This window comes from Winogradskyella sp., assembly GCF_965228925.1.
In the GTDB taxonomy this organism is placed as follows: Bacteria; Bacteroidota; Bacteroidia; order Flavobacteriales; family Flavobacteriaceae; genus Winogradskyella.
Genome location: NZ_OZ245845.1, coordinates 1,095,759 through 1,153,429 on the forward strand (window position 1 = coordinate 1,095,759; position 57,671 = coordinate 1,153,429).

The 57,671-nt window shown below is 35.3% G+C and carries 49 protein-coding genes and 19 tRNA genes (2 of these 68 cut by a window edge); 43 read left to right on the forward strand and 25 right to left on the reverse strand.

Annotation, left to right across the window (positions count from 1 at the left end):
• The 7 genes from ACO052_RS04475 to ACO052_RS04505 all read right to left on the reverse strand — a co-directional run.
• Nucleotides 1-925, reverse strand: the 5' portion of a protein-coding gene (locus tag ACO052_RS04475; RefSeq protein ID WP_422106813.1) for a glycoside hydrolase family 26 protein. Its footprint begins 245 nt before the window's first position; 925 of the gene's 1,170 nt are visible here — the first part of the coding sequence; the start codon lies at nt 923-925; its stop codon lies off the left edge, out of view.
• 139 nt (nt 926-1,064) lie between these two features.
• Nucleotides 1,065-3,299 carry a S41 family peptidase gene (locus tag ACO052_RS04480; RefSeq protein ID WP_422106814.1) on the reverse strand — a complete coding sequence of 745 codons (2,235 nt, stop codon included), beginning with the start codon at nt 3,297-3,299 and terminating at the stop codon, nt 1,065-1,067.
• A gap of 174 nt (nt 3,300-3,473) precedes the next feature.
• Entirely contained in the window at nt 3,474-5,258 is a 1,785-nt protein-coding gene (locus ACO052_RS04485) for an erythromycin esterase family protein (RefSeq protein ID WP_422106815.1), read from the reverse strand.
• 321 nt (nt 5,259-5,579) lie between these two features.
• Nucleotides 5,580-6,635, reverse strand: a complete 1,056-nt coding sequence (locus ACO052_RS04490) for a helix-turn-helix domain-containing protein (RefSeq protein ID WP_422106816.1) — start codon at nt 6,633-6,635, stop codon at nt 5,580-5,582.
• Nucleotides 6,636-6,666: 31 nt separating this feature from the next.
• Entirely contained in the window at nt 6,667-7,509 is an 843-nt protein-coding gene (locus tag ACO052_RS04495) for a cupin domain-containing protein (protein ID WP_422106817.1), read from the reverse strand.
• A 111-nt stretch (nt 7,510-7,620) separates the two neighbouring features.
• Nucleotides 7,621-8,439 carry a LytR/AlgR family response regulator transcription factor gene (locus ACO052_RS04500; RefSeq protein ID WP_422106818.1) on the reverse strand — a complete coding sequence of 273 codons (819 nt, stop codon included), beginning with the start codon at nt 8,437-8,439 and terminating at the stop codon, nt 7,621-7,623.
• Between the two features lie 236 nt (nt 8,440-8,675).
• Nucleotides 8,676-9,839 carry a helix-turn-helix domain-containing protein gene (locus ACO052_RS04505; RefSeq protein WP_422106819.1) on the reverse strand — a complete coding sequence of 388 codons (1,164 nt, stop codon included), beginning with the start codon at nt 9,837-9,839 and terminating at the stop codon, nt 8,676-8,678.
• A gap of 141 nt (nt 9,840-9,980) precedes the next feature.
• On the opposite strand from ACO052_RS04505, the gene ACO052_RS04510 reads away from it, so the two are divergent.
• The 3 genes from ACO052_RS04510 to ACO052_RS04520 all read left to right on the forward strand — a co-directional run bounded on the left by ACO052_RS04510 (nt 9,981) and on the right by ACO052_RS04520 (nt 13,749).
• Nucleotides 9,981-10,892 carry an ABC transporter ATP-binding protein gene (locus tag ACO052_RS04510; RefSeq protein WP_422106820.1) on the forward strand — a complete coding sequence of 304 codons (912 nt, stop codon included), beginning with the start codon at nt 9,981-9,983 and terminating at the stop codon, nt 10,890-10,892.
• 5 nt (nt 10,893-10,897) lie between these two features.
• Nucleotides 10,898-11,683, forward strand: a complete 786-nt coding sequence (locus tag ACO052_RS04515; RefSeq protein WP_422106821.1) for an ABC transporter permease — start codon at nt 10,898-10,900, stop codon at nt 11,681-11,683.
• A 197-nt stretch (nt 11,684-11,880) separates the two neighbouring features.
• On the forward strand, nt 11,881-13,749 hold the full coding sequence (locus ACO052_RS04520; protein ID WP_422106822.1) for a helix-turn-helix transcriptional regulator: 1,869 nt from the start codon (nt 11,881-11,883) through the stop codon (nt 13,747-13,749).
• 487 nt (nt 13,750-14,236) lie between these two features.
• Here ACO052_RS04520 and ACO052_RS04525 read toward each other — a convergent pair whose 3' ends face one another.
• Nucleotides 14,237-16,462, reverse strand: coding sequence for a DUF5916 domain-containing protein (locus ACO052_RS04525; protein ID WP_422106823.1), 2,226 nt, complete (start codon nt 16,460-16,462; stop codon nt 14,237-14,239).
• A gap of 709 nt (nt 16,463-17,171) precedes the next feature.
• On the opposite strand from ACO052_RS04525, the gene ACO052_RS04530 reads away from it, so the two are divergent.
• On the forward strand, nt 17,172-17,687 hold the full coding sequence (locus ACO052_RS04530) for a LytR/AlgR family response regulator transcription factor (RefSeq protein WP_422106824.1): 516 nt from the start codon (nt 17,172-17,174) through the stop codon (nt 17,685-17,687).
• A gap of 372 nt (nt 17,688-18,059) precedes the next feature.
• Nucleotides 18,060-19,913, forward strand: a complete 1,854-nt coding sequence (locus tag ACO052_RS04535; RefSeq protein WP_422106825.1) for a hypothetical protein — start codon at nt 18,060-18,062, stop codon at nt 19,911-19,913.
• A gap of 213 nt (nt 19,914-20,126) precedes the next feature.
• Here ACO052_RS04535 and ACO052_RS04540 read toward each other — a convergent pair whose 3' ends face one another.
• From ACO052_RS04540 to ACO052_RS04590, 11 genes are all read right to left on the reverse strand, one after another.
• On the reverse strand, nt 20,127-20,519 hold the full coding sequence (locus tag ACO052_RS04540; RefSeq protein ID WP_422106826.1) for a cupredoxin domain-containing protein: 393 nt from the start codon (nt 20,517-20,519) through the stop codon (nt 20,127-20,129).
• Between the two features lie 181 nt (nt 20,520-20,700).
• The gene (locus ACO052_RS04545) at nt 20,701-21,249 is read right to left on the reverse strand and encodes a carboxymuconolactone decarboxylase family protein (protein WP_422106827.1); all 549 of its coding nucleotides are present in this window, start codon (nt 21,247-21,249) and stop codon (nt 20,701-20,703) included.
• 125 nt (nt 21,250-21,374) lie between these two features.
• Entirely contained in the window at nt 21,375-21,530 is a 156-nt protein-coding gene (locus ACO052_RS04550) for a hypothetical protein (protein ID WP_422106828.1), read from the reverse strand.
• Nucleotides 21,531-21,619: 89 nt separating this feature from the next.
• Entirely contained in the window at nt 21,620-22,462 is an 843-nt protein-coding gene (locus ACO052_RS04555) for a helix-turn-helix domain-containing protein (protein ID WP_422106829.1), read from the reverse strand.
• Nucleotides 22,463-22,504: 42 nt separating this feature from the next.
• Nucleotides 22,505-22,636: a hypothetical protein gene (locus tag ACO052_RS04560; RefSeq protein ID WP_422106830.1), complete on the reverse strand. Its 132-nt coding sequence runs from the start codon at nt 22,634-22,636 to the stop codon at nt 22,505-22,507.
• A 78-nt stretch (nt 22,637-22,714) separates the two neighbouring features.
• Nucleotides 22,715-26,575: a LamG-like jellyroll fold domain-containing protein gene (locus ACO052_RS04565; protein ID WP_422106831.1), complete on the reverse strand. Its 3,861-nt coding sequence runs from the start codon at nt 26,573-26,575 to the stop codon at nt 22,715-22,717.
• 386 nt (nt 26,576-26,961) lie between these two features.
• Entirely contained in the window at nt 26,962-28,614 is a 1,653-nt protein-coding gene (locus ACO052_RS04570; RefSeq protein WP_422106832.1) for an FAD-dependent oxidoreductase, read from the reverse strand.
• A gap of 8 nt (nt 28,615-28,622) precedes the next feature.
• Nucleotides 28,623-28,898, reverse strand: coding sequence for a UBP-type zinc finger domain-containing protein (locus tag ACO052_RS04575; RefSeq protein ID WP_422106833.1), 276 nt, complete (start codon nt 28,896-28,898; stop codon nt 28,623-28,625).
• An 88-nt stretch (nt 28,899-28,986) separates the two neighbouring features.
• Nucleotides 28,987-29,160, reverse strand: a complete 174-nt coding sequence (locus ACO052_RS04580; RefSeq protein ID WP_422106834.1) for a hypothetical protein — start codon at nt 29,158-29,160, stop codon at nt 28,987-28,989.
• 126 nt (nt 29,161-29,286) lie between these two features.
• Nucleotides 29,287-29,805 carry a ferritin gene (locus ACO052_RS04585; RefSeq protein WP_422106835.1) on the reverse strand — a complete coding sequence of 173 codons (519 nt, stop codon included), beginning with the start codon at nt 29,803-29,805 and terminating at the stop codon, nt 29,287-29,289.
• 97 nt (nt 29,806-29,902) lie between these two features.
• A complete protein-coding gene (locus tag ACO052_RS04590; protein ID WP_422106836.1) occupies nt 29,903-30,913 on the reverse strand; it encodes a helix-turn-helix transcriptional regulator in 1,011 nt (336 codons plus the stop codon).
• A 94-nt stretch (nt 30,914-31,007) separates the two neighbouring features.
• Here ACO052_RS04590 and ACO052_RS04595 point away from each other — a divergent pair, with 94 nt between their 5' ends.
• The 10 genes from ACO052_RS04595 (at nt 31,008) to ACO052_RS04640 (ending at nt 39,184) form a co-directional block, all read left to right on the forward strand.
• Nucleotides 31,008-31,436: a hypothetical protein gene (locus ACO052_RS04595; protein ID WP_422106837.1), complete on the forward strand. Its 429-nt coding sequence runs from the start codon at nt 31,008-31,010 to the stop codon at nt 31,434-31,436.
• 4 nt (nt 31,437-31,440) lie between these two features.
• Nucleotides 31,441-32,190, forward strand: coding sequence for a DNA polymerase beta superfamily protein (locus tag ACO052_RS04600; RefSeq protein WP_422106838.1), 750 nt, complete (start codon nt 31,441-31,443; stop codon nt 32,188-32,190).
• Nucleotides 32,187-33,251 (forward strand): DNA polymerase beta superfamily protein, encoded by a 1,065-nt coding sequence (locus tag ACO052_RS04605; protein ID WP_422106839.1) that lies wholly within the window; start codon nt 32,187-32,189, stop codon nt 33,249-33,251. The genes ACO052_RS04600 and ACO052_RS04605 overlap by 4 nt, the downstream gene beginning before the upstream one ends.
• 865 nt (nt 33,252-34,116) lie before the next feature.
• The gene (locus ACO052_RS04610) at nt 34,117-35,493 is read left to right on the forward strand and encodes a PcfJ domain-containing protein (RefSeq protein WP_422106840.1); all 1,377 of its coding nucleotides are present in this window, start codon (nt 34,117-34,119) and stop codon (nt 35,491-35,493) included.
• A gap of 58 nt (nt 35,494-35,551) precedes the next feature.
• On the forward strand, nt 35,552-36,112 hold the full coding sequence (locus ACO052_RS04615) for a tetratricopeptide repeat protein (protein ID WP_422106842.1): 561 nt from the start codon (nt 35,552-35,554) through the stop codon (nt 36,110-36,112).
• Nucleotides 36,113-36,132: 20 nt separating this feature from the next.
• Nucleotides 36,133-36,450 (forward strand): hypothetical protein, encoded by a 318-nt coding sequence (locus ACO052_RS04620; protein WP_422106843.1) that lies wholly within the window; start codon nt 36,133-36,135, stop codon nt 36,448-36,450.
• A gap of 55 nt (nt 36,451-36,505) precedes the next feature.
• Nucleotides 36,506-37,066 carry a metallophosphoesterase family protein gene (locus tag ACO052_RS04625; protein WP_422106845.1) on the forward strand — a complete coding sequence of 187 codons (561 nt, stop codon included), beginning with the start codon at nt 36,506-36,508 and terminating at the stop codon, nt 37,064-37,066.
• Nucleotides 37,067-37,107: 41 nt separating this feature from the next.
• Complete coding sequence (locus ACO052_RS04630; RefSeq protein WP_422106846.1) at nt 37,108-37,659, forward strand: exonuclease domain-containing protein; 552 nt, start codon at nt 37,108-37,110, stop codon at nt 37,657-37,659.
• A 25-nt stretch (nt 37,660-37,684) separates the two neighbouring features.
• Nucleotides 37,685-38,626, forward strand: coding sequence for a C45 family autoproteolytic acyltransferase/hydolase (locus ACO052_RS04635; RefSeq protein WP_422106847.1), 942 nt, complete (start codon nt 37,685-37,687; stop codon nt 38,624-38,626).
• A gap of 36 nt (nt 38,627-38,662) precedes the next feature.
• A complete protein-coding gene (locus tag ACO052_RS04640; protein ID WP_422106848.1) occupies nt 38,663-39,184 on the forward strand; it encodes an exonuclease in 522 nt (173 codons plus the stop codon).
• Between the two features lie 54 nt (nt 39,185-39,238).
• On the opposite strand, the gene ACO052_RS04645 is transcribed toward ACO052_RS04640, so the two are convergent.
• Genes ACO052_RS04645 through ACO052_RS04655 form a run of 3 tightly spaced genes read right to left on the reverse strand, consistent with a single transcriptional unit; the run spans nt 39,239 to nt 41,706 of the window.
• Nucleotides 39,239-40,003: a DUF6090 family protein gene (locus tag ACO052_RS04645; RefSeq protein ID WP_422106849.1), complete on the reverse strand. Its 765-nt coding sequence runs from the start codon at nt 40,001-40,003 to the stop codon at nt 39,239-39,241.
• The gene (locus tag ACO052_RS04650; protein WP_422106850.1) at nt 40,000-41,100 is read right to left on the reverse strand and encodes an acyltransferase family protein; all 1,101 of its coding nucleotides are present in this window, start codon (nt 41,098-41,100) and stop codon (nt 40,000-40,002) included. Before ACO052_RS04650 ends, ACO052_RS04645 begins: the two co-directional genes overlap by 4 nt.
• Nucleotides 41,101-41,127: 27 nt before the next feature.
• Nucleotides 41,128-41,706, reverse strand: a complete 579-nt coding sequence (locus ACO052_RS04655) for an ankyrin repeat domain-containing protein (RefSeq protein ID WP_422106851.1) — start codon at nt 41,704-41,706, stop codon at nt 41,128-41,130.
• Between the two features lie 220 nt (nt 41,707-41,926).
• On the opposite strand from ACO052_RS04655, the gene ACO052_RS04660 reads away from it, so the two are divergent.
• From ACO052_RS04660 to ACO052_RS04795, 28 genes are all read left to right on the forward strand, one after another.
• The gene (locus ACO052_RS04660) at nt 41,927-44,020 is read left to right on the forward strand and encodes a helix-turn-helix domain-containing protein (protein ID WP_422106852.1); all 2,094 of its coding nucleotides are present in this window, start codon (nt 41,927-41,929) and stop codon (nt 44,018-44,020) included.
• Nucleotides 44,021-44,845: 825 nt separating this feature from the next.
• A tRNA-Lys gene (locus ACO052_RS04665) sits at nt 44,846-44,919 on the forward strand.
• 98 nt (nt 44,920-45,017) lie between these two features.
• Nucleotides 45,018-45,089 (forward strand) — tRNA-Pro (locus ACO052_RS04670).
• 111 nt (nt 45,090-45,200) lie between these two features.
• Nucleotides 45,201-45,274: transfer RNA gene (locus tag ACO052_RS04675), tRNA-Ala, on the forward strand.
• A 5-nt stretch (nt 45,275-45,279) separates the two neighbouring features.
• Nucleotides 45,280-45,351 (forward strand) — tRNA-Asn (locus tag ACO052_RS04680).
• Between the two features lie 5 nt (nt 45,352-45,356).
• Nucleotides 45,357-45,429: transfer RNA gene (locus tag ACO052_RS04685), tRNA-Cys, on the forward strand.
• A gap of 95 nt (nt 45,430-45,524) precedes the next feature.
• Nucleotides 45,525-45,606: transfer RNA gene (locus tag ACO052_RS04690), tRNA-Tyr, on the forward strand.
• Nucleotides 45,607-45,612: 6 nt separating this feature from the next.
• Nucleotides 45,613-45,684, forward strand: a tRNA-Gly gene (locus ACO052_RS04695).
• A gap of 11 nt (nt 45,685-45,695) precedes the next feature.
• Nucleotides 45,696-45,767: transfer RNA gene (locus tag ACO052_RS04700), tRNA-Trp, on the forward strand.
• Between the two features lie 6 nt (nt 45,768-45,773).
• Nucleotides 45,774-45,845 (forward strand) — tRNA-Arg (locus ACO052_RS04705).
• An 85-nt stretch (nt 45,846-45,930) separates the two neighbouring features.
• A tRNA-Glu gene (locus ACO052_RS04710) sits at nt 45,931-46,003 on the forward strand.
• Nucleotides 46,004-46,008: 5 nt separating this feature from the next.
• Nucleotides 46,009-46,080, forward strand: a tRNA-Val gene (locus ACO052_RS04715).
• A gap of 5 nt (nt 46,081-46,085) precedes the next feature.
• Nucleotides 46,086-46,159, forward strand: a tRNA-Met gene (locus tag ACO052_RS04720).
• Nucleotides 46,160-46,164: 5 nt separating this feature from the next.
• A tRNA-Leu gene (locus ACO052_RS04725) sits at nt 46,165-46,238 on the forward strand.
• Between the two features lie 73 nt (nt 46,239-46,311).
• Nucleotides 46,312-46,385: transfer RNA gene (locus tag ACO052_RS04730), tRNA-Leu, on the forward strand.
• Nucleotides 46,386-46,495: 110 nt separating this feature from the next.
• Nucleotides 46,496-46,568: transfer RNA gene (locus ACO052_RS04735), tRNA-Gln, on the forward strand.
• 124 nt (nt 46,569-46,692) lie between these two features.
• Nucleotides 46,693-46,765 (forward strand) — tRNA-His (locus tag ACO052_RS04740).
• Between the two features lie 5 nt (nt 46,766-46,770).
• Nucleotides 46,771-46,843: transfer RNA gene (locus ACO052_RS04745), tRNA-Phe, on the forward strand.
• Between the two features lie 6 nt (nt 46,844-46,849).
• Nucleotides 46,850-46,921: transfer RNA gene (locus ACO052_RS04750), tRNA-Arg, on the forward strand.
• A gap of 37 nt (nt 46,922-46,958) precedes the next feature.
• On the forward strand, nt 46,959-47,444 hold the full coding sequence (locus ACO052_RS04755; RefSeq protein ID WP_422106853.1) for a ribonuclease H-like YkuK family protein: 486 nt from the start codon (nt 46,959-46,961) through the stop codon (nt 47,442-47,444).
• Nucleotides 47,410-48,339, forward strand: a complete 930-nt coding sequence (locus ACO052_RS04760; protein WP_422106854.1) for an ATP-grasp domain-containing protein — start codon at nt 47,410-47,412, stop codon at nt 48,337-48,339. Before ACO052_RS04755 ends, ACO052_RS04760 begins: the two co-directional genes overlap by 35 nt.
• Before the next feature lie 56 nt (nt 48,340-48,395).
• The gene (locus ACO052_RS04765) at nt 48,396-49,124 is read left to right on the forward strand and encodes an ATP-grasp domain-containing protein (protein WP_422106855.1); all 729 of its coding nucleotides are present in this window, start codon (nt 48,396-48,398) and stop codon (nt 49,122-49,124) included.
• 1,453 nt (nt 49,125-50,577) lie between these two features.
• Nucleotides 50,578-50,690, forward strand: a tRNA-Leu gene (locus ACO052_RS04770).
• Nucleotides 50,691-51,085: 395 nt separating this feature from the next.
• Entirely contained in the window at nt 51,086-52,918 is a 1,833-nt protein-coding gene (locus tag ACO052_RS04775; RefSeq protein WP_422106856.1) for a hypothetical protein, read from the forward strand.
• 175 nt (nt 52,919-53,093) lie between these two features.
• Nucleotides 53,094-54,494 (forward strand): RtcB family protein, encoded by a 1,401-nt coding sequence (locus ACO052_RS04780; protein WP_422108044.1) that lies wholly within the window; start codon nt 53,094-53,096, stop codon nt 54,492-54,494.
• Between the two features lie 90 nt (nt 54,495-54,584).
• Complete coding sequence (locus tag ACO052_RS04785) at nt 54,585-54,914, forward strand: GIY-YIG nuclease family protein (protein ID WP_422106857.1); 330 nt, start codon at nt 54,585-54,587, stop codon at nt 54,912-54,914.
• Nucleotides 54,915-54,980: 66 nt separating this feature from the next.
• Nucleotides 54,981-55,388, forward strand: coding sequence for a hypothetical protein (locus ACO052_RS04790; protein WP_422106858.1), 408 nt, complete (start codon nt 54,981-54,983; stop codon nt 55,386-55,388).
• 9 nt (nt 55,389-55,397) lie between these two features.
• The gene (locus ACO052_RS04795; protein ID WP_422106859.1) at nt 55,398-56,105 is read left to right on the forward strand and encodes a DUF434 domain-containing protein; all 708 of its coding nucleotides are present in this window, start codon (nt 55,398-55,400) and stop codon (nt 56,103-56,105) included.
• Between the two features lie 61 nt (nt 56,106-56,166).
• Here the strand turns inward: ACO052_RS04795 and ACO052_RS04800 are convergent, their stop codons facing one another.
• From ACO052_RS04800 to ACO052_RS04810, 3 genes are all read right to left on the reverse strand, one after another.
• Nucleotides 56,167-56,712 carry a YceI family protein gene (locus ACO052_RS04800; RefSeq protein ID WP_422106860.1) on the reverse strand — a complete coding sequence of 182 codons (546 nt, stop codon included), beginning with the start codon at nt 56,710-56,712 and terminating at the stop codon, nt 56,167-56,169.
• Between the two features lie 79 nt (nt 56,713-56,791).
• The gene (locus tag ACO052_RS04805; RefSeq protein ID WP_422106861.1) at nt 56,792-57,154 is read right to left on the reverse strand and encodes a hypothetical protein; all 363 of its coding nucleotides are present in this window, start codon (nt 57,152-57,154) and stop codon (nt 56,792-56,794) included.
• A gap of 11 nt (nt 57,155-57,165) precedes the next feature.
• Nucleotides 57,166-57,671: the 3' portion of a DUF5777 family beta-barrel protein gene (locus ACO052_RS04810; protein WP_422106862.1), read on the reverse strand. 349 nt of this gene lie beyond the right edge of the window; only the last 506 of its 855 coding nucleotides appear in the window; the start codon falls outside the window, past its right edge — the gene reads right to left on this strand; the stop codon is at nt 57,166-57,168.

Below are 57,671 nucleotides of genomic sequence, written 5' to 3' on the forward strand. Positions count from 1 at the left end.
CCCATATGTCTTTATCATTTGAATTGATACCTAAAACAGGATTTGACTCCGCTATCATAACAGGTTTCTTTATAGTTTTTGCAAAGTCGAGTACCACATTTGTTTCTTTATGATTAAAGATATCATCATAAGGTTGAAAAAAAACTGAAATGCCCACCCAATCAACATAGTCATCTCCTGGATACCATTCTGATAATGGATAACTTTTGTAGGTAGGTGCAGCATAAGAGTGCCATACGTAAGCTACATTTTTCACACCTTCTGATCGCATTAAATCAACAATATGCTTGTAAGCTGCTACATATTCAGATGGCTCAAACTCATTGTGAGGGCCATCGAACTCATAACCTAGTCTTAAATAAATTGGCTTATTAATACTTTTAGCCCAATCACTGTATTTTTTTATAATATGATCATATTCTCCATTTATTGTTTTTTTTGCAACTCCCCATTTACCAACCATCCACATAGCGCTATGCATAACCATATTGTCAAATTTACTGGCTAAAAAACCATGATATTGTGTATCGCCAGATATAGTAGTCCATTTACTTGAGAACCCTGCAAATTCTGTTACTGCCCAATAAGCAGACCATCCACCAGGATAGTTTTTATAATTGGTGAAAGCACGATAATCATTTATGTTGGTTAAAGACTGACCTAAAATTAATAACGTTTTATCTTCGGTCGGTACATATTTGGTTTTTTCATATTGATAGATATATTCAGAATTAATTGTAGTGTCAATTTTAGAAATCATTTTATGAATAGTTTGTTCATTTTTTCTAACATTATTAGAAATCGTATTGGCACAATTTTGAAAGCTCACACTTAATAGTATTGTTAACATGAATAAACTCATCAGTTTTAGACTTAATTTAGGATAATCCTTTGAATTATTTTTATTGCAATTATTAAGCTTCATTAGGCGATTTTTTAATATATCGAAATTAAAAAAAGTAATACTCTAGGATTTGGTGTAGTTAAATAAAAAAGTCCTAAAACTAAGAATGAGACAAAAATTAATGTAGTTGTATATAATTCGGCAATTACACCAATTTAAACTACTCTGAAAGTATTTTAAGAGCAAATTCTAGAACTTCATCTTTTTGTTTTTTGATACCATTTATAGTTTTATTTACAGTATGATCGGGAACGACGCCCACGCCATGAAATCTTTCTCCATCTTGATCTAATACCTTAACACCTGTCCAAGGAATAGATATATTACCGTAAAGAAAAATTGAATTGGTATTTCCTGTAGATCCTGCTGTACGAGAGCCAACAATTTGTGCCAGATTGTAATGAGAAACAATATTTAAAAAAGTCTCAGCATAGCTAATAGCACTGGCATCTGTGATAAAAATCTTTTTAGAAGGAATATAAGGTTCTAAGGGCGCTAGTTGATATGACTCTGTTTTTACATATTTGACTTTTTCTTGGTTCGGATATGAAATTTGAGCTGATATAGAAGATATAGGAAGAAGGGTGTCTTTTGTAAAATGACGAACAATTTCCATAGTTTTCCATTGTGGATACCCTCTTAAATCAAAAATGAGACCATTGGATTTAGAAATTTCATTAAGATTATTTTTAATAAAATCCCAGGATGTTCTCGTTAAGTCGATATATTTAATCCCCTTCTTTATTTCAAAATATGATTCGCTTGTAGTCTTTTCTTTTAACTTTTCAAAGTCATCCTCTGAAAGCGTTTTTGTAAAAGAAAATACGCTGCTATCTTCCTTTAAGATGATGGAAATAGTATCATCTTTTTTTCCTTGTAAAGCTTCATAGGTACCTTTGTAATATTGTCTTTCATCGTTAGCTCCTGAAGATTGTTGCATAATGTAAGTCCAAAAATCTGAAGCATCTTTACCATTAATTGATTTTATAACTTGACCAGGATGAACGGATTTTATAGTATCGCTAACTGCTGTAATAACCATTTGTTTTTCTATCCATTCAAAAGAAAAAGGAGGATAGTAATCAGGCTCATTCGTGTAGACTCCTATATGACTATCTCTAAGTTTTGTTACCATTCTTTTTAGTGTTAGAATGTGATCTCTTTTGTTCTTATCGGTATTATTTCTTTTAATTGCAATACTCAGTTCTTTATCCCAATCCACATCTACAATGTCAAAATAAGGGTAGAAGTGTTGAAAGACATTCCAGACTTTTATAATATTAGCTAATCGTACATTTGCATTATCAAGAAGTAATTCTGATGATGTTATTGATTTTAGTTCATCTGTCAGGTTTATCCAAGCTTTATTCGATTTCATAGCCTCTTTCGAAGACAATACAAGGGGGAAAGTAACACTTGTGTTTTGCGATAATTTCTTTGTTATTATTTTCGGATTGGGTAAAACCGGTGAGTAAAGAGGGTCTATAAGTTCTTGATTACCCATGTTTCTGCTAATTGAAAGAAAACCATTGCTACTTTGATTGTCATTTGTAATCTCAAACTTTTGATTTGGGCCAAACGTTTTCCAATGCTCCTTTAGTTTTACATTAGAAAAGTTTTCTTCTATGATGGTTTGTGATATCTTATCATCTTCAACAGTCGTAAGCCTTATGTCATCAATACTCATATGGCCTGTTTGTCCAACAGAATAAACATAAAGTACGGCTCTCTCTATATTTGTAGGAATCTTAGTTTTAACTTTAACCGTTACCCATTGTCCACGCGTTCCTTCAAAAGTTTTACTGGTGATTTCTTTCCATTGCTGATCTTTTTGCTTTATTCTCAATCTTAAAAAAGCTGCGCCTAGGTAACGTGGGCCAATCTTGATTTTTGCTTGAGCAACAACTTCTTTTGATTGTATTTGAGATACGTCTAAATTACGCCATACAGCACTAAAGTCATTTGAACTATTAGGAAGTACCAAGGCATTTCTATTGATTCTAGCACTTTTATAATTGGGGCCAATTTTCCCTTCTCCATTACCAATATGTTGCCAATAGATGGCATTTTTTGAGTTTAGACTATCTATATACGGATATTCTATTTGTTTTTTTGAGAACGAAATAAATGGCGTCCACTGAAAAAGGTCACTTACTTCTAGTTCTTCTTTTTTTTCGAGAAGTTGTTTGCATGCATAAACGCCGAATAAATCCCAATCTAAAGAGGCAGCTTCGTCACTTGGATAAAAGTATTTCGCGTACCCATATGTTTTAGCAAAATCTACAATTTGTTTTGTTTGACGATCTTCAGATGTCTCACAACTTAACGTTATTAGAAAAAGACTTAACCAAATGATTTTTTGACTTGTTTGAAAAAGATATTTTAAACGATTCATTTTATTTTCTGATATAAATTTTAGCAAGAAGAAATAGCTTTCTGTTGTTTAACTATTTCTGTTAAAATGGCATTCGCTCGTTCAGTAATACTGAGCCAAATAAATACTGGTAGAACGTTTAATGTAAAATGCGTTTTAATGCATTTTTACATAGTGTTGACAATAGTTTTTTGTTTATTTAATTAGTAAAGCGGCAGTTGTTTGGTCAATGAAAAAAATTCCATCAAACTGATTGGGAATAACAAATCTTGGCCAAAAACTATAATCAAAGCTTACATGATTTGCGAATCTCACCGGAACAGGTTTATCTAACCATATTTCACTGTTGTTTAATGGCAAGTATAAATTGGGTTTATTTATTTCAATAGCAATTTGATGCAGTACTTCTTCGATGGTACCTTCCGGGCTTTCGAATAGTGGACTTTCTATCAATTCTTTGTACGAATAGGTTTTGAAGGCACTATATGTCCCCGTAAAGGTGGATAGACCAAAGGACTTGAAGTCCTCCTTGTATTTTTTTGCAAGAAAAGACCCCATTGATTTACCACTATGCATGTTGTATTCGTTTACTGGACACTCTCCCCGTGAAATATGAACGTCGTGTGCCCATACAATCACTTTACCTTTTGGTTGAATATTTTCCAAATACCAAGATAAGTTCTCTGCCATGGCTTCATCTCGATATAGCATCTGTCCATTGTGTAATCCTTCCTGAAAAAACTGTACAATAAGTTTAACGTATTGAATACCATATAGAACTTTATTTCTTTCTTGGTTCGTTTTGGTTTGCGCCAGCCAGTTTTCTTTCTTTGCGCTTATTCTATCAAAGATCACTCGAGCATCGTCAATCCAACCTTGTTTCTGAAGTGTATCTTGCACGAAAAATATATTTTTTGCATGCGCTCTTAACTTGGTAAGCGAGGGCTCTATTTCATCAAATAAATCGGCATCTTGAATTTTCAAGAAATTTTCCAAACTTTCGATTGAGGGGTTTACATCTTGAATATCAAATCCAATGAATGAGACCATATCATCAGGGTTCTTCTGATTGAATTCTTTTAACCATTCTATCATGTCGACAACTTCTTGCCTCGCCCATACACCAAACATTCCAGACATACTTTTTATAGTATCTCCTTCGCCTGATTTGATGTACTCATCTACCTGCCTCACAATCAGCTGATGATCTTCAATAGCAAACACTCTGAATCCCATCTCTTCAACAGCAAACTGTAAAAGTTTATGCTTTAGTGTGAAGAACTCGTGTGTGCCATGGGTTGATTCTCCAAGTGCTACTATTCGACTATTTCCTATCGCCTCTTTAAAAAATTGAAGTTCATTAATATCTTCTGAGAATAATTCTTTTTTGGGCAAAGCGGATCCAAAACTATGAACTTGCTTTCTGAACCAGTTTTTTTCATCTTTGGTGAAAGCCTTTTCTACTCTAAGTTCTCTGGTCGATATTCCGTCAACCAATAATTCCAGATCATCAACCCAAAGCGCTCCTTCTCCGTTGAAATTAACTAATGCATAAACCAGTTTTGCATTATTAGGAATCTTCATGGAGACAGAGAGTGACGTCCAATCAAATGATCCAGTAAATTTTTCGCTAGATGCTTCTTTTGTGAGATAATCACTCCCCGCGGAATCTTCGTATGCGTAACTAATGGAAATACTACCCTCTTTTTTTAGGTCTTTCCCTTTAATATACGCATTTAGTTGAATATCTTTTCCCCTTAAATCAAAGACTTCCATGGCGTATCGGTATGACTCCGATTCGCATTTGTCTTTACACATGGCACTCAAACTGTAGTTGCCATCTTTTATAGTTGTACTATCAATCCTAAATTGTGATGTGCTCCAAATGGTTGACTCCCAGCCCCAAGGTCTTTGTTCCTCTACACTTTTCTTTTCAAAAGAAAAGTTCAAGGGTTGCTGAGCAATTATTACTTCTGTCAAAAAGGAAAACATGACTAAAAAAAATAGAGCTGTACGTATCATAAGATTGCTTTCTTAATTATTGCAAACATGTTTTATTAATTAATCATAGATTTTTACTGTGTTAGCCAATTGCGAATGCATTTCAAACGGTTAAATAGTTTGTTATTTTAGATAAAGTTATCCTTTGTAATATATTCATTAAAAAAAGGGTTGTCCCAAAATAATTTATGGGATGAATAATTGAGAATAAGACTAAGCATACATTGAGAATTTCCCTAGAAGAAAGATTTTTTTGAGTTTGTTTTCTTAACAAGCCTAAATTTATTGTCTTAGTTTGACTTAAATCTTCTCGATACTTTTCTTAAACTGATTAGGTGTGATTCCTTCTATATCTTTAAAAACCCTAAAAAAGGTAGATTTAGAATTAAAACCACATTCTTTTGCAAGCCCTACCAAATCATAATTCGTTATCTTATTTTTTCTAACAATTAACTTAAATTCCTCTACTCTTAAAAGATTTAAATAATCCTTAAATACAGGGTATTCTTTAATGCGAATATATTCCGTTAACTCCCTTTTTGTAATGTTGCAAATTTGTGTAAACTTTTGCACGTTTAATTTGGAGTCTTTAAATAATTTCTCACCAATTAATTGATCCTGGATGATATTTTCAATTTGCTGAAAACTTTTATTTAGTGAATTATCCCCATTCAAATTGAGCTTTTTTGTCGCATCTATTTTGTGAAGCTTGATTTTATTATTTGCATGCCTTAGTTCATTTAAGCACTGAATACAAGTTATAAGAAACCAAAGCGCAATTGATGGTCCTAATACATATGGTATTCCAACCTCAGATGGTGTTTGCGGAAACGAATAACATTTTATTCCTATTAAAGCTAATGCAATCATTACAGCCGAAATTGACCATATTTTTCCAAAGAATTTACTCTTAAACATGACTGATGCAAACAATAACATAGCCAATGCGGTAAGTACGTCTATACTAAACTGTAAACTCAGTTGAAGAGAATCTATAGTTTTTATTAAGGTGTTTAAAAATTCAATGTTATCCAATTTTGAAACTTCACTTTGGTAAACTTCTAAGTAACCGTTAAATGTTAATTGGGCATTAAACATTACCATATACATTATGCCAACCACAAAAATAAATATCGCCGCAATTTTAGTAAGAATACTTTCTTTATTTAAGCTTATTAACTTGTGAATGGCTATTCCAGTTAAAGAGAACGATATACCAAATAAACTAGCAAAAAGAAAATTTAAATAAATAGGGAGCTTAACTATTATTAATAGTAGAAAAATTAAATTACTTATAATTCCTGCAAAGCTCCCTATTTTAATCCATTGATAGGATACATTTCTTGAATGTTTCATAATATTAAACCTAATATGTATTTGTATTAGGTTAGGCTCCTTTACCAAACATGATAAGAATGATTTCAACGGGTTCATCAAAGTCATTCCACCATTTATGATGTACATTAGCCGGAATGAAAACGGTGTTCCCCTCTGATACCGTGATTGGCTCGCCATCAACAATGCCTTCAGCTTTTCCACTAATTACCACACCCATCATAGGAAAAGGCATCGCTTGTTCTCTAGCATCCTCACGTACCCTTTCGCCAGGTAAAATATTGTACCATAACGTACGAAGCCCTTTTTCATAATAGAAAATTGTTGCACTACCACCATGAGCCCTACGGGTAGCATCAGGCCTAAATGGGATAACTTCTGGAAAACCCTTTGTCCAAAAATGAAATGAAAAAGCATTTAGTTTACCATCTTCTTCTTCAGTTGGTTTAAATCCTTCCATTTCATAGACATCAAGTGGTGCATAGTCAGTTGAAAATGCTTTTGCTTGTGCAGTAAGGGCATTCATCTCTCCATTGTATATTGCTCTTAATGCTGAAACTTCTGCCCTATAAACATAAGTTGCAGCTTTTGGCAGGCCTTCTTCTAATAGAACTTCCCATTTTTTTTCGCCTACTTCTTTTCCTGTTATAGTAACCGTCCATTCACTATTAATTTCTGGCACTTTAATACCCACAATACGTTTTTCTGTGGCATGTCTATCACTTTTAAAATCCTGCACATAAGATTTTATGATAGATTCGACTTCTTTTTTTAATTCAACCGAATTTTCTTCAATTATTTCAGCTTGAGTTTTAAAATTCCTAGGTCCTTGTGCAAATGTATATATTGAGAATACACTTGCTAAAATTGTGTAAATTACTGTTTTTGTTTTCATGATTTTTTATGTTTTTATTTTGTCCAATAGCTTTTATTGAACAACACAAAGGAATTTTAAAAACCATGAAAAAACTTATGTTTTGTCTGTATTGTTGGGAACTTGCAGGTTTTAGTTGCGAATTTGCGTCATTTTAAAAATTTGTTTCATGTAATTGCTTGAAACAGGTATTTCGTCTTCATAATTAACGAGTTGAACACTTGCATTTCTAGTCTTAGAATTTTTAATTTTTACATAATTAATATTTATCAAATATTGTCTATGACACTTGAAAATCGGTGATAAAGGATTAACCAATTGATCCTCTATATTTTTTAAACTGCAACGAAATAATATTTTCTTTCTCTCATTACCAGTAAATAAATGAATATCTACATAATTATTATCACTTTTGATATAAAGAATTTCATTAATATTCAACTCCAAAGAGTTTCCATTTGAGGCTACAATTTTATAGACTTCATTAGACGCTATAAGGGTGAAGCTTTTAGAATTAACATAACTATAAATCCCTAAAACAAAAAAAGTAACAATGAGTCCTATTCCAGTTATTCTACCTATAACATTAATGTATTCTGAAAAAGTAAAATCATTAAAACTCGACAAGAAACTTTTGTAAAGAAACATAACGCCGCTTACAAAAAATATAATCAATGTATACCATAAGAGTCCCTTACCTATGTTCCAATTTTTAAAAAACCGTTTTAAAAGATAAGGAATGATAAATTCTATAAAATATATGGATGAGGAAAATACCAAACCCATACTTAAAATTATAAAGTCATAATACCATAAACCTCCTGAATAAATATTAAAGGGCTTAAAAATGATTATAAATAAACTACCTATTATACCTATTAAAAATATGTTGAGAAGATTCTTTAAGTTGGCTTTTGGTCTGGGTAAGGGTGTCTTTAAATATTTAATCATTCCTCTAATTTAATTTTTTTCTTTTGACTAATCCAATTTGAATCAATGATTAAAACAAATGAATAATAGTGGCTATGATAATCCAAAATTAAATTTTGTAATTGTCTTCAATAAGCTTACAAATAAGGATGAATAAAAGCATAATCAAAGCAGGTAAAGGTAAATGACGGTTTAAAAAAGTCTCAAATATTACTATGGGACAAAATCACTGAGTACTAATCCTTAAATTATTCACATTAATCAAGACGTTCTATACTTTTTTTGAACTGATTTGGTGTCACTCCTTCTATGTCTTTGAATACCCGAAAGAAAGTTGATTTGGAATTGAAGCCACATTCTTTAGCAAGTCCAACCAAGTTGTAATTTTTTAATTCATTCCCTCTTACTAGGGACTTAAATTCATCAACCCTTAAGCGATTTATATAATCATTAAAAACAGCGCTTTCTTTAACTCTTAGATACTCCATCAATTCTTTTTTCGAAATATTCAATATTTGAGCACATTTTTCGACATTCAATTTAGAGTCTTTGAACATTTTGTCGTTAATCAGTTGTGCTTGAATAATTTCGGTTATATCGGCTATACGATTATTAAGATCGTGATTAAATGAAATATCCCGTGGGGAAAAGAGTTTTTTAAAAATATGTGATTCACTCAGAGCATATAAGAACAACACGTAGCCTAGAAGGTAGAAATATGAAAAAGCAATTGGTATAAACTCCCCGATTAAAACTGCAAAATTTCCTAAAGTAAAATAGCTTTTATGATTAAAACTTGCGGATAGAGACTGTTCGTTTACTAAAGTTGTAAATACTTTCCATATTGGCATTTGTAGTAAAAAGAAATACAAGGAATAAAATAGGAACATAACTTTTTTATAAGCTCTTGGTAATAATCCCCTTTTAATTCTATTTCGTAATTCATATCTCGTTACAAAAAAATAGTAACTGAATACTATAAAAATTGTTATTTGAGATAAAGAGAATATCCATTTTTTATAAGAATTGTATGCGTCTTTTAGAATAAACTCAAACAACAATACTGTTAAAAAGTATACTAATGGAATCCCGAGATGCTTTAGAGTAAATTTATTAGAAATTGTCTTTCTATGAGAAATGTAAAATAGATATAATAAAGGTGCTACAAAAATTGATTTTCCAGGTCCTATAAAAAGAAAATATAATCCGTTGTTCTCCCACAGTTCTTGATAAACATTTTGGAAAAACCATAAGCCCAAAATTAGGCATAAGAACGCCAGTATAATTCTCGTGTTGTCAGAACTAAAGACAAAGTGAATAACGGCTACAAGAATTAATTGTAGACCAAGTAAAAATTTAATTCCGTCTAAGAAAGTGTCTATAACATTATGATTTTGCGTAAAAATAGAAATAACATCCATTTATATTAATCATTAAGAATTCCATGCAGCATTTATGTTTGGTTTTTATGTCCCAAATTTAATTACAGGACTTCTGCAATCTTTATTCCAACTAGAATTACTCTAAATTGATGCTCATAAAATAACTCAAAGACGACATCTATGAAATATGCTATATGCACTGAAAATTTAAAATTTTCATATAGTAAAACAAAGCGCGAAATTAACAACCTTAGCATAGAAGTACCTCAAAACTCTATTTACGGTTTTTTAGGGCCTAATGGATCGGGTAAAACGACAACCATTAAGCTAATACTAGGGTTATTAAAAAATAAGGATAATAATATTTATTACAACGATGTGGATTTTAAATCCAATAAAATTGAATGTCTGTCCAATGTAGGGGCGCTTATAGAAACTCCATCACTATATGAACATCTAAGTGCTAGAGATAATCTAAGGATTAATGCTCGCTATAGAAGAAACATAAAGGAGGCTCGCATTAATGAAGTCTTAGATATAGTTAGTCTTAAACATGTGGCACGTAAAAAAGTAAAAACTTTCTCACTTGGCATGAAGCAGAGGCTAGGCATTGCTCTTGCCTTATTATCTGAACCAAGTATCCTAATTTTAGATGAGCCAACTAATGGTCTTGACCCTAATGGGATTCATGAAATTAGGAATTTGATTATTGATATTAATAAAAGGCTGAACACGACAATCTTAATATCAAGTCACTTATTAAGTGAGATTGAAAAATTATGCACTTATGTTGGCATTCTAAATAATGGAGAATTATTATTTCAAGATAAAGTAAGTGTTTTAAAGAAAAGTCAAAGTAGAAATATAGTAATTGAAGTTGAGACTGACAACATCAATAAAGTACATAAATCACTAAAATCTCAAAATATCGATAGTACAATAGTTGAAAATAAAAACTTAAATATAGCCTTGAAACGTAAGTCAGAAATCCCTGATCTAATTAATAAACTCATTTTAGGCGGCGCCACTATTTATCAAGTAAAAATTAAGAATAGCCTTGAAGATTTATTTTTAACACTAACAAATGACTGACATTTATGGACATTTATAATTACTACATCATCAATATTAAAAATGAGGTTTTAAAACTCAAAAATACTTTTGCCATTTGGCTATGCCTTCTAGGTGGTGCTTTTATTCCAGCTATTTATTTCATTTACTATACATATAAGTACGAGACTTTAATTCCTGTGGGAAATCAAAACCCATGGGATAAATTCCTCACGGATCAAATAATGTCATCGGCTTCATTATTAATACCTCTATATATTGTTCTCATCACTAGTCTTATTATTCAGATAGAGCATAAATCGGGGGCAATAAAATTTCTTTTCACACAACCAGTTCCAAAATGGTCTATTTATTTTGGTAAGCTTACAATAGTTGTCGTAACTGTAGTTGCGACATATGTCATATTTGTTTTATTGATGATAGTTTCTGGGTATTTAGTTGGAATTATTCACAAAGAATTAATGTTTTTAGAATACAGACCAAATTTAGAATTTCCCATTAAATTACTGTTTAGGTCATTTATTGCTTGCCTTGGAATTATAGGAATACAGTTTTGGATAAGTTTTAGATTCAAGAATTTCATTATTCCTCTAGGAGCGGGAATGATTCTTGTGATTACGGGATTAATAATATTTCAGGCAGAAGAAGCCTTGTACTTTCCATATGCTTATAATAGACTTAGCCTATTTGCGCTATCTCAAGAGTCTGGTGTGTATTATTGGTTTCCTCATTTTAGCTTATATAGTTTTATGTATTTCATTCTATTTTCTGTATATGGCTATTTTAATATAAACAAAATGGATATAAAATAACTACAACTCATCTTATTCGCTATTAATCTTGAGTTAAACAGACCAATGAAGTCAATTAAAAACCATCTCTTTTTGAGGTGGCTTTTTTATGTAATGGATTGGGTTACCGAATTATCTGTTATTTTTAAAATTGCACCCTGTTTTGCACCCTTTAATTACATCTCAAATTTTATTAATTTGCTGAGAAAATACCATTGATGCTTAAAAACATAGGACTCGCTATAATTTTAGTCTTTTTCTTTATTGTTGGTGCTGCCCAAAGCAAGATAGATTCTCTAAAAACAGCACTAGAAACAACGACTGATGCCGTGTTACAATTAGAGCTACTGGATAATTTGACGGAGGAATTGGTTAGAATTAGTAGCGACAAACAAGTGCCTTATCTAGAACAGTACATGACGCTTGCCAAGGCCTTAGAGGAATATGATCTCATGGCGTCCAAATCTCGTTTTTTAATTCAATATTATATTTATAAGAATAAAAATGCTATTGCCCGCAAGTTGTGTGATTCGTTACTAGGTTATAAATCAAATTTTACAAAGAAAAGCTCAGAAGCCCATTTGCTACTAAAACGTGCTGCAACACTTTATGATGATGAAGAATTAGATAGTGCGATAAAAGATTACGACAGGGCTTCGGAACTATTTTTAAAAGGGAATGACTCTATCTTTGCAGCTGACGCTTTGTTTTTTGGCGGTCAAGCGGCCACGGATGCTAATAAATTTATGCAGGCCATTCGTAAATACGAAAAGGCATCAAAACTATATGAGGCCTTGGGTGATGACGAGTATGCCATCCTAGCAGGTGCTGAATTAACATCACTATATAGCAATAATGGATTTGTTGAAAAGAGTATTGAAGAACGCGAACGTCTTATAAAAAAGGCTACCGCCAATCGTGATTTCTCTTCACTTGTGCAACTTACTGGTCAAAACATTACGGCCCATTATAAGCTTAAGGATTATGAAAAGATGTCGGCAAGTATTGATCTTTTCCTTCAACTTAAAGACAGTCTGAAGAATAGCGTTCAATATAAGTATCTCGACGTATTTGCACTTAACTATAAATTGATACACGCTAGTGAAACGGGCAACATAGAAGACGCTAAGGTGTACTTGGATACACTCTTAGAGAAAACCCAAGGGGATAAAGTAACCAATTATCTCAAAACAGATGTTTTGGTTGGAAAAGCAGCGTATTATGAGTTGGTCAATGACCAAAGGGCGCTTATTCCAATTTTAGAAGACTTAGCAAGCATAAAAAGTACCGATAGGTTAAGCGCGCAAACAAAAGCTAGGGATAAACTGGCGGATATCTATAAAAGTAAAAGGCAATTTGAAAAAGCTCTAAGGCTCAAAGACGTTAATGCTAAGATTAAAGATTCTATATATAACGCGCAAAAAACAAATGCATTTTTGTATTACCAATCCCAATTCGAAGCAGAACAAAAACAACACGAGCTTATAGCACAAGATGCAAAAATTAAACAACTAGAAGCCGAACAAAACTTGGCAACAAATAAACGCAATACGCTAATTGCGGGAGTTATGTCGGTTTTTATCATTGTTGTCGCCTTTTTCTATTTTAGAAACCGTCAAAAGATCAAAGAGCAGGCTTACCAAAATATTTTGCTAAATAATAAAGTAGCAACGAAGACAGAAGAAATCAACGAATTGTTGACAGAAACCATACAACATATAAAATCCAAAGAGCGTATAGCCGAAAACCTTCAAAAACTATCCAACGCTAACGAAGGTATTACCTTAAAGAGCATTATTGCCGACTTAAAAGCCAGTAAAGCTGATAATGCCAAGTTGATGCTCATCAAACAAAATATTGAACAGGCCAATTTTGAATTCATCAAAAAACTGAAGGCCTTACATCCAGAACTTACCAAAACGGATGTGGAAATTTGTTCATTAATACGGATCGGTTTAAGCCGTAAAGAGGTCGCCAATCTTAGGAATACCTCCATGGAAGCTATAAAATCTTCGCGTTTCCGTTTAAAAAAGAAACTCAATCTTTCAGCAGAAACAAGTTTGGATGATTATATTAATACACTGTAATTCAGTTAATTATAATCTTGCACCCTTACTTGCACCCCTAGTCTATTAGGTCTTTTAATCGTCTAATTATACATTTGATAATGACCTCAAATAATTCGCTGATTGTAATCCACGCTTGAAGACAAAAATAGATAGTCATAATAACAAGATCAATTTAGGTACAGCAAGAACGTTGAATTGTCTTCGCCTGATGAAATACCAATCAGAGGTTTTAGAACAGCATTTGGAAGTGCTCGAAAAATTAAAAGAAAAAATTAAAACGATCCGATGATGATAGGAAAATCCTCACCTGATAGAACCCTATTCGACCCCATAATTATATTTTAAGGTGCTCTTATGCCCTATTAGTGACAAATATAAAGGTTGTAAATAGTATTGTAATTGACTTGTAGTAAGTTAGTATTGGGATTTAAAGCTTTCATAAACTAGGTCAATTAAAGCCATCTCTTCAAGAGGTGGCTTTTTTTGATACTTCGCAAGTACGATGTCAGATATTGAGCCAATACGTTAGTTTTAAAACGACACCTCTGTTTTGATTAATGAAGTTGCCATCATAATTATCGGAATAAACTATAAACAAATCGCACATGGAGTTGTAGCGCCATTGTATTCTTGAATTAATATTAACAGAATCACTTTGGGAATTATACTGGGAAAATGTAGTCCAAAACAAATTATTTGCAAAATTGACTTCAAATTTTGGTATAATCAAATGAAGTTTTTCCTGACCATATACATCACCTAATTGTACATTATTAAATGAGTAATTGACTCCAAAATTTATCCATGGCGCAAATCTATATTCTAAAGATTGTGTAAGGCTTAGTTTTGTGCCCGTGTAAAAAGAACCATAAGTTAAATTAGTTCCGCTTCTAAAATCTTTTCTTAGGTCTGTTGTATAGTTGAAATAGGCTTCCATAAATTTATATTGTCCTATTGGCAAAAAATTAATTGAATCTATCAGTCTTGTGGGTGTAAAAAGATTGATGCCTATATGCTTTACTCCAATTAGGAAAAATCCGGTTGAAGACAATAAGGCATTATACTCTAAGGAAAACTCTCGGTCCATTTTACCTCTCCCTAAGCCATTAGAAATAAATGACGCTAGCCTTATACTTTGTTGATTAAACCAACTTTTAACTTTTGGCCTAAATAGATATGAAATTTGAGGGTTGAGTCGCCAGAACCCTATTTTCTCAGGTAATTCTGTTTCTGCGTTAAAATGATTAAGGCGAGGAACAAATCCTAAGTCAGATTGATAACCTTGGCCAACTCTATAAAATCCTGCACTTGTAATGATCTTACCATTGTTGTAAGAAAAATGTCCTCCAAGAAACGTGTCATCGTCTGCGGTATTACCATTGGTGAATGATTTGTGAAAAATGCCCTTAACAGAAAGGAAACCATTGTTAGAAAGATATTCGGTTTCTATCCCAGCTGTTCTATTATAGGAGTATGGATCATTATCTCTTTTAGATGTGGAAACTCTATTCGTTAAGAGCCCCTTAATTGTAGATCGGCCAAAAATATTTTTTTGAAAAGCACCTACAAAGTAATTATTAGGTAAGAACATATTATCCCTATCTGTTTGTACATTTAAAACACCAACCCTTAATGACTCAGTAAGGTTGCCAGTAAGCCTTGCACCACCTATTATTGTTATTGGTTTACCCGAATCGTCAAGGCCTATTCTTCTCGAAAAAAAAGGTGAAATTCCAGATGTGCCAAAAGAGGTGAATAAATCGGAATTTTCTAGGAAAAAGTTACGTCGTTCTGGGAAAAAAATATCAAACCTTGTAAGATTGATAACTTGTTGGTCAACATCAACATTTGAAAAGTCTGGGTTAAGCGTTAAATCTAAATTTAAAGATGAGGATAAGGCAATTTTAGCGTCTCCTCCAAAATCTATAATTGTCGCATTGTTTGTACCCGTTTCATTGTTCGTTATATGGTTGATTGCACTATAGGGTATCAATGAAATGTTTGAAGTTTTAGATTTTGGCAATTCCTCAAAAGTCATTTCACCAAAGTACCCCATATCTTGTGCATCAAAGTTAATGGGGACTTTAGACCAAGTTGAGAAATGGTTGTTTTGCATATCAGCTCTTACAAAATTGATGCCCCAAACCTTATTGGTGCTGTTAAATCTTAAGCTTTTAAATGGAATAGCTATTTCTGCAGTCCAGAAATTCTCATAGACTTTTGCTGATGAATACCATTTGTTGTCCCAATTTGAATCGGTATTGGTATGCCCGCCTTGTGCTGACAATAGCCCTTCAAATTGTGCAGATCCAGAATTGACACCAAAAATGAACCCGTTACTTTTTCTATTGATAGGGTCTAGAAGAATTATCACGGAATCACTTAGCCAATTAGCTTCGGGACTGTCCCTTTTTAAAGACAAAGTTGTAGTATTAGCTTTGTCTTGATAAGTCTTAAATGAAAAATAAAGGTAAGTATCATCAAAAGTGATTTTTACTTCGGTCTTTATTTTTGCCTTTCCAGTTTCTAGTGGCCATTGATTAAAAAACGGTTCGGTTGATGGTGTAGTTGACCAAACAGATTCTTCCAAATTGCCATCAATCATTATCTTTTCAGTAGTCTTATACAGATGGTATTTGGATGGTGTAATCTCAGGTAATGTTTTATGTTGGGAATTTAATGCTGAATACAAAAAAAGCAATAATGCTGTGAGAAGAGATTTGTTGTTCATGAGATTGAAATTGCAATGAACGAGACAAAGTATTTGATATTTGTCGCTATCACAACTGTCTTATATAGTCTACGTTTATAACAATACTGAAAACACAAGCATTGTATTAAATACTAACCAACATAAAATTGAATAATATCTGCCTTAGCTATTAGTGCACGATTTAATAAAGCGCTATATAGGCGATAAATTGAGTTTTGTGTATTGCTTATAGTGTTGTTTGTATAAAATGCAGTTGCTTGCCAAGTCAATTAAGTATTTTGTTCAAAAATGAATAGAACTCGATTGATGAGCTTTGTTCTACTATTGAAACAGTGCTATAACGACTCTGAAGAGGAAAAGGCGGTTAAAAAACTATAAATTGAAAGTCGAACCAAAGACGTCGGTTTTAACAAAATCTAATTAAATTAGAGGGTAATCCCAGATACAAGTAATGAACTTTAGATTGATTACAAATAGATTATTTCAAATACATGTCTTGTACTGGATTGCTTTTCTACTGTTCTTTTCATTGATTTGGGGGACATATGACCATAGTTATTATAGAAACTTTATGATACAGTTTCTGAGTCTTCCTGCAAGATTGCTTTTGGTTTATGTGACTTTATTTATTTTGATTCCTAAGTTCTTTTTAAATAAAGAATACATGAAGTTCATCATGTGCTTTTGCCTATTGTTATTAGTATCTGCGATGGTACAACGAGGTGTAATGATATTTATAGTAGAAGGGCGTTATTTACCCTACAGAAGCCAAAATTATTTTAAAGTAACAGAGTTGATGAATACCGTACTAGATGTCAACTTAGCACTAATTATTCCTTTCATTTATACCTTATATCAATTTTGGAACAGGTCTCAAAAAGAGGCTGAGCTTCTAAAAAAGGAGAATCGAGAACTGGTGAAAGACAAATCAAAAGCATTTATTTATTTAAAAAAAGGGAAAGCGCTACAGAAGGTACTTTTAAATGATATTATTTTCATTGAAAGCCTCAAAAACTATGTTAGAGTAAAGACGAAAGATAAAGAAATCACTGGTTATGGAAGTATTTCTGCTATGGAAGAACTATTGCCAAAAGAGCATTTTATCAGAGTACACAGGTCCTTTATAGTATCCGTAGAGTACATAACGTCATTTTCACCAACACAAATTGATTTAGGAGGAATCGTTATACCAATAGGTAGGAAATTTAAAGAAAGCGTGAAGGAAAAACTAGGGTATTATTAATCGATAAAAGACAGTAATTAATAGCAGGAAACGTACAGAACTGTTGGAACTAAAAAAAGGGGTAAGGTTTTAGAGCCGACAGTAGTGCACAAGCCTCCTTGATTTCTCAAGGCATTCTTTGTTAGAACTTAAAGACAACGAAAAAGTGTGAGTAGTAAAGCATTTCTAACATTGGCATTGTAAAGGTCTATTGGATTGCGCATACCATATTTATCAAAGGGTTTAGTTCTTAGGCCCAATTATGGTACTTGTCCATAGTTTTGTCCATGTGTTTTAGAGTGTGTTTTATACTTTAATTCAGAAAATCCGTGATTTTAATTTAAATTAGTAGTTCCCTTCTAATTTTTGCTTGACCCTTCTAAATCCAGTACCATGGTGTTGAGAAAAAATAAAGTGCTGAGTATCCTTTTCTTTATAATTTGCACCACATTTTGTGCACAGACCAGTCCAGAAGATTATATAAAGGTTATCGAGTCTACAGTTGATGACGATCTTAAGTACAAGGCTCTAGACAGTCTCATTTTCGCATTAAAATGGGACGAAAACCCCAAGCAATACGCCAATTATACGGAGGTCTATATAGATTTGGCTATCGAAAGAAACAACTTTAAAGATGCCATACATGCAGCTACCTTTGCGTTTTCTGCCATCAACAATCAGCTGGGTGAGCCAGCGCGCGCTTTAAAGATGCTCAATAAGGTGGAGGCGTATAAAGACCAAGTGGATGATACAGAAGTCGTGGGAACGATATACCTTAAAAAAGGAGGCGCCTATTATAATGGTAAAGATTTTTCAAAAGCCGTTGTAAACTATACCAAGGCTACTGAAATATTCACGGCACAAGATTCAATTTTTGAAGCTGATGCCATCTTTTTTAGAGGGCAAGCACAATTTGCTATGGGTAACTATGTAGATGCTGTCAATGATTTTGATGTGGCTTACCAGTTCTATGAGAATCTCGGTGATGAACAATATATGTTTTATACTAAAGCTAATATTATAAGTGCTTATGGTATTAATGGGTTTCACTCTAAAACCATTGAAGAGCGCAATAAACTAATTGATAAAAAGCTATCGATAAACTACCACGACGGCTTAGCCGTGGATTATTATAACCAGTCGATCAACTATGGGAGAGTAAATGATTTAGAGGCTCAGGAAGCTTGCTTGCTTAAGGCCTTAAAGTATTTGGACTCTAATAAAAATCATCACAATCCTGAGGGCGAGTTTGTCATGGTGCATTCGGCCTTGGCCAGTTTTTATATGAAAACTGAAGATTTGGACAAAGCAAAAACATATTTAGATAAAGCTGAAACTAAGGCCATGGCTTTTAAGGAAATGACGTTTTTTAAATTAGCATTTGTTGAAGCAAAAGCCAAATATTTATTTCTTACGGGCGATTTAGAAGCTTCTGAGCAATTGGCACTTAGAGCATTGGAGCAAACAGAAACTTGGAAGCGGACCTCGCTGATTATTTATCTCAATACCTTGTTGTATGAGATCAATACCGCAAAAGGGAGTTATAAAGATGCACTTAAGTATTTTGAAGCTAAGACCAAAATCCAAGATTCTATTTTTAGCAAAGAAAAAACCAACGCATTTTCATATTACCAAACCCTCTACGAAACCGAACGCAAAGAAAAGGAAATCGCCACTCAAGATGCCAACATTAAAATTTTAGAACAAGAAAAGTCTATAGAACAAGAAAAAACAAGAACACTCATCATTCTTTTAGCTTTTCTAATTGCTGTAACTGTTGGGGTCATCTATGTGTTTAAACAACGCGCCCGGCAGTTAAAAGAGACATTAGTATTTCATAAAAAGGAATTGACAGCCTACACCAAAGAACTTCTTAAAAAAAGTAGGGAGCACGATATTTTAAAAGATGAGTTGATGGCGCTTAAAAAAGAACAGCTAGACGATAATAAATTAGAGAAACTACAGGATTTAATATCTTCTAAAATTCTTACCACTGAAGATTGGAAGGAATTTAAACTAAAATTCGAAAAAGTCTATCCTAGTTTCTTAATTAAGGCAAGATTGAATAACGAACTTACCAATGCCGATGAACGTTTACTGACCTTAGAAAAATTAAATCTAAAAACATCAGAAATTGCTGATGTACTTGGGGTGTCTTCCGATAGTGTTATAAAAAATCGCTATCGTTTAAGGAAAAAACTAGGGCTGTCTAAAAACACACCAATTACAGAGATTGCTAAGGCATAACAAGATGTCCATGTGTTTGTCCATCCCTATTATTAGGCCCTTAAGCATAATTAAATTTACTTCGCTCTATCTATTATTCGCAATGCGTTAAGTGGGTGCCAGTAGGTTAACTTTAGTTTAGGGATTAAAATTAATTGGCCTATTGATGAATAGCAGCAAGCGCGACCTTGGTTAAGCGTCGCGCTTGTTTTTTGCTAAAATTTAAATGACCTGTTACTTCACTATTAAGGTGTATTGTGGTGTCGGATTTAAAGGACAGAAGTATACGTATTCGCCTTTAGTTAAGGTCGTAACATTCGATGTTCCTTTCGAATTATTGTCTACGGCTTTTGTAACGTATGCCGTTTTGATGTGTGCGTCTGGATTGGATTTTGGAGCCAAAACAAAACCGACTTGGTGCCCAACATTGTTGTTCGAAATTTCGAAAATATAAGCGCCTTCTTCAAGCGTTATAGTCTTTTGAGTAAACGCCCCTTTGGTTTGTTCTAAAGATACAACAGTAGCTTTGGCGTCCTTCATCATCGCTTCTTTTTTCATGCTATCTTGGGCATTACCAGTTAAGGTAAAACTTAAAATAATAACTAGGATTGAAATGATTTTTTTCATAATTTAAATATTTAAAAATTGTTTAATAATTTGGTTTTTAATATATTAGATTAACTAATTAATAGGTTTAAGTCACATAGTTTTGTAAGCGAGACCATTTGTTTGGGATTAGTATAAATTGTCTCCTTGCCTAAAAAAACTATATGTGAGCACGGAACCCTAAGTCCGTGCTCTTTTAGACTTAAACAGGTTGCCCTTCTAATGGTTGTGCCACCGGAAAGTCCACAGGAACTTGTGTTGTGCTGTGGATGTAGTTGGAAATGGTTTTATCACCTACCAATGAAATCGTATCGATTAAATTGGCTTTGGTATAACCAGCGTTAAAAAAGTTCTCTAAAACAGCGTCATCGGTACGACCTCTATTTTCGGTGATATTTCTAGCCAATCGTGCCAAAGCATCTAGCTTCGTGTTCACAGTAGAATAACCAGCTCTTAATTCTAAGATTTGCTCATCGGTAAAACCGTTCATTTTTCCTATGGCCGTGTGGGCAGAAAGACAATAGATACAATCGTTAACCTGGCTCACGGCTAAGTTGACCACTTCTTTTTCTTTTGCTGATAAAGAGGTTTTAGCGTTGGCAAAGTTTAAATAGTTTTCTAAGGCTGTATCACTATGTGCATAAGTGGCATATAGATTTGGTACAAAACCAAGGGCTTTGTTGAGGTTGTCGAATATCGCTTGATTGTTAGCGCTTACGTCTTCTCTTGTTGGTACATTGAATGTGCTCATAATTTTTAATGTTTTAGTGGTTTAAATTTTATGTGTTTGATATTGATTTTTTGGTCGGTACAAAGTTGCGACCTATAGGGTTCCTTTAAAATGATTATTATTCCCTTTGGCTTGTCATTTTTTCCCTATTGGCTAATGTGAGGTTTCTCGGCATCACAATAGTAATCGTGAATGTGCTTATGTTCGCAATGTGTTTTGGGAATAATGGTATTTATGATTCGCTTTGGACTTCTTCTGAATATTTCTATAAGATTAAATATAGATTTGTTTTTTACTTTCATCTTTTCTCTGTTTTATATTACAGTGCAAAGATGGAGAAGACCCTTATGGTATAAAATGAAAAATTTGCCCTTTGGCTTGTCAATTTTTCCTAAGCTATTGGTTTGAGTTGTTTTTTAAAGTCAGATGGAGATTGGGAAGTGTGTTTTTTAAAAAGTCGACTGAGGTGCGAGGCATCTTCAAAGCCAACTTCGTATGCAATTTCTTTAGCCGTTTTATCGGTATATATAAGAAGACGTTTTGCCTCTAAGATAATACGCTCGTGAATAATTTGAAGCGGACTTCGATTCAATTTAGCAAAATTGTTAGAGAGTGTTTTTGGTGATTTAAACAATTGTTCGGCATAAAAGGCAACGCTATGCTCTCTTTTAAAATGTTGTTCTACCAGAAAATTAAACGAACGTAGTAAATCTACTTTACTACTTTTGGCTGTTTCTGTAAGACCATCTTTGGCTTTTAAGAGACGCGTACTTTTAATGATAAAACGCGCCATGAGCATGCGCAACATTTCGGCCTGAATATTATCTTTAGTATGGAGCTCGTCTATAAATACCTCGTGCAATAATTCAAATTTGCGTTGTTCCACCTCATCCAAATGAATTATGGGAATGTTGGAATTGCCAAAGAAGAGTATACCGACGCAGCTTACTTCATGGTCGTGATCTTTAATACAATAAAACTCGCGGTTAAATTGATAAATCACAACCTCACTTGGCTGAATGATTTGTAAATACTGAATAGGGGTAAGTGCTAAGATACTGTTGGGTTCTACAATGACAGGAACACTATCTATAACCACTTCAACAGGTCGGGTTTTTGTCCAAATAAAGGTGTATAATTCTGTTTGCTTTGGTTGAATAAATTGCTCTAAGAGGGTTTCATTTTCTATTTTGAAAACGGCACTGGTCGTAAATTCCTTAAACTGTAATTGCATAGCAGCTTAGTCTTGGTCGTAAAGCATTCATTACATAGCCTTTCAACTTTCTACAGTAGCGGTCTTAAGGTTTGCCAAATATTGATGTACTTGACTCATAGCCATAGACCCTTTACCATCAGCATACATTGAGATCTTTTCCTTGATGTTCAACTCATGAGTTACTTTGAACATTGGTGCTGATGAAGTAAAAAGTCTGATTTTTACAGCCCTATTTTATAGGTCATTCTCAAAGTTGCGAGGCAATAGTATTTAGTTTTTCAGCAGGGTCTTTGTTTCAACAAAATCACCACCGGATTCATATATTTGAATGAAATAAGTTCCAGGATCAAGATCGGACAAGTCGAGTCGCTCAAAATCAGAACTAAATACCTTTACACGCTGTCCAAGGGAATTAAATACGTCAATATGGATAATATTAGACGTATCCCCTTGAGTGTAAATCCATCCGTTGGTTGGATTTGGGTACAACGCTATTTCATCCATTGAATCAGTTTTAAACTCATCCTTGTTCAATTGACTTTTATTTCCAAGTGGGTTGATATACACACTATTTAACTGATCGATACAATTATCAGGACTACCACTACATGCTCTAAGTGTGTATCCTTCCAATCCATTGATGCGCGTATTGTCTGTTTCAAATTGCAATTCGGGGTTTTCACTGTCATCTAAGAATTCAATTTTGAGATGTACCAATAAGGAATTAGTAGTGGTTATATTATTTGTAAAGTAACTCTCTGATAACATTTGTTCCCAACTAAAGGCAAAGCTACCACTAGCATTATCTAAAGTTTTACTAGGTATTTGATAATAAGGTAAATAGACCTCTGGTGAGATTTCGTGCTGTTGACCTAATACGTATGTTTTTGTTGGAAAGGTGAGTTCAAACTTGTTATTGACCACAATATTTTCTCCAAAGGCATCAGTATTGTAATTAAAATACAATACACCGTCCCCAAGTTTAAGATCTTCACTACCGGAAATTTGGATGTCGGCTTCATAATAGCTTGTGGCTCCATCTTGAGTGATATTCTCATTGATAATTTGATAGTAAATGGTGGGTGCAACTATTGGGGTGGTACTTCTTATGGTAGGAAATTGCTCTCCTCTTAGGTAATTGTTTAGTAAATTATTGAAGTCGCTTAGTACGCTTACTTGGCCATCAAAATCTAGGTCTTCATTTAAATATCCAGTCAAACCAGCTTTTGAATGAAATTCTTTTTGGTCAATAATATCGGCTTGTCCGTTTCCATCAGTATCAAAGACATACATTCCATAAGAACCACTATCTAGAAGTGTTACGGCATAATCGTCCCCTTGGACATCGGATGAGCTTACACTAAGATCTAAAGATGTGGTTGTTGCATTTAGTGCAATAGCATTTTTGCTCATAATACCTAGGTGATTACGATGGTTGATAACCACGTGATAGTTACCCGCCGTTGCATAAAATTCTAAGGCCGAGCTACCGTCTGCAGCCACTACATCTCCATCTCTTTGTAACAAAGCCGATTTGCTTTCCACAATCAACGTTTTGTCAGTTTTATCCCTCAATTCTACCCAGACCCAATCTACAATAGCATCACTTCCTGTAGTAGTAAAGATCGAAGCATTACAGGTTATGGCATCTGCATACGGACTCGTGGTTGGAATATAGCCAGCAACACGTAAATCGTCACGCATTAATGACGCCTCCCCTGGATTAGGATTTATAGCCGCTCCCTGAAGAAACACCTTTGTAGCAAGACTTACAGGAGAAAATACTTCAAATACCAACTCAAAGCGATTGTCGTAATAGCCTGCGTCTAAGTTTACCAAATACTCACCTGTTCTTAGGTTATGAAATACCCCTAGGTGCTTGTCTAATAGGTAAATGTCTTTTGAGGTGGGAATATTTATCAACTCATCGATTTTAATGCTCACTTGTCCCTGGGTATTGGTTTGTATCCCCAAGGGCAATCTTCGATCGGTATTCAGATCGCTCACCCCTTGTACGTCACATAAGTAAGCATCCAAGATCCAGAAGATGTCTTCATTATTTGTTTGGTACCGTTGAGTGTCATAACCGCTGTCATAGCCATCCGTTGCATTTGGATCTGCACCGACTAATAGTTTTCGATTATATCCTGCTACTGAATTGAACTCAAGCCTTATTTTTTCTCTGGTATCTACCTCGGTAGGTGGGCCTGGGTCAGTTGCCGCTGGTCTTAAGAAAACCGAATCATTACCTTCCCTTTTGAATTCACGCTGCCCGTTGTTAAAGACAATTTCACCGTCTGTGTAGGCCATCACAAAGAAAGCCTGTCCCACCGGAATGAATCGTCGGGGCACATTAGGAGAAGGAACTCCCACAAAAGGGTTTGTATTGAATGGGTCTGCCTCTTCTCCGGCAAGACCATTATAGCTAGCATAGCCCCCAATATAAGCAGCGGTGTTATGGGATGCTCCACCCAGATGATCCCAGAAATAGAGCGTCCCATCCAATACCGATGCGTTATCAGCGATAAATTGATTAGCATCTATGGCCGAAGGATAGGGGTTGCCAATCAGGTAATGGTTCCCAGCCTCAACCGTCAGGGTGTACTCTCCATTGTTGGGTAGGCCTTCGAAGACATAGTTTTGCGTATCTGTATACGGATCGGTGTGGATTTTCACTCCTTTCATGGTATATCCCTCTCCAACATTTAAACGTCCATTTTCTCCCACAGGCATCCAGTTGGAATATTCGCCGGGAAGATTGGATAATGTATAAATCCAAAAATCTGCAATGGAAATCGGGTCGGTAGTATCATCACCATTATAACCTCCGATAAAACTCATGGTTTGAGGATCATTTGAGGCGGTACCATCCAACATGACTTCAGCAACTGAGTAATCCTCATGAGACGAAGAGGACACGGGCACTACGGGAGAACACCAGTAATTATACATATACAAGCTTCTTGTTCCCTGTTGATCTATTTGTAGACTTCCCATGCTTGTAGGGTCCAAGAAACTTCCTTCTCCCTGAATCAATTGCGATTCCCCCACCAGATCCAACGTTCCATCAATTTTCAGGTAGTGAGTTACGTTAAGAGAATGCCCTGTGTTTTCTTCGGGCAGGGTCGCGGTATCGTTGGGATCGGTAATGCTCAGTATATTGGAGTCGACCAAAAGCCCCAAAAGGGTGAGGTCTCTGTCTGGCGAAGTCACATTATGGCTGGTCTCTACAATATTCCATTCTATAGGAGTGCTGCCATCAATGGCGGTACCATTTGGAAAGCTCCAGTCATTGCCGTGTAACCAAGTAGCAGCATCGTCCCAATCACCATTAGCAGTGGATGTATAAGGCAGGGGAGCCGTAGTTGCTGTTGTGAATATGGGATTTCCGTTTAAAGTACCGTTTCGTCCATTACCAGAACTGTCCAATGTATCACCATCTAATTGGTAATAGCCCAAGAGGTTATTCCAATCCAATCCTGGTATCTCCTGATTGGTTGTCACACCCTCAATACCAGTAGGAGTTACAGTGTTATTCTCCCTGATTTCCTGATTCATCATCTCACGAATCTGTTGTTCAGTTAAAGCCACATCCCATAGGCGTACCTCATCAATAAATCCATTAAAATCTTGGCCTAAAAAACTGGCTCCTATTTCAAGCTGATGACGATTTGTACTAAAATAGTTAATTCTATCCATAGATCGTGATTCAATAAGAACACCATCAACATAGAGCCTTGCGAGCGTAGGCGCACCCGTATCGTCAAAGGTGACCGCAACATGGTGCCAAGTGTTTGCTGTAACACGATGGGTAGCAGTCATAGTATTAAATCCACCATCAATCCATCTAAGCGTGAGAAAATTTGATTGTACAAATAATCGGAAGCCTCTAAATCCCCACCAGGAAGAAAAGTTGCTAATAATATTTCTTTCGCTGTGGTCTGAGTTTGGTGTTCTGTTTAAAAACCAAGCTTCTATCGTAAATTCGGATCCGTTTCTGCCTAGATCGAATTCCGCTATAGTATTGTCAAATGAAACATGATCGACAGACCCATCCAAATCAATTTGGGCAGTTATGGTTGTCGATATAAAAAGATAGGCTAGGATTGAAAGTAGTAGTGTTTTTTTCATTGACTTAAGGTTGTTTAAATAAGATGCGACTAAAATTATGAGGCATTAAACGAAAAAAAAATAAGTAGTACTACGGATTAAAATAGTAACGCTACCTATTGTTTAAAATGCTGAAAAAGACTAGGTAGTAGGTTAAAATGCTTGTTGATCGAATTACTAATAGAAAAATAAAAACGGTTAAGACTATATAGCAATTTGGTATTTGTCTTAGCGCATAAAAGAGGAAAAGGTTTATGTCTAGAGATAATGGGTTATAATTTCTACGGTATATTTGCTAGCGATGTCCTCGATAAACTTTGTAAAGTTCATATCTGCATCATGGGTTGAAGTATCTGAAATGCTTCTTATAATACCAAGAGGAATCTTATAGTTATGATATCAGCCCATCAACTTTCAACAGTGGCTGTCTTAAGGTTTGCCAAATATTGATGTACTTGACTCACAGCCATAGACCCTTCACCAACGGCAGAAGCAACACGTTTTACAGACCCTTTTCGCACATCCCCCACCGCAAAAAAGCCTGGGATATTGGTCTCAAGCGACTGTGGTTTTTCACGCCTGTAAATGGGGCATTGCAATAAGTTTTCTGGATTTACCATAGCTCCTGTATGTATAAAACCGCGTTCGTCCGTATCAATAAGACCTTCGAGCCATTCCGTACAGGGTTTTGCTCCTATAAAGGTGAACAAATTGGTAATAGTCATGGGAGTTCTATCTCCCTCAGAAGTCGTTAATACCACTGATTTAAGATGATGCTCGCCATGCAATTCCGTGACTTGAGTTTGTTTGTGAACAAAAATATTTTCTGCGGCTTCAATACGCTGTACGAGATAATCGCTCATTTTTGCACCGAGATCGTTACCTCTGATAATGACGTGAACTTCTTTGGCATGGTCTGCGATAAACAAAGCGGCTTGTCCAGCAGAATTTCCACCACCAACAACACCAACCAATTCATTCTTGCATGAGGAGGCGTTCATACCCGTTGCAGAGTAGTACACGCCACTGCCTTCATAGTGTTCGATATTAGAAATTGGCAACTGTCTATAATTGGCACCTGTAGCTGCAATGATAGCGCGCGATTTCACAACCTTATTATTAGAAGCGTATAAGGTGTAGTAATCACCATTGTGCTCTACGCGTTCCGCCCTATGAGGAATGGAAATATTACATCCAAACTTCTGGGCTTGTACATAAGCTTTATTGGCAAGATCCGTACCGGAAATTCCGGTGGGAAAACCTAGGTAGTTTTCAATTTTAGAGCTTTTACCAGCTTGACCGCCTGGAGCATTACTATCTATGGTCACTACCGAAAGTCCTTCGGAAGCCGCATATACACTGGCCGCCAAACCTGCCGGACCGGCTCCAATAACCAATACATCGAATACTTCATCACCAAAATCCATTAAAACGCCAGTATATTCGGCCAGTTTTTCAAGAGTTGGGTCCTTGCAAATCTCGCCCTCTGCACTTATAAAAATTGGTAAATCCTCTTGAGTTAAATCGAAATTCTCTAATAACTCAAGGGCTTCTTCTGAAGTTTCGGTATCTAAGAAGTTATACCAGATATGGTTTTTTTCCATAAAATCCCTAAGCTGATAGGTGATCTTGGAATTACTTGAGCCAATCAGCTTCATCCCACCAATGAAATCGCTCATCATGCTTTCCTTACGTTGAATAAAAGCACTCAATAAAATATCACTGATATCCACATATTTAGCGATGGCTTTCTTTAATTGGTCTGGTTTAATGCGCAAAACCGCTGTGCCTTTAGCCCCATAACCGTTTACCTGAGCGCTTCTATTTGATAGCATACTACTATCACCAGTAAACTCATTTTTTTGATGCCTTACAACAATTTCATCATTGTTATAACGGTTTTTAATGCAGATTTCACCATCGAGAACAACGTAAAAATCGTATTGCAAATCACCTATGGCAAAAACGACGGTTTCTTCTTCAAAGTGTTCGATGGTACCATAGGGTTTGAGATGCTCTATTTGGCGTTGGGTTAGTTCTGGAAATCTTGGATCTGTCATTTGTGGTTTTAATAGGTATTAATCAATTTGTGCTCATAACACCACAACCATTTTTCGCCTGGTTCTGCAGAAGCGATCACATGGTGTTTTGTAGCCATGGCGTGTTTACTGGCATGCTTATTTGGAGAACTATCGCAACAAAGGGTAGTACCACAGGTTTGACATGTGCGCAGATGTACCCAAGAGGCATTGGTTTTGACGCACTCATCACATTGCAATGCATTGGGTGTCTTAACTTCTAAAATTGAAGATAAATGTGTACAGGTTTTTTGTTTTAGTCCCATATAAGTATGCTAAAAAAGAGCTACTTAAAGATACTAATTATTTTATCGATGGAGATGATTTTAAAACCAAAAAAAAGCAGTGGGAATGTTATGCTACTTTTTTCAATAAATCAAAGCAAGGACATTTTTTACAGCGTTTGTGTTCTGCTTTTTTATATTTCTTACAGCATTTGGACTTGACCTTACCTAAGCCATCAAAACCTGATGTTTGAAGTACTTTGATACGTTCTTTCTTAAGCTTTTTGTCTTTCTTTTTACTCATTGAAGTCAAAACAATGGCGCAAAAATAACTATTTTTATTTATTCTAAATAAATTTTAACACTTGATATAAAAAAACAGGTGTAAGATATAACCCTACACCTGTTCTTTATAGCGTTTTTTGTGTGCTTATTCGGCTGGTGTATCTGCGGCAGAGACTACAGCTAGCTGTTGTATGTCTCTATCAAATAAATAAAGACCGCCTTTGTCGTCTCCAATCATATTAACTTTATCTAAAATTGTTCTTGCCGTGGCTTCTTCCTCTATTTGTTCTGCGACATACCACTGTAAGAAATTGTGTGTGGCATAATCCTTTTCTTGCAGGGATATATGAACTAATTCATTAATACTTTCCGAAACAAAAATTTCATGTTTTAAAAGTTTTTCGAACATTTCCTGGAAAGAATTAAAGGTCACATTTGGTGCATTTAGTTCAGAAATATGGGCATGCCCACCGCGCTCGTTCACGAATTTTACCAGTTTAAGCATGTGTTCCCTTTCCTCATCGGATTGATCGTACATAAAGTTAGAAATACCTTCTAGACCTTTTACCTCGGCCCAAACGGCCATAGCCAAATACACTTGCGATGATTCGGCCTCTATTCTTATTTGTTGGTTTAATGCTGCTTCTATTGTTTTTGATAACATAATTTCAATTTTTTACAAAAATAATGACTAAAACCTTAAAATCGAGTTAATGGCCTTTCAATAGTCTTATTCATATTTAATCTAATTTGAAGTTGACTTAAATCTCCTTGGATTCGTAATTACCGATTGCAGCTCTTAATTTTTTCTGCATGCGCTCACGGAGTTTTAAAGGTTTTAAGACTTCAATGCTCTCACCAAAACCGAGAATTAAGCGTTCTAATTCAAAATTCACCTGCACCAAAATATTAAAGATCACACCATCATCCGTATGTTTTATAACACGTTGGGAGGAATGAAATGGTTTTGTAATGACGTAAGGGGCATTGTACTTATCAATCCAAAATTCTATACGCTGTGCTTTAGCGTTAGATACCGTCACCCCAACGACATCTTTGTAATACACATCTCCATTAATATCGTGATCTATATAATTTTGATTACTCAACGTGGTTATCTTGGACATTCTATCTAAAGCTAAAGTGATAAATTTTTCTTTGTGGGCCGCTAATAAGAACCACCGATTGTTAAATTCTTTCAATAATTGTGGATGGACAATCATAGTACTTGGTTGTCGAGCCTTAAAGGATTGATATGTTATTTCGACCACGTTTCTATTCTGAATGGCTTCATAAATAGTATCGATATATTCTAGGCCTTTGAGCTGCTCATTTTTGTCCAAATGTATAATGGCGCGTTTGTCTTTTTGTGAAGCATATACCGAATCTTCAAGTCTTTGGAGGACACCATCCATTTCTTTGAACAAGGAGAAATCTTTAAACTGACGTAACACCTGAATGGCTTCATTCATAATCTTTACATCTTTATCAGTTACTGGAATGTTAATGATGCTATAATCAGGATCTTCATACTTATAATACTTTCGATCATACACTATGATGGGGGCATTGTAACCCAATTTATCACTGCGCATCATTTGTATATCGAGTTGTACGGTCCGTTTGCTGACATCGACATCTTTTCCTTCGTATTCGTAAAGGGCATCGGAGCATGCTTCTATCAAATCATTGAGTGTCCATTGTCTATAATGATTCTGAAGACATTTGTCAATGGTCTTGTAGCGGATTAAGGCGTTTTTGTTGATGGGCATCTTGCAAAAATTTTCTTGAATTTAGAATAAAATATTTAGTACGCAAAACTATTGCGTATTTTAAAATGAGATTTGTCTGGGAATAAAAAATAAAATGAGTAAACAAAAATTAAAAAATATTGCACAAGGTTTGTTGAGTTCTTTTTTAAGCAGAAACAACGATGTAAATGGCTATTGGGGCATTGGGAAAATTTACGCCTTAATGCTACAAAAGAATACCAATGGTGTTGTTATCGATTTAATTGAAAAAACCATAGTGCCAAATAGTGATGAATTTATTTACAGAATCTCAAAATATTCAGAGAAGTTAATGAACCAATTGAGAGCCCAAAGTATGGACGAAGCTTTTTTAAAGAGCGCAAAACTTAATTTAGCATGTAGCGATTTAAACCTAAACAGATTTTATCTAAATACATTAATCTGTAAACTTGTAATTACGGATAAAAACAATAGAAACCATATAGTTAAAAAAGAGGTGTTGTGTAGAAAACACAACCCAAAGTCAGAATTAAAAAGAGGATAAACATATGACAACTAAAATACTCAATAAGCTCAAAGCAATAGAGCACGATAAACATATAGATATATTATTCGCTGTAGAATCAGGTAGCAGAGCTTGGGGCTTTGCCTCCCCAGATTCTGATTACGATATACGGTTTGTGTATAAACATAAAAAAGAGTGGTATCTCAACCTTTGGGAACCAACGGACACCATACAATTTATGACTGAAGATGATCTGGACGGCTCTGGCTGGGATTTGCGAAAAGCATTACGTCTACTTGCAAAATCAAATGCGTCTTTTAGCGGTTGGCTATTTTCACCAATAGTGTATCGCGCAAATGAGGATTTTTTAAGCGCTATAAAAAAAGTAGCAAACGCTAACTTTAATCCTGTTTCTGGATTTTATCATTTTCATAGTATGAATAAAAACTTTGAAGATACTTTGGGTGCTTCCACAATGACCTTAAAGGGTTTCTTTTATGCCATACGTACTGCGCTTTGCGCCAATTGGATCTATAAAAACAAGAGCATACCTCCTGTATTATTCAGAGAAATGTATTCCTTGATAGACTCAAACTATCATTCAAAACTAGATGAATTAATAGTATTGAAGAGTAAGCGCATAGAAAAAAGTAACGATCACGTTGCCCCAGATTTAATACATTTGGTTAGGGATGTTATAAATGAAAACAATAACGTGAAAAATCAATTGGTGCATAAAAAACCAAACCCAAATGATTTTAATAGCTTGTTTATAAAAACATTGCAATCATGACATTAGAAACATTGAAGTCATCAGGGCATATTATTTTCGAGTGTATTAGTGGTAGTCGTGCTTATGGATTGGATACACCTTCGTCAGATACAGATATAAGAGGTGTATTCATTCTTCCTAAGTCAACTTTTTACAGTTTAGATTATGTCGGTCAAGTAAGTAATGAAACTAATGATATTGTTTACTACGAGCTAAGAAAATTCATGGAGCTTTGTGCTAAGAATAACCCAAATATATTGGAGTTACTCAATGTGCCAGAGCGTTGTATTTTATATAAGCATCCTATTTTTGATACCATTAAAATAGAATTGTTTTTGTCAAAACTTTGTAAGAACACTTTTGCCAATTATGCTTTTACGCAAATTAAAAAAGCACGAGGTCTGAATAAAAAAATTGTCAATCCCATGGAGAAAGAACGTAGATCTGTCGAAGATTTCTGTTTGGTTTTAGTTGGTAAAAAATCAATGCCTTTAAAACAATTCTTATATGAAAATGGTTTAAAAAGTAAACATTGTGGATTGGCTAAGGTTACAAAAATAAAAGATTGTTATCATCTATTCTATAATGTATCATTAAATTATAAAGGTATTGCTAGACCAGGCGCTAATGAGGTGTGTTTAAGTTCTATTCCTAAGGAAGAACCTCCTATTGCCATGCTCTATTTTAACTTAGATGGTTATTCATCATATTGCAAAAAGCATAAAGCCTATTGGACTTGGGTAAATGAACGCAACGAGGAACGTTATAAAAGTAATACGTCTCACGACAAAAATTATGATGCTAAAAACATGATGCACACCTTTAGATTATTGCATATGGCCAAAGAAATTGGGGAAATGGGAAAAATAAATGTGAAACGATCTGATAGAGATTATTTGTTGGCTATAAAAAATGCTGAATTTGATTATGATGATTTGGTAGCCAAGGCAAAAAACGCAAAGGAAGAACTTGAAATTATTTTTAATAAATCCTCACTTCCTGAGAAGCCAGACTTAGAAGCTGTTAATAGTGTATTATTCAGTATAAGACATAAATTCTACAATCAGAATTTTGAAAATTGAAAAATTTATTCCAATATTTGCCGCTGTATAAATTAAAGAAAACCTATATGAATCTATTAACATCACATAAAAAGGACGCAAATCTGCGCTGTTGTCGGTATTTATAGATTAGGTATACAGTATAAAGTTTAGTAAAAGCGTCCAAAAAAATAAATTTGGGCGCTTTTTTTGTGAAACTCAATTTTGAAACCCCATTTAACGAATTCAAAATTGTAAGCTGAGCTAATCCCGATAAAAAATTGGGATCTAAGAATAAAAATTTTTCAATGCCAAGACGCGGTGTATTGATTAACTACATAGCAGGCCATCAAGGACTTATAAATCTGAAGGAATTCGGACAAGGCTTCTATGGTCTAAAATCAACATAAATAATTGATTTTCAATAAATTAAATCGATTATTTATTTGGAAGTTTCAAAAATTCCATTTTATATTTGCAGCGTAAAATTAACTATTCGATGTCTTAGTATTGGTTACTGAGCGCAGTCGAAGTAAAAACGAAGTAATATGTTTCATAGTAAAACAATTAAAAGTATGACGAGAGCACTAGGTGCTTTGTTATACACGCTTCGTGACATCTTTCCAGATAAATAGAGATCTATTTTTATCATACAAAGAGTCCGAAGCCCTAAGTTTCGGACTTTTTTGTATGCCTAATTTAAAATTATATAGGCAGCAAAACTTCTGAAAAAATGGATCATTACCCTAATCAAGGGAGGTTGAATAGAAAGTCATTGTTCATGCAATTGTACTTTCTCAAATAAACAGTAAACGCCAAACGAAGATATGATTACATATAATTTAAAAACATGTATTGAAGATTTAAGTGGCTTTACATAGATCATCATCTGGTAAAGAAATTTAAAATGAAAACTAATTGGAACACTCAGAACACGCGAATAAGACAAGGAGCTTATCTCGCATTAGTAGAACGCATATATAACGAAGACAATAAACCAACACGTTACAATGGGTCGATGGAATCCATGCTTCGCGAATTCTTTTCTAAGACTAGTAAAAAGAAATATGTATGGAAACGAAGAACATTCAAGAACCTATTGGTGCACATGTACAATCAAAAGTGTTATGCATTGTTGAGAAAGTACAATTACGTTACTGTTTTACACAACATCAGTGCTTTTGGAAACCTCATCTTGAGAGACATTGAACAATGGGAAAATGTCTACAGCACCCAAGAGGAGCAGTTAAATGCATTAATAAGACACTGCTTTACGCTTTATGATACACCTAAGTTTTTGGAGCCGGCATTTTATGGCAGTGAAAAAAAGTATATGCTTTGGTATGTGCAGTTAGGACGAGGAAAAAGTGTAAAAAGTTTGGCCAATATGCCTGTAGTACTTACCAGTAGAATGGCGCACGCATTTAGAAATGCACCTGCTTTTCTATCGGTAAACGAAGCTTTACGATATGCCCAAGCTGTAGGTTTTGGAGCTTCAACTAAGGTTGCAAAATTCATAGCGCTTTCAAGATTGTCCATCATTAGAGAGGATCAGGAAACGTTTTGGGCAAGCGTTGTTCAATTCTTTTCAAAAGAAGACGATTTAAATGTGAGCGAACTAGATGGCATTGTAGACTATCTGACACACAAGCATCGTGAGGATTCATCTTTTTCAATGAAAAACAGGACTTACGGCGCACTTTTAAATCAGTCGCAAGAATGGCATCGTCTGGTTTATCAACAAGAACGAGGTCAGCGATATGCTTGGAATACATCAGGAATTAAGCCTTTGTATGTAGAAGAGGTTGTCGATAACAAAACGATTGTTTATAAGACCGAAGAGCTTCTTAATTCGGACGCGCTTTTTGATGAAGGTCAAGCTATGCAGCACTGTGTTTCAGAATATGATGATGACTGCGAAGAAGGACGATGTTCAATCTTTTCGTTGCGACAAGAGGTTGAAGGAGAGCCAATGAAGCGTTTGGTAACCCTAGAAATAGAATTACCAAGCTATGAGATCGTTCAGGCCAAAGCCAAATGTAATCAAGAGCCTGATAGTAAATCCATGGAGTTAATCAGCCACTGGATTAATAACTCCCAGGTGAGGCGCAAAGCTGAAATAGAGCATGGGCAGCCCTATCAACCGCAACAACGTGTTGAACAACCCGTTCATGCCAGAGCTTATGAAGTAAGACAAAACCCTGTATTTAGCAGGGATTCAGTCTATATCATATGGCTAATTATAAAGCTTTTGTTATTAATAGCGAAAGCAATGAGTATGTAAATCCGAAGGTGTATTCTAAGTAATACACCTTCTTTAAAACAAATAAAAAATAGAAATCATGGGATTAACCATTGCAGATGCCTATTATTTAAAAGCAAAAGGGGCATCATGCGGTTTTTTTAGCGATTGGGATGAGGTATGCGAAAATCTAAATTATGCATTGTCATATGATGAGACGCATTGCCCTTCTTTAATGTTGCTTGGTGAGATTTATGCATCAAATATGATAATGTATGATAAAGCCTATGAGTGTTTCGACAAAGTCATTTCCATAGACCCTAAAAATATTGAGGTATATGGTACATATGTCAAATATCTTATTTGGGCCAATGAAGTTGAGCGTGCAGAAAAGCTTTTAGTTTTTGCATTAACACTTAAAGAAATTGATAAGGCATACCTGCTTTGGTTGTCTTCATATCTGGAGGATGTGAGGGGTAACTATAAAGTGAGCTTAAAATTCTTAAAAGAAGCAAAAAAATATTGTTATAGTGATGCTTATTTCAGTTTTATGCAAAATGAAGAAAAGCGCATCAAGAAAAAGATAGAGCTAGAAAAACCAAAAAAGAAAAAGTCTTCTAATTCTGATAAAAAGAAAAAGAAGAAGAAAAAAAAGAAATAAAGAATTAAAGAGAAACTGATATGAGACGACAAGAATTATTAAAGCGGTTCTTAACAAATACCGATAAAACAGGTCGATTTATAGTTAGTAGTAAGATTACAGGAATTACCTATTTTGTCGAACCCATTGACCATGGAAAACCTAATACACTTTGGGGGGACTATGATCCAGCAACCCAAAAATTTACAGGGGATTATGGAAACAAATCAATTGGTGCTGTAAAAGAGAAGGACTCTTTAATTACAGAAGAAAACGGATTCATTAACATTTTAACTTTCAAAGGAAGCCCTTTAGGCGAAATAGATCGGAGAGACAAAATGTATGAATCTAATCAATAGTTAACTACATAGTGAGCCAACACGTGTTGGCTCACTATTAAAAGATATAGAAAACATGAATTTAACAAGAAACATATACTTTACGTCTGATCATCACTTTGGTCATACGAATATTATAAAGTTCACCAACCGGCCGTTCGAAACGGTTGAAGAGATGGACGAAGAGCTTATAAAGCGCTGGAATAGCCGGATCAATAAACATGACAAAGTTTATCATTTAGGTGACTTCGGCCTCTGTAAGGCTGAACGTATGCGAGAGATTTTAGAGCAACTAAATGGTCAAATCTTTTTAATACGAGGTAACCATGAAGGGGCCGCTTTAGCAAACCCTAACCGGTTTGAATGGGTTAAGGATTACTTTGAGCTCAATGTTAATGATGCGGATGCACCCAATGGCAAGCAAAAGATTATTCTCTTGCACTATGCCATGCGTGTTTGGCGCTCTAGTTTTAGAGGCACTTGGCATCTCTACGGCCATTCGCACGGTAGTTTACCAGATGACCCCAATAGTAATAGCTTTGATGTCGGTGTTGATTGCCACGATTTTTACCCTATTACTTACGATGAAGTCAAAGCCATTATGAGTCGAAAGACTTGGGAACCACCATTTAAATAATTAACATTCCTGCATCTGCAGGAATCTAAAACTACTAAGAAATGAATTATAAGAATAACATAATTATTATTGATTTAGAAGCCACTTGTTGGAATGGAAAAGTTCCAGAAGGGCAAGTCAATGAGGTTATAGAAATAGGTATTTGTGTCTTAGACACAGCTACCGGATTAATAACTCAAAACGAAGGAATATTAATTAAACCCACACGCTCAGAAGTTAGTCCCTTTTGTACAGAACTAACAACTATTACTCAAGAATTGTTAGACGCTGAAGGTATCTCTTTTAAAGAAGCTTGTGCTAAACTAAGAGAAGATTACAATGCCCATTATTACACTTGGGCAAGCTATGGAGCTTATGATCTCAAGATGATGAAAAAACAATGTCATATCAGAGGTGTTGACTATCCTTTATCTCAGAATCATATTAACGTAAAGACATTGTTTTCTGAAACAAGAGGACTACGTAAAAAAGTAGGAATGAATGGAGCCTTAAACATTCTAAATATTCCTTTAGAAGGAACACATCATAGAGGAGTGGATGATGCTAAAAACATCGCGAAGATTCTACATTGGTGCATAACAAATAAAGCATAGTCCATATAATTTAGACAAAAATAATATGGAAAGGATTATAATAAACTTAGATAAAGCCCCATCAGAACGATGGCATTGGCTGAAGGATTATAAAAAGGAAACCAATAACCTACTAAAATACTATTTAGAAGATTTGAGCAGTGCTGGTATTTTTGAAACCTATATAGACACTTATAAAACACTGTTTATTAGCGAAGATTACCAAGAAGAGATTGCATGTGTTTCGCAATACAGTGATTTTTCAGAAAATCAGGTGCTCATAACGAATCTCTACTACGATGCCTTAAAATTTGTATTTGGCTGCACCTCATTCTGTGTGACGAATCAAAAAGAGAAGCTTCATGCTAGGAATTTGGATTGGTGGTCGGAGAATAATATTTTGGGGGAATTTACCAAGCTATTCGATTTCCAAAGGAATGGAGAAACAAGATATTCCTTGGTAAGTTGGCCCGGTTTTATCGGAGCCTTATCTGGCGTGAAACCCGGGAAGTTTTCTATTACATTGAATGCCGTATTGAGTAATGAAGCGCCACAATTTGCCATTCCTATTACATTCCTCATTAGAGATGTTTTAGAAAACGCTGAAACATTTGATCAGGCTGTTAAAATGCTTTCTGAAACTTCAATCGCTTCCGATTGTTTACTAATGGTTGTTGGGACAAATGATGGTGAAAGTGTTGTTATAGAACGTACACCAACCGCATTCAAGTGGCGTCATCCCGAAAATGGTCAGTTGATTGTTACCAATGAATATTTAGCATTGACAGACAACAAACAAACTAACGATACACTTCAGCTTACGGCATCAGGAAGGCATAGACGTGTACAGGAATTGCTTAATGATAAAACGCCAAGTTCTATTAATGACTATTTTGATGTACTTTCAGATGATGAGGTCAAAATGGGAATTACAGTTCAGCAAATGATTTTTGATCCCGCTAATGGGGACATTTATTTAAAGATATAGCAATACATAATTATTAATAAAACAAAACAAAATACGATGAGTTACATAATGGTAGATATAGAATCTGACGGCCCAATTCCTGGAGATTATTCCATGATTTCTTTTGGTGCCGTCTTAGTGAATAATGAATTAGATACAACATTTTATGGCAAACTAAAGCCTATATCCAATAATTGGATAAGTGAAGCTTTAGCTGTTTCAGGACATACTAGAGAAGAAACGATGAGTTTTCCAGAAGCAAAAAATGTAATGTTAGATTTTAAGGATTGGATACAAGCAAATTCAAAAGGAAGACCAATATTTATCAGTGATAATAATGGTTTTGATTGGATGTTTATATGTTGGTACTTTCATCATTTTATTGGCGAAAATCCGTTTGGGCATTCTTCCAGAAGGCTGGCCGATCTTTTTTGTGGATTGCAAAAAGACACCTTCGCAAAATGGAAACATTTAAGAAAAACGGCGCATACGCATAACCCGGTTGAAGATGCCATGGGAAATGCAGAAGTGCTATTACTTATGAAAAATGAGATGGATTTAAAAATTAGTCTAAAATGAAAATGAAATAGTTTAATATTAAATCTATTTTACTATTATAATTCTTATTGAATGTCACTGTGCTGTAAAGGCTTCAATTTCATGGATAACTGCCTTACCTGTCTCTTTTAGCTGCTCATATTGATCAATCATCATATCAAATTGAAAAGCGGCCAAATTGATAACATTTCTATAAGCGGGTAATGCGCTATAGGCTTTAAAGGTGTCTATATATTCCGATTGTGGAATTGCTATTTTGCTTAAAGAATCTTGAGGTATAAATGCAGAGGCTAAAACCAGTGTTCTGTCAAACTGCGTTGATATGTGCGCTTCTTGAGTTAAAATGTAGTCATTATAGCTCTTTTCATTCTCGGCAATACCTTCTATTAAGCCGTGATATTGAATCAATAAAGAATCTAATACCGTATTGTTGATTTTTCCGAAGGAACCTGAATTTTTTAAAGACTCATAACCATCGGTTTTGGCTTTAAAATAAAAGTCTGCAAAAGCAATTCCACTAGCCATCATCACATACAAATTCTCGCCCTCCTTTTTGGTAAGCATGGCCATTCTTGCTTTTTTACATAAATCCGCGAATTGTTTTCGAGAAACACTGATGGTATCTAATTCGCGCAGGTCTTCTTGTGTATGAGACCTGATCTTTAATAAGTATTCATTTAAAATTTGATTTTCTTTTTTGACCTCATTCCAATTGTTGATCTGCAAGGCAATGAGTATACCAATCACCACTAACAGAATTTCTCCTATCGCATATTTTAAATAGTTACTAGTCTTCCCTTTTTCGATGAGTTGAAATCTTACTTTTCTGAAAATTTTCATTGGTCTATAGGTTTGGTTGCTAACGCGTTTTTCTTCTTTCTCCGTAAAAACTTAAATGTCCACTTTAGGCCAAAGAAGGGATGTAAGACTGAAATTCGTCTGATAATCAATTCGTAAATAGTATAACATCCAGCAAATGTTGCCATTACAATCAATGGAAAAGACAGATATACGGGGAGCTTAAGAGGTAAGATATAAGCCGAAGCACCATAAAGCACGATCATGTGAATGATGTAAACCGGATAAGCTGCAGTACTCAAATAGGATAGTATTTTACTGGGTTTGTTTAAGTGCTTATAACAAAATCCGAATACTGCAAAAATCCAACTGTTCGATTCTATCACCATTAAATACGCTGGGGCTTCTGTTGCAAAAACCGTAAATCTTATGGTAAAAAGTATAGCTGCAATAGCGAGGTATAACCAGCGCCATTTTAAAACATTTTGCCAGAAGGATGTTCCGATATACATAAAGAAGAATCCAAAGAAAAAGCATAAGAACCCTAACACAAATCCATGCCAGGTCTCAGCATACAATGAAAAAGGTATTGGCTTAAGGATTAATGCTTCGGTAATAAAGAAAACATTTACAATAAACGGAGTCAATGGATATGCCATCAATTTCTGAATGAAAAGGTTCAATTTATTGTTCTCATTTTTCTTCAATAATAAGAATACTGGCAGCAACAATAGAACATACAGAAATATATTTCCAAGGAACCATAAATGACCCATATGTGGATAATAATCCAATGCCATGTTGTAATACTTTTGGAATACAAAGATGTGAAGCGGCGTTATAGCGACTATTCCAAATAAAAATGGCACCAGTATTCTTTTAGAGCGTTCTGCGATGAGTTGAAGCCAGTTTCTTTTTCTCATGGCGAAGAATAAGCCCATACCAGAAACATAAAATAGGATAGGGATTCTCCATACATTCAACAAAGTCATGGGTTGCCAAAGATCTGTTGATAATTCGTCACTTCTAATAAAGGCCAAAAACATAGCCCAAGGTTGGAATACAATTGCAATATGATAGATTAATAACAATCCTATCGCAATCACTCTTAGCCAATCTATATCATATCTTCTTTCCATTGTTTTAAGGTTTAGTCAATTATAAAATCACTGTAGCATCATTGCAATGACAGGTCTAGCTGCTTCCAATTTCTCAAGATCCAAATTGAATCCCATGGGCTCTAATTGCACAATCATCATCTCATAGATGGGTTTCATTTGAGCAAAATCTCCCATAACCGTTTCTCTAGGAGTAGCCCCATAGTTGTTTTTAATGGTTTTATCAGCTTTGGCATCGATTAACAACTGTACAATTTCTATTCTTCCAAAAAATGCAGCTGTGTGTAATGCTGTTGCACCGTCATTATTTTTAATCGATAAATCTGCATTGGCATTGATTAAAGCACTTGCAATGTCTACTTTGTTAAAAGTCGAAGCTGTAATTAAGGGGGAGGAACCGCTCATGGCGTCTTTTTTATTCAAATCACTTCCCGCTTTGATATGTTGTTTTACAACTTCCATATTCTCAGAGAGAATGGCGGCGTGAATATCCATTGAGGGTTTTTCAATAGAAGTAGATGCTTTAGTTGTTGACGTTTGAGTTTCGTTTTGTTTACAGGCTCCTATAAGCATAAATAGCATTAGCGATAAGCAAATAAGTGTCTTGAATTTAATTGAATTTTTCATGATTAAAATGTTTTTGATTTTTGTTCGATACAAATATCCGCCAAGTCGTGAAGCAAGTATAAACAGTGATGAATCAATATATATGAAGTTTGAAGCGGGGGTATAAATTATGATGCTTCAATATAAATTATGATGCAAGCTCATGATGCAAACCAGAAAAACAGTGTATTTTACTTTAAGTTTCAAGAAAATATTTAACTTGTTTTTTTTCTGATGTTTTATGTCTAAAACTTCTTCTTCTAACGGCTTTTTAAAACAAGCAAAGGAATTTGTGTTGGATGAAATTTCCAATGAACAGTTTGGAGTTTCAGAATTGGCGAATGTCATGAACATGAGTCGGTCCAGTCTATTGAGGAAGATCAAAAAACAAACCGATTTATCGGCGAGTCAGTTTATAAGAAATATTAGATTAGACAGGGCAAAGGCATTACTTGCAGAAACGGAGCTGACGGTTTCGGAAATCTCTTTCGAAGTTGGTTTTAGCAATACATCATACTTCATTAAATGCTATAGAGAATACTTTGGTCATCCACCTGGGGAGTCCAGACAAATGATTAATGAAGAAGATTCAGAAGAACTAGGGTCGCTTCCTCCGGAATCTGAAAATCATGAAGCAAAACAATCTTTTTTCCGATTGCACCTTAATAAAGTGATTGCGGCAATAGCAATTATTGTGATTGCTGTTATCAGTTATCATTTTGGAACGAAGGATGCTAATACCGATCATACTACTTTTGATAAAACAATAGCTGTGCTTCCGTTTAAAAATATGAGTGTGGATTCTTCGAATTTGTATTTCGTTAATGGTCTTATGGAAGCCTCATTAAATAAACTTCAAAAAATTGAGGACTTAAGAGTAGTAAGTAGAACATCTGTAGAAAAATATAGAGCTTCAAAAATGTCTATTACGGACATTGCTAAAGAATTAAATGTAAAATACATAGTGGAGGGAAGCGGACAAAAGAATAATAATGAGGTGTTATTAAATATACAGTTGATCGATGCAGAAAAAGATACACCTTTATGGACTGAGCAGTACAATTATAAATTAAACAACATTTTTGAGCTTCAAAATACAGTTGCCAAAAAAGTGGCTTTTGCTATAGAAGCCAATATTACCCCAAACGAATTAGCCAGAATAGACAAAGCACCAACCGAAAATATTGCCGCTTACGATATGTTTTTAAAGGGCTATGAAATAAGTCAAAATAGAACTTCTGAAAACTTGTTGGAAGCTATAGAGTTTTATGATAAAGCGACTGCATTAGACCCAGAATTTGCATTAGCTTATGCCCAAAAAGCAATAGCGTATTATTACTTGGATCAATTTAAGATTGAAAAGAAATATATTGATAAACTTAATGAAAATGCAGATAAGGCCTTATTGTACGACTCAAAATCAGATATTAGCCTAATTGCGAAGGCCTTATATTATATATCAACATTTGATTTTGATTTAGCCATTCCACATCTTGAAAAAGCCTTAGAGTACAATCCTAATTCTTCAGTTGTGGTGCTCATCCTGTCAGATTTGTATGCACGAGCAGTTCCAAATACCGCTAAGTACTTAAAATATGCTCTAAAAGGTATTCAACTAGATATTGAGGCCAATGATTCTATTGGCAAAAGTTATATTTACTTACACTTGAGTAATGCGCTTATACAGTCCGGATTTGTTGATAAAGCTGTAGAGAATATCGATAAATCTATCGATTTTTATCCTGATAACCCGCATGCACCTTACCTGAAACATTTTATTGAATATGCCAAATACAGAAATATCGAAAAAACAACAGAATTGATGCTTACCGAATGGCAGAAGGATACAACGCGATTAGATGTTTTAAATGAAGTAGCCAAACTGTATTATTACCAAGAAAATTATAAAGAAGCTTATAAATACTACGATATATACAATACTATAAAGTCAGAACGGCAAATAGATTTATACCCACATGAAGACTTAAAAATTGCCATATGCTATGAAAACATGGGCTTTAAAGAAGAAGCAAAGCAGTTTTATGATAGCTATGCAACGTATTGCGAAAATGATAGTTCAATTTATCAACCAGCAAGTCTGGCTATTAAGCATATATATGATGGTAATTATGACGAAGGTATCGCCCAATTTAAGGTGTTTTCTAACAAAAGTAATTTTCAATATTGGATGGTAGTATTTCTAGAACAAGATCCTTTAATTAAAAAAATACAAGCGCACCCTGAATACCAAAAGACCGTAACTAGTATAAAGGATAAATTTTGGGAAGATCATAAAGGTATCAAGCAGATGCTGGAGGACAATGGTTTACTTTAAATTATAATACTACGCAAAAAGAGTACGTTTTAGCGTATTTATATTTGTCAAAGAAATAAAAAGTATATATTTACACTGCAAAATGGAAAGACAACAAATACATAAACAACCGATGTCGCGCTTTAATGAGTGTGGCGATTATAGATGGGCAGTCATTTTACTGAGTACCATTACAGGACGTTTTGTATCTATTTTTAAGTGTTGAATATGATTTAAATATTATTAAAACCATTATATAAAACGTCCGACTTAAAAGTTGGGCGTTTTTTTTGGTTGAAACTTAAGTTTTAAGAGCTTACAAAGCGAAATAAAACGTATTAGTTGAAATCATCCCTCTAAAAAAGAGGGATCTAAACACAAAAACTTTGAAAATATTTTGAAGCTATAAAAACATAACATAGAAGCTAAATAAACAGTGAAACAATTGGGAGACAGACTATTGTAAACATGTTAGAAATCTGTAGTAATACGGACAGGAATTCTATTATCTAAAAATAACATAACTAACTGATAATCAATAAATTAAATTCAAATTTTTCTTGTGTAATTCAAAAAATCATTTCATATTTGCACCGGCTTGTACTGAGCTTGTCGAAGTATCGAAATAATTAAAAAACAAATGACAAACTATTTACAACATAGTATTCAAATAAGTCTCTGGATATGCGCGCCGAAATATATGGCCGTAGTAGAGAATGATGAAAGATTTACAATATATACTAGGAAGGTTATGGATACATAGATCAATGTATTCATAGATATAAAGAAAGCGCCTTCCGTAAAACGAGGCGCTTTTTTTATGGTGTTCTTTAAAACAATAGAGATTGACTCGTGGCTCAGTAGGTTAGAGCACCTGTCTTTTAAACAGGGGATCGTGGGTTCGATTCCCACCGGGTCAACATAGGGGAAGGGCAATCAGATAGGTGACTGAAGCAATCTTGAAAATTGTTGAGCTTTAATAGGCCTTGTGAGTTCGATTCACACTCCTTCCGCAAAACTGGGAGAATAACAATGGCTGTTTACTCGCTTTGGAAGCGAGAGGTTGTAGGTTCGAGTCCTGCCTCTCAGACTAGATTAACAAATGGAGAGTAGACAAATATTGGTTTGTTGTGCTTACCTGCTAAGTAAGTCTGCTTAAAGGCAGTAAGAGTTCGATTCTCTTACTCTCCGCAACAATTATGGGGATGTAGTTTAACGAGCCAAAACCGTGGGTTTGCAACCCGCAGAACGGAGTGCAAGTCTCCGCATGCTCCACAAAGGATAGTGTAGCTCAATGGTAGAGCGTGGACCTGTTAAGTCCTTGGTTATAGGTTCGAACCCTATCACTATCTCAAAAGACAAGGTGGCTGAATGGTTAAGGCATTGGTCTGCAACACCAACATCTATGAGTTCGAATCTCATCCTTGTCTCAAGGATAGAAACATTTTAAACCTGTTTAAAAATGTAGACATCCAATTTGGGATTTGATGAGAAGGCGCAGCAATCTCATCCTTGTCTCAAAAATGGGAATGCGTCAACGTTGGAGAGTTGATCCAGTCTGTAAAACTGGCGCGAAAGCTAAATAGGTTCGAATCCTATTATTCCCACAATAAGCATCTATGGTGTAATTGGCAACATAGTAGATTTCCAATCTATAGCTTCGAGTTCAAACCTCGATAGATGCTCATCATAAAACACGCTTATAGTGTAATTGGTAGCATTTGAGTCTCCAAAACTTAAGGTTAAGGTTCGAGTCCTTATAGGCGTGCAACATACATCTATGGTGTAATGGAAAGCACTAAAGATTTCTAATCTTTCAGTCTAGGTTCGAATCCTGGTAGATGTACAAAACTGGTTCATTGGGGTAATGGTTATCCTTCCCGACTGTCTCTCGGGAGAAACGAGTTCGATTCTCGTATGAACCGCAAAAGGCTCTATTAGCATAGTGGATTAGTGCATCCGACTTTCTATCGGAAGACAAGGGTTCGATTCCCTTATAGAGTACAAATTGAGGCATAGCTCAGTGGAAGAGCATCACGCTTACATCGTGAGGGTCGTAGGTTCGAATCCTGCTGCCTCAACATATTGAGATGTAGCTTAATCTGGTAGAGCATCGCTCTCATAAGGCGAAAGGTTCAGGTTCGATCCCTGACATCTCAACACATGCAGGAATAGCCGAATTGGTATAGGCACCAGATTTAGAATCTGGAATTTGAGAGTTCGAGCCTCTCTTCCTGTACAGGACGTTGCGTTAAGAAAATGTCTATTAGACATTTTTAGCAAACGTGCCAGATGGTGCGTAGGCAACTTAAGCTTCGCTGGCCAAACTGGAAAAGGCATCAGTTTTAAGCGCTGTGATTTCTTGGTTCGAATCCAAGGCGAAGTACAATTTAAGCTTATGGTGTAATGCTTCGACTGCGCTCAGCACAAGTAAATGTACTCTGGGCGCTGTACTGAGCCTGTCGAAGTATTCGAGTCCTATTAAGCTTGCAATATTAACTCATGATGTAAATGGTAAGCATACAGGAATTTGACTCCTGAGGTATAGGTTCAAGTCCTATTGGGTTATCAGACTCTGACATAGCTTATCCCGATAGCTATCGGGAGGTAAAGTGCAAACCTGATATGTTTGTGGATAATGGCCTGTACTGAGCCTGTCGAAGTATTCAAGTCCTTTTGTCAGAACTAATTATGGTGGTTTTAGCTTATTTGGTAAAGTACCTCACTGTGAATGAGGAGAACAGAGTTCGAATCTCGGAATCACCCAAAATGGAGCAATAGCAAAGCAGGTCTATGCGTCTGGTTGAAGCCCAGAAGATACTGGTTCGAGTCCAGTTTGTTCCACAATATTGGAATATAGTTTAATGGATAAAATCCTTGGCTACGGACCAAGAGATGCGAGTTCGAATCTTGCTATTCCAACGTTTAAATAATTGTATAACTAAAAAATGAGGAAATCGTGAAACTAACACAGCAAAAATGGAGGAACATGAGCGGTAAGGTGTTTGATGAACCAATTACAAAACTTGTAAAAGAAGCTATCGTGAGAGAGCAAAAGGCAGGGCATCGCTTAAAGATTTGTGTAGGCTCGGATTCACAAGCCTATCAGGATCATATCGCTTATGCGACAGTGGTCGTGGTACTGCGTGAGGGTAAAGGTGGTTTTATGTTTATCCGAAACCTTAAGGGCAACACAAAGATTGGGATTAAAGAACGTATGCTTAAAGAGGTGGCGATGTCGATAGAAGTGGCTTATGCTATCTGTAATATTCTGGAAGCTTATAATGTGGAACTTGAAGTCCATGCCGACATTAATACAGATCCAAAATTTCAATCTAACGTAGCCCTTAAAGACGCTATGGGTTACATACTAGGAATGGGCTTTGTATTTAAGGCCAAACCTGAGGCTTTTGCAAGTTCGTACTGTGCGGACAAAGCCGTATAAAGAACTTCACTTTAGAATAGGGTCCTATTCTTTGTTAGGGAATTCTGCCGGGTTCCATTCGTCTGGAGCCTGGTGGAAATCTAAATTATTAAAAACAGAAAATGAGGATAAAATGTACTTTTTAATACAATCAAATATTTACTCCGATCCAGATCATGGAAGGATTTATGATGCGTTAGATGAATTAAACTATTCGTACGAAACCATTATTGTTACAAAGGAAACTAAGAAAATAGGGTTAAAAACGAATAGGAAAAATGTTTTTGTGTATGGTTCGGTAACCCTGGCACGTTTGGCCTTGAAATGCACAGATTGGTATCCAGGGTCATTTTATAGCAACAATCATTTGTTTGAGACTTATTCAAAGCAGTATAAAGAAAATGTATTAAACTACGATTTTGAAGTAGTTAAATTAAATGATAAAATCGATTGGGATAATAATGAGGAACTCTTTATCAAACCCTTAAGAAACGCCAAAGTATTTACAGGAAAAGTGTTCGACAAGTATGAATGGGAAGAGTTTAAACATGAAGCATTAGCTTGTAGAAGGTCTGAATATTTTAACGAAAAAACTCTTGTCCAAATATCAAAACCTCAAGTCGTTTTTAAAGAAGCTCGCCTTTGGATAGTAGGAAGGCAAATTGTTGATGCGGGTTATTACAGATTTAATGCCAATACGCTTTTTGAGCAGAATGTGGCTAAAGAAGGAATAGAATTGGCAAAGCAAATGATTTCCGTTTTTAATGTTGCCGAAGCCTTTGTAATGGATATAGGTTTAACGTCTAATGGTTGGAAAATAATTGAAGTAAACTGTATTAACAGTTCAGGATTTTATCCTAACACTAATGTAAAATCCATTTTTAAGGCACTAAATCTATACTTGTCAAAAGGTTGACTAACAATTCATCTTTTGAAAATAGGGTGGTGCAAACGAATTTAAATTAAGAAACTATGAACACAAAATACATAGCATTGTCACCTATTTATAGTACGGATTCTAACTTAATAAGTCAGGCTACATATAACAAGGATGATTTAAGAAGTATACGTTGCTTAAAATGGGATGTACCTTTTGACGAGCGTAAAAATATAATCGGTGTTTATGGTGAAGATTTCTTTACCACACATGTTGCAGGCCAATGTGGTCTTCATTTATGTAATGTAGATGACCATTGGTTGGCTACTGTGCCGAATCAATACTTGAAGCGAACCGTAACTCGCCAAAAGTTAAAAGATGTGTCGGTAGAGGACAGTTTTATTAAACCGGTAGAGGCGAAGTATTTTAAAGCTGGAATTTACAAAACAAAAGAAGCTATTAATGGCTTTAATAATTTAGATAAAGATCAATATGTGTATATCAGCACTGTGGTTGAATGGGATTGTGAAGTACGTACGTTTGTTCAGGATGATGAAATAAAAACACAATCCACATATCTCAAGGATGGGCAATATTATATTGATACCCATATTCCAAAAGATAGAGATGGTTTTAAAAAGTTTACTAATGCATTTTTAAACGATCCAGAAGTGAAGCTTCCAAAAGCCATTGTTATAGACTTTGGATACATCAAAGGTTTTGGATGGGCTCTAATTGAAGCAAACCCTGTATATAGCTCAGGAATTTATGCTTGCGACCCACTAAAAGTCTTAGAAGTTTTAATAAAAAGTTGTGAAAACTAAAATAATTTTTTACTACGCAAAAAGACTGCGCAATAGCGCAAAACATTTGCAGAGTAATTGATAAAAAGTCTTTGGAATCAGACTTTAAAGTAGTGCTCTGCCAGACCAAGACGCTGGCAGAGCTCATAAAAAACAAAACGTTCATTGACATAAAAAATAATACCTTCTTAAAAGTTTGTCATTCTGAACTCTTGCACTGAGTGTAGTCGAAGTGTGTTTCAGAATCTGAAATAAATTCAGATTGACAGTTTTTTAGAAGGTAACGGGCGGCTTATCGTCCTTAGATAAACTTGGTAACAAGGATAAATCTGTTTGTAGGCACTGCAAATGGAGACTGCTTTTACGCGAAAGCAGTGCAGGTAAGCAAGCAACTCACATAAGTTACTATTTGCAGGGGGCAACCGCTGACGCAGATGAGAACTTATAGCCGACAGTAATTAGGCTTGAGATGGAGACATCAACAGGAAAAGTTGTAGTAATGGGTTACGTTGAGGTTATCCAGCCTAGCGGAGCGCATTGCAGTATTAAAGTGACCCGATAAGAAATTATTCGGTGACTTAACCTACCGTGTGCTGGGAGGCATGCAAGGAAAAGGTTGGTATTCTGTAGGCAAAAATCTACGGAGCCATTTTCGAAGCCCTTTTCCTAGGTCATGAGATATAGTCTAATTAAGGACGCTGTACATCCAATACAGAGGTTGGAATTTTTTCCATATCGCTTAACGCAAAAGACTTCGAACGTTACAGCAGCTAGTAGTTGCCTAAACCCATTGTAATATATGGGACAGTAAAGGCCGCAAACCTTTACTGTGTAGTGAACATTCTAATAGGCCGCCTCAGAGAGAGGACGTCTATGAATGGTGAGGGAGCCAACCCTTGTAACTGCAAAGCGTGGCGCAAAGCCACTATGCAGGCCAAGTCTAAGTTGCTGAACAGCTGTAACGTAATTAGGCATCGGATAAGTACGCAATGCTCTAAGCAATGAGCGGCGTGTGGAAAATTAGGGAAAGGCTACGGCTATAATCCTAAGAAAGCTTATCCTAAAGCGAAGGTATTCTCAGAACGCTTTTTAAAATATTAATACCTCTTTAGCTTAAAGGGAAGAGTTGTGTAACGATTTTACGTTAAGAAATTGTCTATTAGACAATTTTAGTAAAATGCGAGTTAGCGCGCTGGTAAAATCGTAGGCACGGAGTGATAGGATGATGTGGTTGGTGGCGAGCCTGCCAATGACTAGATTTTGCAGAAGCACCGAAATACACAGGATGTAAAGTAGGGAAGCGCATTTGGAGCCTATCTGTTCACTTTTGTGAAAGTACCAGTTCGAAATGCTTAGCATTGGCTTCGCCGAATTTTAATTTGGCAAGCAGATTTTAAATTTCATGAACACTTTTAAGCAAATAGAAATTCAGTGAATAATCTGGTAAGGGGTACAACGTTCTTTAGCATAAAATGGTCCAGTAGCTCAGAGGATAGAGCAGCGAAAATACTTTTCGCTTTCGGCACAAAAAAGTTCCTGTAAAGATTCAAAATCCGCGGGTCGTGGGTTCGAATCCCACCTGGATCACACACATATTACTGACACAGAAAGTTCCTATGATTAGTTAATTCTCCACCATTATTACTTTCCGTTAGTAAAACTATTGAAACATAAAACGTTCCTATAATGCTGGTTCGACTCCGGCGCTCGTAAGAGTAAGAGGATTAGATTACGTTTCGTTTCAGCAAAAGACACAAAGCGTTCCTATATCTGGTTCGATTCCAGAGCTCGTAAGAGCTTGTGGTTAATTTACGCTTCGTCTAAAAGACAAATAGAGTTCCTATAAATTACGGTCATCACTCCCGCAAAAGGGGGTATGAAAAACTACTCTTCGTCTTTAAAAATAATAGGTAAAAGGTGTTCCTATAATCAATTGACTTTTAATCAACAAATACGCCTCACTTATTTAAATTTAAAAAATTATGAATACATTAAAATTATTTAACGCTGTTATAGCGAAACCATCAAATGAAAAGCCATACATCTCAGATGAAGGCTATATCATAGCTCCAAATGCACTTTGGGCAAAAGACAGAATCATTGCGTTTTTAAAAGCTGAAAAGCTCAATGGTAATGATCTTAATAAGACGTTTCACAAGTCATGGAGCAAAATCAAGAACAGTACTAGATATCAATTGTATGTTGATCAAATTGAACATTATTTGTCCACATACGGTAGCGACTTTCAGGAAGATATTTATATTCCCGAAGAAGTCTTGAATATTCCAAATGTTAAGCTTAATTATAAGGTCATCAACGCATATACATCAGATGAGATGGCACAAAAATGCTTGGCATTGTTAAAATCTGGTATTGCTTTAAAGGAAGATACTGTAGACACATTGATCATGGTATTAATGGATGAACTAAGCTATACCTTTAATGGAAAAGAAAACATTAAAAACAAGGAAGCTATTGTAAAGTTAGCCGAGTTCTATAATGTTTACCCAGAAAATCCTGTTGAATTTTTCAGATACATTATCTATAGAGCAACAGATACTACTCTGTTGATTAAAAATGATACGTTGATCGAATTAATTAAAAGCAGTTCTTACAACCCAACGCAAGCGTTTAATAGTTTTGGATTGGAAAAACTTGCTGAAATTTTTAATCGTTTCAAGCCTTTGTTTTTAGCCTTTAAAAACAGAGCGCCAAAAACAGTTAATAAAATTAGCAAGCTGTCTAAAACCTATCACAAGCCTTTGGTGTCTAATCCTTTAAATGATGTGACAAATACGTTGTTAACGGATAAGGACATGCACTGGTTAGATAATGCAACGCCATTTGCATTATTTAAAGCATTATCTGCATGTTATACCAGAGCTCAAGGTCAAGATGCTTTTTTATACCGAATTAGAAATGGTAAATCTTGGGTGACATCTGATGGTATGACTAATGTTGGTAGAAAAAACATGCTTGCAAATCTTTTAAAGAAGAACAAAGCTGGTAAATATAAAAAGACCGTTATAGAGAATCCTTTGTATAAAGAGAATTACCAATTCTTAATGGGTTATTTGAAGCAGCGTTTTGATTTAGCAGGTAAACGTCTATTCTTCCCAGAGGATATAACCTATGCCTTACCAACATCAGAAAAAATGTATGTAGGTAACATTCCTACAGGAACACGTTTTTATGGTAAAAAGTTAGCTGTAGGTATTTATTGGGAGGATGCTTGGGGAGCACGAGATCTGGATTTGTCTGGTTTAAATATTGCAGGCAAAATCGGTTGGAATGCTACCTATAACCAGCAAAAAGGAAACCTTATGTATTCGGGAGACATTACATCTGCACCAAATGGAGCGGTGGAATATTTATACGCTAACAAAGGCTTAAATGTCCCTACCTTAGTACAAAATAACGTATACAATGGAACAGCTGATTGCGGTTATAAAATCGTTATTGGTAAGGGTAGTTCTGTTTCTAAAGACTATATGATGGATCCAAACAAAGTGTTTGCGGACATTAAATGCGAATCGGTACAGAAGCAGACTATTTTAGGGCTATTGGTTCCAAAAAAGAATAAGCAGTGTTTCGTCTTGTTAAATTTTGGCGCAGGACATAACAGAGTGTCTGGAAATTCTGAAGTATCAAACTTGGCGACAAAAGCATTGTATCAGCAATGGAACGAACCATTATCATTTGATAGTTTGGTTAAAGCTTTAGGCGCAGAGATTACTAATTACAAAGATGAGGCAGACTTTGACTTTTCTTTAGAGAATTTGGAAAAAGATAGCTTCTTAAAGCTATTTGAATAAAGAAAAACCCAGTAAAGATTTTTTTTACCGGGTTTTTCAATTAAAAAATAATCTACGCAAAAAGATTGCGTAATTTCATAAAATATTTGCTTTGTCATTCCGACAGAGCGTATGCGACGAGGAATCTCATAAGAGTATAAAGTTGAATTTAAAAAGATTCCCACTTTGGTGGGACATGCACATGAAAACAAAAATCACAGGACACGATTTAATCGCTTTAGGGTACAGACAAGGTAAGTGGATGAAGGAGGCCATTGCTCATATCAATGACAATGCCTTAGAAGGTGAAGCTTTAACCACCTATTTGGAGCAGTTTAAGTCACCAGATCCAATAGCATTGCATCATAAGCCTATTGAATTTTCCATCAATATAAAAGCAGAGAATGAACTTGAAGAAGACAATGTCTCTAAAGTCATTAACTCTATGCAAACCTTGATGAAAACACCAACTTTGGTCGATGGTGCTATCATGCCAGATGCCTGTCCTACAGGTCCTGACGGTACCATTCCTGTTGGTGGCGTGGCTGTGGCCCAAAGTGCCATTCACCCGGGTATGCATAGTTCGGATATCTGCTGTTCGGTAATGCTGACCGATTTTGGGAAAGCAGATCCTAAAGCTATTTTAGACGCTGCGCACGCCAATACACATTTTGGACCAGGTGGTCGTGATAGAAATTCGCAATTTAGATTTCCAAAGGCTTTATTAGAAGCATTTGAAGACAATGTTTTATTGAATGATAAGGAGATGGTGAAAATTGCAAGATCACATCTAGGAACTCAGGGTGATGGTAACCACTTCTTATTTGTTGGACGATCTAAAAAGACAGGAAATACGATGATGGTGACCCATCATGGGTCGAGAGGTCCAGGTGCCAGATTGTATAAGAAAGGCATGCAGATTGCGGAACGTTTTAGACGTGATTTATCACCTGATACAAAAAAGCAAAATGCATGGATTCCTTTTGATACTGAAGAAGGACAACAGTACTGGAGTGCTTTGCAGACCATGAGACAATGGACCAAAACCAATCATGAAGTGATTCATAATGCGGTAGCAGAGACTTTAGATATCGAGATAGAAGATAGATATTGGAACGAACATAACTTTGTCTTTAGGGATGGGGATTTGTTTTACCATGCTAAAGGCGCAACGCCATTAGACCCTAAGTTTATGCCAGACATTATGGGGCCGCGATTGATTCCTTTAAATATGGCTGAACCCGTGTTAATTGTTGAGGGTGCTACAACCAAAACCAATTTAGGGTTTGCACCACATGGTGCGGGTAGAAATGTAAGTAGAACCCAACATAGAAATAGTAAGACAGGGAGTGTCATGCAGATTTTTAAAGAAGAAACACGTGGATTAGACGTTAGATTTTTCTCTAAGGAAATTGATATTACCGAGTTACCATCCGCTTATAAAAACGCCAAAGCCGTTAGGGCACAGATGGAAGACTATGGTTTAGGGCAAGTGATTGATGAGGTGATGCCATATGGTTGTATTATGGCGGGAGATTGGCAGAAAAATGCGCCTTGGAAAATCCGTAGAGAGAAGAGAAGACGCCATAGAAGATAATTGATAGGTGTTGGAGCAAGTTTAGTTTGATAAGTTTTAATATTGATTTGTCATGCTGAACTTGTTTCAGCATCTCATTATATTTAAATTATGAAAAGGTCTTACCATAATTACTGGGTTTACATATTAACCAATAAACCAAATGGAACGCTTTACATTGGAGTTACTGGTGGTATTGATGATAGAATGGAAAGACATATTAAAAATGAAGGCAGCAAGTTTACTTCAAAATATAAACTTAAAATTCTGGTTTACTATGAAGAGTTTAAATATATAAATGAGGCCATTGCAAGAGAAAAGCAGTTAAAAAATTGGCACAGACAGTGGAAAATAAATTTAATTGAAAAAGAGAACCCTAATTGGGAAAATCTTTGGAAACCATTAGACCCTGAAACAACACTTCGACTGCGCTCAGTGTGACAATTCAGTGTGACAAGGAGAAAGTAAACTGACTTTGGTTGGTCTGCTTTTCAAACAACATTACAAATGGAAAATCAATATGTGAGATACCCTTCTGGAATATCAGAAGAAAAGCTTTCAAAACGTTTGGGGCTATATTGGGATAAAGATATTCAGGATTGGGAATTGATAGTTTCAGATTCTGGTCGAATAAGAGACTTTATTAAAGTCTATCAAAACGAATTAGATAACGATGACGACAAATTTACTTTAATGGCGTTAATCGTATCCTCTTTTGATGATATTGCTCCTAATTTTGATAAGGACAATTCTCAACTTTGGGATGTCTGTAAAACTATTTTAAAAAAAGAATGTTACTTACACTATGCTACAATAGTTTATTGGTGTTTACTAGAAAATGAGCCAGGCAATGTATTTCCAATATCGTTATTAATGAGAGATGTGTGGGAAGAGGTGAAATATAACTTTATATAATCTAGTAAAATGTCCAATAACAGAAACCGAGGAAAAAACAGTAATGACGATACGCTTTTTGGCTCTGAAGAGAATCAACTAAAGCTAAAAGAAGCCGTTTCTGACATGCATTACTTGCTCTCCAGAGGTTATGCTGAAAAATCATCCCTACAATTGGTGGGGAATAGGCATCGACTCAATGTAAGACAGCAACAGGCGGTGCAAGGGATGAGTGCCTCAAGGCAACAAGTCGAACATCGGCAGTCGACTTATATTCCTTTTGACAATATTGCCACAGCACCTATAATTATTGATGGCTTTAATCTATTGATCATCTTAGAAAGTGCACTTTCTGGAGCTTATCTGTTTAAAGGCTTAGATCAGGCCTATCGTGATTTGTCGGGTGTTCATGGCACCTACAAGCGTGTGCAGCAAACCGAGACCGCTTTGCTACGCGTTGGGAATCTTCTAAAAGATAACCCAGTTACTTGGATCTTTGATCAGCCAGTCTCTAATAGTGGACGACTTAAAACCATGCTCAGGGAACTAGCCGAACAGCATGGTTTTGATTGGACTATCATTCTAGATCATAACCCAGACAAGCTTTTGGCTGAAAGTGAGGCCATCGTTGTGAGTTCTGACGCTTGGATTTTGGATCGGGCTAAACACTGGTTAAATCTTGGCGCTTATATCATAGAACATGATATAAAAGCAACCACTATTGTTTCGGCCAGATAACCTAATGAAACAAAAAACCGCAATGGAAGCCATCGCGGTTTTTCTCTCATAATTAAAAACCCTACTTTTTAACCAATTCAAAACTAAAATTTACTTTAACGTCGTTTGACAACTTTTTGGCAACGATTTTTGGGATATCAATATCAAAATCAGAAGCCAATACTGTAAAACTCCCCAATAACATAATCTTATCCCTTACCGATGTTATGGTTAATGGAATATCCATTAATTCCTTAGTAACGCCATGAAAGGTCAAGGACCCATTAACCGTGGTGGCGTTATCCGTTTTACTCAAATAATCTAAACTAAAATCTTTTATTTTTCCTTTAAAGGTAGCCTTGGGATACTGATCGGATTCGGCATAATTTTCATTAAAATGCTCTTCCATTAAGGCATTTTTAAATCTAAACCCTTTGACCAAAGCCAAAGCGGCAAATTCACCATTCGCTGTATTTAATATAGCAGTTACAGATTGGTTTTTGGCAGCGACTTCCTCAAACGAAGGTACCGAGGCTTCAAAGGTCAATACCCCTGTTTTGGTTAAGTATTTGTTTTGTCCTATTGCACTTATACTAACAAATAGGAGTGTTATAAATGTGATTTTCATGTCGTTATTTTTAATTTCAATTTTTTAGTTTAATGGCTATAATAGCAGAGCATTATTCTGCCAAAAGCCCATTATGGGTTTAGTTTTCCAATAGACCTTCTTCTTGCCACTGAATAACTAGGTCTATTAAGTTTTGAGGTAAACGCGGTCCACCTAATGGCATCACAAAACCAATATCGGTCGTAGATATGCGCGCAATAAGGTCTCTGTTTTCGACAGCGTCCCTTACATTTTCAAATGTTGTTAAAGGCATTGGCGCTCCATTTACAGGCGGATTACTATGGCATAGAATACAATTAGTGTCAATAATTGCTTTTATGTTATCATCGTAAGTCACAACGTCTTCAATGATAATGTCTTCCGTTAAATCATCTTCGTTGTTATACGAGCAACTAGCAAAACATGCAATAACTAAAAAGTAGATGAGGTATTTCGATTTCATAATTTTAACTTTTAGAATACACGACTTAGATTAAAACCAAAATAGATGTTGCCATCACTCCAGTCTCCTGTGGCTTGCCCTAAAAACCCATTGGTGTTCATAGCTTGAGCATTTGTGAAGTGCATTTGGAACACATGTCCCCCAGTTTCTAGATCAAAACCAATAGATAATGGATTCTTAAAAGGTGAACCTGCAGCCCGGTTTAAATGCCAACCATAATCCATGTTTATAGACCAGCGTTTACCGAGTTTTTGCCGTCCACCAAAACCTATGGCATATTGTGAGTTGTGCTGCTCGCCGTAAGCCACAAAATTGTCATGAAAGAATGTTGGGGCGACTTCCAATGACAATTTTGAACTTACTTTTTTGGAAATAAGCAGTTGTGCTGTATATCCAAGGCGATCCCTAAATTCCAATTTTGGTAAATTTTCTTTTTCTAATGCGGTGTTTACTAATATTGAATTATAGGCAACTATAGTGAATGGAAATCCATTGTCCTTTTGTCTGACTAGTCTGT

Bases quoted from the DNA above. Each gene is read 5' to 3' on its own strand.
- ACO052_RS04550 (WP_422106828.1), bottom strand. From the start codon at position 21,530: ATGAAAGTAAAAAACAAATCTATATTTAATCTTATAGAAATATTCAGA.
- ACO052_RS04575 (WP_422106833.1), bottom strand. From the start codon at position 28,898: ATGGGACTAAAACAAAAAACCTGTACACATTTATCTTCAATTTTAGAA.
- ACO052_RS04545 (WP_422106827.1), bottom strand. From the start codon at position 21,249: ATGAGCACATTCAATGTACCAACAAGAGAAGACGTAAGCGCTAACAAT.
- ACO052_RS04490 (WP_422106816.1), bottom strand. From the start codon at position 6,635: ATGAAACATTCAAGAAATGTATCCTATCAATGGATTAAAATAGGGAGC.
- ACO052_RS04635 (WP_422106847.1), top strand. From the start codon at position 37,685: ATGGAAAGGATTATAATAAACTTAGATAAAGCCCCATCAGAACGATGG.
- ACO052_RS04560 (WP_422106830.1), bottom strand. From the start codon at position 22,636: ATGTTCAAAGTAACTCATGAGTTGAACATCAAGGAAAAGATCTCAATG.
- ACO052_RS04535 (WP_422106825.1), top strand. From the start codon at position 18,060: ATGGTGTTGAGAAAAAATAAAGTGCTGAGTATCCTTTTCTTTATAATT.
- ACO052_RS04775 (WP_422106856.1), top strand. From the start codon at position 51,086: ATGAATACATTAAAATTATTTAACGCTGTTATAGCGAAACCATCAAAT.
- ACO052_RS04510 (WP_422106820.1), top strand. From the start codon at position 9,981: ATGAAATATGCTATATGCACTGAAAATTTAAAATTTTCATATAGTAAA.
- ACO052_RS04805 (WP_422106861.1), bottom strand. From the start codon at position 57,154: ATGAAATCGAAATACCTCATCTACTTTTTAGTTATTGCATGTTTTGCT.
- ACO052_RS04525 (WP_422106823.1), bottom strand. From the start codon at position 16,462: ATGAACAACAAATCTCTTCTCACAGCATTATTGCTTTTTTTGTATTCA.
- ACO052_RS04615 (WP_422106842.1), top strand. From the start codon at position 35,552: ATGGGATTAACCATTGCAGATGCCTATTATTTAAAAGCAAAAGGGGCA.
- ACO052_RS04650 (WP_422106850.1), bottom strand. From the start codon at position 41,100: ATGGAAAGAAGATATGATATAGATTGGCTAAGAGTGATTGCGATAGGA.
- ACO052_RS04585 (WP_422106835.1), bottom strand. From the start codon at position 29,805: ATGTTATCAAAAACAATAGAAGCAGCATTAAACCAACAAATAAGAATA.
- ACO052_RS04590 (WP_422106836.1), bottom strand. From the start codon at position 30,913: ATGCCCATCAACAAAAACGCCTTAATCCGCTACAAGACCATTGACAAA.
- ACO052_RS04655 (WP_422106851.1), bottom strand. From the start codon at position 41,706: ATGAAAAATTCAATTAAATTCAAGACACTTATTTGCTTATCGCTAATG.
- ACO052_RS04530 (WP_422106824.1), top strand. From the start codon at position 17,172: ATGATATTTATAGTAGAAGGGCGTTATTTACCCTACAGAAGCCAAAAT.
- ACO052_RS04505 (WP_422106819.1), bottom strand. From the start codon at position 9,839: ATGGATGTTATTTCTATTTTTACGCAAAATCATAATGTTATAGACACT.
- ACO052_RS04600 (WP_422106838.1), top strand. From the start codon at position 31,441: ATGACAACTAAAATACTCAATAAGCTCAAAGCAATAGAGCACGATAAA.
- ACO052_RS04645 (WP_422106849.1), bottom strand. From the start codon at position 40,003: ATGAAAATTTTCAGAAAAGTAAGATTTCAACTCATCGAAAAAGGGAAG.
- ACO052_RS04595 (WP_422106837.1), top strand. From the start codon at position 31,008: ATGAGTAAACAAAAATTAAAAAATATTGCACAAGGTTTGTTGAGTTCT.
- ACO052_RS04765 (WP_422106855.1), top strand. From the start codon at position 48,396: ATGAACACAAAATACATAGCATTGTCACCTATTTATAGTACGGATTCT.
- ACO052_RS04500 (WP_422106818.1), bottom strand. From the start codon at position 8,439: ATGATTAAATATTTAAAGACACCCTTACCCAGACCAAAAGCCAACTTA.
- ACO052_RS04610 (WP_422106840.1), top strand. From the start codon at position 34,117: ATGAAAACTAATTGGAACACTCAGAACACGCGAATAAGACAAGGAGCT.
- ACO052_RS04640 (WP_422106848.1), top strand. From the start codon at position 38,663: ATGAGTTACATAATGGTAGATATAGAATCTGACGGCCCAATTCCTGGA.
- ACO052_RS04800 (WP_422106860.1), bottom strand. From the start codon at position 56,712: ATGAAAATCACATTTATAACACTCCTATTTGTTAGTATAAGTGCAATA.
- ACO052_RS04540 (WP_422106826.1), bottom strand. From the start codon at position 20,519: ATGAAAAAAATCATTTCAATCCTAGTTATTATTTTAAGTTTTACCTTA.
- ACO052_RS04520 (WP_422106822.1), top strand. From the start codon at position 11,881: ATGCTTAAAAACATAGGACTCGCTATAATTTTAGTCTTTTTCTTTATT.
- ACO052_RS04620 (WP_422106843.1), top strand. From the start codon at position 36,133: ATGAGACGACAAGAATTATTAAAGCGGTTCTTAACAAATACCGATAAA.
- ACO052_RS04515 (WP_422106821.1), top strand. From the start codon at position 10,898: ATGGACATTTATAATTACTACATCATCAATATTAAAAATGAGGTTTTA.
- ACO052_RS04580 (WP_422106834.1), bottom strand. From the start codon at position 29,160: ATGAGTAAAAAGAAAGACAAAAAGCTTAAGAAAGAACGTATCAAAGTA.
- ACO052_RS04555 (WP_422106829.1), bottom strand. From the start codon at position 22,462: ATGCAATTACAGTTTAAGGAATTTACGACCAGTGCCGTTTTCAAAATA.
- ACO052_RS04480 (WP_422106814.1), bottom strand. From the start codon at position 3,299: ATGAATCGTTTAAAATATCTTTTTCAAACAAGTCAAAAAATCATTTGG.
- ACO052_RS04630 (WP_422106846.1), top strand. From the start codon at position 37,108: ATGAATTATAAGAATAACATAATTATTATTGATTTAGAAGCCACTTGT.
- ACO052_RS04495 (WP_422106817.1), bottom strand. From the start codon at position 7,509: ATGAAAACAAAAACAGTAATTTACACAATTTTAGCAAGTGTATTCTCA.
- ACO052_RS04795 (WP_422106859.1), top strand. From the start codon at position 55,398: ATGTCCAATAACAGAAACCGAGGAAAAAACAGTAATGACGATACGCTT.
- ACO052_RS04565 (WP_422106831.1), bottom strand. From the start codon at position 26,575: ATGAAAAAAACACTACTACTTTCAATCCTAGCCTATCTTTTTATATCG.
- ACO052_RS04790 (WP_422106858.1), top strand. From the start codon at position 54,981: ATGGAAAATCAATATGTGAGATACCCTTCTGGAATATCAGAAGAAAAG.
- ACO052_RS04780 (WP_422108044.1), top strand. From the start codon at position 53,094: ATGCACATGAAAACAAAAATCACAGGACACGATTTAATCGCTTTAGGG.
- ACO052_RS04625 (WP_422106845.1), top strand. From the start codon at position 36,506: ATGAATTTAACAAGAAACATATACTTTACGTCTGATCATCACTTTGGT.
- ACO052_RS04785 (WP_422106857.1), top strand. From the start codon at position 54,585: ATGAAAAGGTCTTACCATAATTACTGGGTTTACATATTAACCAATAAA.
- ACO052_RS04605 (WP_422106839.1), top strand. From the start codon at position 32,187: ATGACATTAGAAACATTGAAGTCATCAGGGCATATTATTTTCGAGTGT.
- ACO052_RS04570 (WP_422106832.1), bottom strand. From the start codon at position 28,614: ATGACAGATCCAAGATTTCCAGAACTAACCCAACGCCAAATAGAGCAT.
- ACO052_RS04660 (WP_422106852.1), top strand. From the start codon at position 41,927: ATGTCTAAAACTTCTTCTTCTAACGGCTTTTTAAAACAAGCAAAGGAA.